Below are 57,033 nucleotides of genomic sequence, written 5' to 3'. Positions count from 1 at the left end.
CAGGGAATGCACGTGCCGCGCTTCTTCTACGGTCTGGCTGGCAGCCGACAGCGACTGGCCAAGCACCTGGCCGCCGAACAGTTGGCGAAAACCCAGGTCCTGGCTGCGGCCGCGAAAGAGGTTTTCCTCGATCGGCTCCAGGGTCAGCAAGTCCACTAGGTCTTCCAATACTTGGCTCATAGAGCAACTCCTAAAATCTACGGGGCATTCCGGGCTGCCTATCCGTGCAGCGTGTCCAACCATTGGGCGCGGGTGATGCGGTACAACACATGATGGCGCAGCGGGTCATCAGCTGCGACCTTGGGGTGTTCAAAATCTGCCTGGGGATCGTAATGCATACCGATGGCCTGCATGACTTTTTGTGATGGCAAATTGGACTCGGTGGTAAACGCGAGGATTTCATCCAGTTGCAACCGGTCGAAACCACAGCGCAAGGCCGTCCACGCCGCTTCGCTGGCATACCCCAGGCCCCAGTGTTCACGGGCCAGGCGCCAGCCGATCTCCACTGCCGGGGTGAAGCCCGCTTCGAAGCTGACATTCTGCAGCCCGGTCAGGCCGATAAACTCGCCCGTGTCCTTGCGCTGCAAGGCCCAGAACCCAAAGCCGTATTCCGCGAAGTGCCCACGTATGCGCCCGATCAATGCGGCGCTTTCCAGGTGGCTCAGCTTGGCCGGGAAATAGCGCATCACCTGCGGGTCGGCGCACATGCGCGCAAATTCCGGCAGGTCGCTGTCGCGCCATTGGCGCAGCACCAGACGTGCACTTTCCAATTCCAGTATCGGCTCCATGGGTCCCCTCCCTTGCCATGTGCGTGAGTGTACAACGCGGGTAAGATGCGTCGCAGGTTCCTGTCAGAAAATCCCATGCCCCTGCCCCTGATCTACCACGACGACTACAGCCCCGAGTTTCCGGCAGACCACCGGTTCCCCATGGACAAGTTTCGCCTGCTGCGCGATCACCTGGTGGACAGCGGCCTGACCGAAGACAGCCAATTGCTGCGCCCGCAGTTGTGCCCGGCAGAGATTCTGGCCCTGGCCCATGACCCTGGGTATATCGAACGCTACATGGGCGGCGAGTTGTCCCGCGAAGACCAACGGCGCCTCGGCCTGCCCTGGAACGAAGCCCTGGCCCGACGCACGGTGCGCGCCGTGGGCGGTTCCATCCTGGCAGCCGAAAAAGCCCTTGAACACGGCCTGGCCTGCCACTTGGCGGGCGGCACCCACCATGCCCACTACGATTACCCGGCCGGTTTTTGCATCTTCAATGACCTGGCGGTGATCAGCCATTACCTGCTGGCCAGCGGGCGGGTCAACCGCGTGCTGATCTTTGATTGCGACGTGCATCAGGGCGACGGCACCGCGCGCATCCTCCACAACACGCCGGACGCCATCACCGTATCGCTGCACTGCGAAAAAAACTTCCCGGCGCGCAAGGCCCAGAGCGACTGGGACATTCCCCTGCCCATGGGCATGGGCGATGCCGATTACCTCAAGGTGGTCGACGACGCCCTCAACTACTTGCTGCCGCTCTACCAGCCCGACCTGGTGCTGTATGACGCGGGCGTGGATGTACACAAGGATGACGCCCTTGGTTACCTCAAGCTGACCGACGCAGGCGTCGCCGCCCGCGACGAAAGCGTGATGCGCCATTGCCTGGGCCGCGACATCCCGGTGATGGGCGTGATCGGCGGCGGCTACAGCAAGGACCGCCCAGCCCTGGCCCGCCGCCATGGCATCCTGCACCACAGCGCACACCGGGTGTGGACGTCATCAGGTTGTCACTGAACTGTGGGCGTTACCCACAATGCCTGTGGAACGGCCTGTGGATAACTTGAGCGTAACGGGCTGCAAGCGAGTTCCCGTATAGCCTGCAGGAAACTGTACGTTTTTTGACCACATACTTTTCCACAGCCGTGAAACGTTGTGGAACATTCGACCTGTTCCAGATTTGCAACAAAACTGCCGCAACCCATCGTCACCCTGAACACCTTCCCGTTTTCAGAGTACCCGGCGATGGCTACCTACAAGATCGGCACCGTGACAAACCCCGGCAATGACGACGCCCTGAAAAAGGTCGCGGCCACCTTCGAAACCGCCATGGCCCGCGCCGTGGCGGGTTTCAAGGACACCGCCAAGCCCGGCAATTTCAAAGTGCTGGCCAGCGGCGTGACCGACAACACCAAAGACCAGAAAATCGCCGCCGTCATGGCCACCGGCGACCAGGAGGCGATCAAGCGCCTCAATGACCCCAACCTCGCCGACATCAGCAACACCGGCGTGCCCCTGGCGGACATCGCCAGCATCACCAAGATTTCCGACAACGTGCTGGACCTCAAGACCCGCGACGGCCAGGACATCGTCATCATCAAGCAGATGACGCCCTACCTGTTCGACGGCATGGCCGGCAAGGTCGACGCCGTCAACGCGCTCAATGCCAGCAAGGCCGATGGCTACCGCATCGCCCAGGCCGGCGATACCGCGCCCGGGTTGGGCGACTACAAGGGCATCGGCCCTGTGGATGAAATCGGCCCGGGTTTTATCCGCTACGAGACCGTCTCGGGTGACAAGGTGGTGGTCAGCCGCGAAGTGAACCCCGACCTGTACAACCAGGTGGCCGGCGACGGCCAGACCTGGGGCCTGATCAACGACAGCAAAAACGCCGGTTACACCCTCGCCGACGCCAGCGCAACCGGCAGCGTCAGCCTGGTGGGCACCCCGGAAGAACTCGGCCACGGCCTGATCCGTTATGAAACGGCGTCCGGCGACAAGGTCATCGTGTCCCAGGCGATCAGCCCCGACCTGTATGCCTCGGTGGTCAAGGAATCCAACGGCATCTTCAACGTCGGCGGTGCCGTCGACACCAACTGGATCGACAACTCCCAATACGCCAACCCCAAGGACTGGGACAAGATCGTCGGCAACACCAGCGGCACGCCGACCCAGGAAGAACGTGACCTCGACCGCCCACGCGCCGCAGCCAAAATGCTCAGCGACAACTGGGACAAGTGGGGCATGCACGACCGCCCCATCGACTTCTCCAACCCACCGACCGACCTGCCGCCCGAAGCCCAGGCCTGCCTCAAATACCTGGCCGGCAGCCCGAGCCTCATGAACGCCCTGGACAGCGGCGGCCTGGGCGGCAGCGACGGCGTGATTACCCACAGCAACGTCGACAGTTTCGTCAGCCAGTCGAACAAGGATCTGTCGGCCGCCTCCAAGTCCTACAGCACCTTTCTCAGCAAAAACCCGGGTGCCAGCGACCTGGCCAAGGCGAACGCCAAGTCGGCCGCGCTGGTCATGGCCAATATCTCGTTGGTCAGCAGCGCCGGCCCCGCGATGGAAGGCCCCAACCAGCGCGCCAACAACGGCAGCCTGACCACCGACAACCTCAACGCCATCAAGAACGACAGCGGCCTGAGCCCCGAACTGACCGGCGCTGCCGGCTACTGGTCGACCCCAGGCATGATGCGCACCCTCGACATGGCCGGCGACCTGCCCGCCACCGCCACCGCCGACGGCATCACCCAGCAGAAGAACCTCGGTGCCTGGCTGGAAAACCAGGCGCCCACCGACGATCACGGCGTGTTGATGATGCTCAGCAACGCCTCGATCCGCAGCTCGGTGGCCGGTGTCGACACCTCGAAGCTGACCCAGGACGTGCTGCAAAACCCGCAAAACTATGACGGCAAGACCAAGGCCGCCGTGATGCTGGAAATCAGCGACGCCCGTGCGCGCCTGGCCTCCAGCGACAAGGTCGGCGACGGCGACCTGTATGCCGGGATCACTGCCGACAGCGAATATCACCTCAACCCGACCAAATCCAAAGTCGCCGACCAGTTGGACGCAGCCGTCAACCAGTTGGCCGGCGACCCGGACGTGAAGACCTTCATGGCCCAGAACCAGGCCGACGGCATGCGCGACATCGTCAACAGCGACCCGGCGATCAAGACCGAGATGCAGCACTACCAGGACAGCCAGATCAACAGCGGCAACGTGATCAACACCGCCCTGGCGACCAAGGACAGCAATGGCAATCCGGTGTCGCTGATCGACGGGCTGAGCCTGGCCGGCACCGACGCCACCCTCACCGACATGGCCCTGGGCGGTAATGGCACGGTGGACCTGGAGGCCATGGCCGACAAGTCAGGCAAGTCGGCCGAGATCCAGCAGTACTTCCAGGACCACATCGTCAGCGGGCAAGACCTGCAGAACGGCCTCGCCGCGCCGAATGCCGACCCGATGACGGTCATCGGCCAGTACGCGGCCAACGCCTCGTTGCTCAAGGAGTTCCTGGGCGACAAGGTCTCGGCGCAGGACTCCTCCACCGTGCAGCAATACGTCAACCAGGCGGTCTCCGACAGCCTGGTCAATGGCGCCAACGACGACGTGCTCAAAAGCACCTTCGGCGACGCCAACGGCAACTTCGACGAAGCCAAGACCACCGCCATCCTCAACCAGGCCATGGCCGACAACCCGGACATGTTCAAGGACGCCACGGGGGCGCAGATCAAGCCCCAGGATGTGATCTCGCTGATCCGCTCGATGTGGGACGTCAACCGCCAGACCCAGAAGATCAGCGACGTGCTGCCCAAGGCCGTGGATGGCCTGAACCTCAACGCCAGCGACGCCTACAAACAGGGCCTGTTGCACATCGGCAGCGCCCTGCTGGCGGGCGGCGTACTGGCGGCGCGCTCGGCCACCGGCGGTAACAGCCCGGCGGACAACGCCGGGCGCGTGGCCGCGGGCATGCAGTTCGCCGGGTTGATCACCGAAGGCGGCACCAAATACGCCAAGGAAGCCGGCTACGGCATGGCCTGGAAACCCACCCCAGTCGACCCGAGCAAACCCCAGGGCATCGGCGACTTCCCCACCGGGAAAATGGTGCAGAACACCGACGGCCTCAACAAACTGGGGAACCTGGGCAAAATCGTCGGCGGCGCCGGCAGCTTTATCGGCGGCGTGTTCGGCCTGATCAGCGGGGTCAACAGTGCATTCTCCGGTGACAAGCTCAACGCCGGCTTCTCCCTGACCAGCGGCGCCCTCGGCACCGGCGCGGCGGTGGCGTCGATCATCGAAGGCGGCGCCGGCCTGTTTGGCGTGGCCGATGCGGCCGCCATCGCCGGCACCTTCGCCGGTGTATTGGGCTGGGCGGCGGCGGGCGTGGGCATCATCACCTCGTTCGTGTTCCCGATCATCGAAGTGGTCAAGCGTGAGAAACAACAGGACGCGTTCTTCGGCGCCCTGGTGCCCGTGCTGGACAAATACGGCCTCACCGGTGGCCCGATCACCGATGCCGACCGCTCCGACGAGTACCCGCCAAACACCAACACCGGCTTTGCTTGATCCCCGGGCACGCCGTTGCCTGTGGTGGGCGGGCTTGCTCCGCGTCGCGATTGACCAGGCGCTTCACGTTAGCCTGGTACACCGCGGCGCGGGGCAAGCCCGCTCACTACATAAGCACCACAATTGCTTACAATGGGCGCCCTTTTCTTTTGCCCAGGCCTGCTGATGTCCACCACCTCCTCCCACGTTGCCATTATCGGCGGCGGCCCTGCCGGGCTGATGGCCGCTGAAGTCTTGAGCCAGGCGGGTGTGCGGGTGGACCTGTACGACGGCATGCCGTCGGTGGGGCGCAAGTTCCTGCTGGCGGGGGTGGGCGGCATGAACATCACCCATTCCGAGGCCTACCCGGCGTTCCTGTCGCGCTACGCCGAGCGTGCACCGCACATGGCGCCGCTGCTGCGCGCGTTTGGCGCCGAGGCGTTGTGCGAGTGGATTCATGGCTTGGGCATCGAGACCTTTGTCGGCACCTCCGGCCGCGTATTTCCTACCGACATGAAAGCCGCGCCCCTGCTGCGCGCCTGGCTCAAGCGTCTGCGCGAGCAAGGCGTGGTTATCCACACCCGCCATCGCTGGATCGGCTGGAATGCCAGCGGCGACTTACTTATCCACAGCCCGGACGGTGAAAAAGCGGTCCACAGCGATGCGGTATTGCTGGCATTGGGCGGCGGCAGCTGGTCGCGGCTGGGCTCGGACGGCGCCTGGCTCAAGCTGCTGGAAGACAAAGGCGTGCCTTACGCCGCGCTGCAGCCGAGCAATTGCGGGTTTGAGGTGTCGTCCTGGAGCGAGTTGATGGTCAGCAAATTCGCCGGTGCGCCGTTGAAAAACGTCGCCATCGGTTTGGACGACGACAAGCCGCGCCTGGGTGAGTGTGTGGTCACGGCCACGGGCATCGAAGGCAGCCTGATCTACGCGCTGTCGGCACCGATTCGTGAGGCGATCAACCGTGACGGCGCGGCGACTGTGCACATCGACCTGCTGCCCAGCAAACCGCTGGATAAGGTACAGGCCGCACTGGCCAAGCCCCGAGGTTCACGCTCGATGAGCAAGCATTTGCACAGCCAGTTGGGGCTGGATGGGGTGAAAGCCGCGTTGCTGCGAGAGCTGGCGCCGGCTGAACACTTCAATGACCCGGCGCAGTTGGCCGTGGATATCAAGGCCCTGCCCCTGACCCTGGTGAAAACCCGGCCGATGGACGAAGCGATCAGCACCGCCGGCGGCGTGCCGTTTGAAGCGCTGGATGAGCGGTTGATGCTCAAGCAACTGCCGGGGGTGTTTTGTGCGGGGGAGATGCTGGATTGGGAAGCGCCGACGGGCGGGTATTTGCTGACGGGGTGTTTTGCCAGTGGCCGAGCGGCGGGGCGCGGCGTGTTGGAATGGCTTAACCGCTGAGACTGGCGGTGAATTCACAGCTGCCTTCGCGAGCAAGCCCGCTCCCACATTCGACCGAGTTCCAACATTGGAATGCATTCAAATGTGGGAGCGGGCTTGCTCGCGAAGAGGCCATCCGCAACACCGAAAAACTCACTTCTTCTTACGCGGGCCTGTATTGAACACCGGCACTTTGCGCACCGGCTTGATCGACGGCTCAGCCGGCGCCACTTCGCCACTGTCCACCCACTTGCCCAGGTTGCGCTTGCCGCCACCACCCGACGCCTTTGGCTTCTTCGGTTTCTTCGGCTTCTTCACCACCTGACCACTGGCATCGGTCTCGGGCACGCGGTGCTCCGGTTCGAACTCCGGCTCCATCTTGCGGGTCAGGGTCTGGCGGGTCAGCATCTCGATGGCCGACAGCATGTTCACTTCATCGGCACACACCAGGGAAATCGCCTCACCGGTGTTGCCCGCACGGCCGGTACGGCCGATACGGTGGATGTAGTCCTCGGCCACAATCGGCAGGTCAAAGTTGACCACCAGCGGCAGGTCTTCGATATCCAGGCCACGGGCCGCCACATCGGTGGCCACCAGGATCTGCACGTCACTGGTCTTGAAACGGTCCAGCGCACGCTGGCGAGTGGCCTGCGGTTTGTCGCCATGAATGCCGTCGGCGTTGATGCCCAGGCCTTGCAACTTGTCCACCAACGCATCCACGCCGTTGCGGGTCTTGGCAAACACCAGCACCTGCTTCCAGCGGCCTTTGCGCATCAGGTGCACAAACAGCTCCGGCTTGCGCTTCTTGTCCACCGGCACGATCCACTGCTTGACCGTGTTGGCGGCAACGTTGCGCGGGCTGACTTCGATGCTCAGCGGGTCGTTGAGCATCTGCCCGGCCAGCAGGCGGATGTCATCGGAGAAGGTCGCGGAGAACAGCAGGGTCTGGCGCTTTTTCGGCAGCATGCGGTAGATGTTCGCCAGCTCCTCGGAGAAGCCCAGGTCGAGCATACGGTCGGCTTCGTCCAGCACCAGGGTTTGCAGCTGGTTGAGTTTCAGCGCGTTCTGGCGGAACAGGTCGATCAGGCGGCCCGGGGTGGCCACCAGCACATCAACGCCTTTGCGCAGCTTCATCATCTGCGGGTTGATGCTCACGCCACCGTACACCGCGTAGGTGGTCAGCGGCAGGTTCTGGGCGTACTCGGCGACGCTGGCGTGAACCTGCTCGGCCAATTCGCGGGTCGGGCACAGGATCAGCGCACGCACCGAATTGGGGGCGACTTTCGGCCCTTCCATAGTCAGCAATTGCAGCAGCGGCACGGCGAAACCGGCGGTTTTGCCGGTGCCGGTCTGAGCCGCAGCCATCAGGTCGCGACCGGCCAGCACGGCCGGAATGGCCTGCGCCTGCACCGGCGTCGGGGTCTGGTAGCCAAGCGTCTCAAGGGCGCGCAGCAAGGGTTCGATCAGGCCAAGGGTGGCGAAAGTCATGTGTTTACCGTAGGAAAAATTCAGCGCAAGTCGCAATGGCGCGGAGTTTACCTTATTTCCGGCTTCGGCTTGCGCCACTGGGGCAAGCCGATCAGCACCACGGCGCTGATGATCACCAGCATCGCCAGGGCTTCTTCCTTGCCGATGGTTTCACCGACAAACACAATCCCGAGCAACACCGCCACCGCAGGGTTCACGTAGGCATAGCTGGTCGCCGCCGCAGGACGCACGTGCTTGAGCAGGTACATGTAGGCATTGAAGGCGATGATCGAGCCGAACACCGCGAGGTAAGCCAGGGCCAACCAGCCTTCCAGCGGGGGCACGGCGTGCAGCCGCTCACCGGTCAGCGCGCTGCCCACCAGCAGCAAGGCACCAGCGATGATCATTTCCGCCGCGCTGGCCATGGCGCCGGCCGGCAACGGCAGGTGTTTGCTCCACACCGAACCAAAGGCCCAGGAGGCGGCGGCAAACAGCAGCAACATCGCCCCGGTCGGGCTCGACTGCAGGTTGGAGCCCATGTTGAGCATGGCGATGCCGAGAATCCCCAGCACCACCCCGGCCCACTCCAGACGGGTGTTGCGTGCGCCCCAGAAGTACCCGCACAACAAGGTGAACAACGGCACCGTCGCCACCGCCAACGCGGCCACACCGGAAGCAACCCCCGTGTGCTCGGCCACGGTCACCGCACCATTACCGAAGGTCAGCAGCAACACGCCGATCTTGGCCGCCGCCTTCCACTGCACCCAAGTCGGCGTCGGCGCGCCACGCCAGCGCAAAAAGCCATACATCGCGATCCCGGCCACCAGAAAGCGAATCCCGCCCAGCATCAGCGGCGGCCAGTATTCAACGCCAATGCGGATCACCAGGTAGGTGGAACCCCAAATCACATACAACGCAAAAAAGGCAGCGATCAACGGTAACGGAAAGCGACGTGGGCCAGGCATTGGGCGGCTCTGCGGCAGGAACGGGAGGCTTATTCTAGAAAGGTCGGCCGATAAACATAAGTTACAAAACCTGTTTAAAGCGCCCATACACTTTTCAAAACACGGTTATGAAGGCTATAACCCAAGCTTTCGAAAGCCACGCGCTACTGGAGCCTTCTCATGGACAAATACGACCGCATGCTCCTCAGCGCCCTGCTTGAAGACGGCCGCGCGTCCTACGCACAACTGGCCCGCACAGTGAACCTCTCCGCCCCCGCCGTCGCCGAACGCGTGGCCAAGCTGGAAGCCAGCGGCGTGATCACCGGCTACCAGGCCAAGGTGGACCTGTCCAAGGTCGGCCTGCCGATTCAATGCGTGATGGAACTGCGCCTGACCAACCACGGCAACCAGAAGGTGTACGACGCCCTGGCCGAAATCCCCGAACTGACCGAATGCCACCGCGTGACGGGCGACCCGTGCGTGATCATGCAGGCGGCGGTGGGCTCGATGCCCGAGCTGGAGAACTTAATCAACCGGGTGGCGAAGTTCGGGTTCAGCAAGACCTCGATCATCTTGTCGAGCGCGATAGAGCGGCGGGTGCCGCTGGGGCAACTGGAGGGTAAGAACGGTGGCTGACTACAGCAATGTCGTGAGCCTCAGCCACCCGATCACGCCGCGTATCCCGCTGTGGCCGGGGGACCCACCGGTGCAATTCGCAGACGTTGCCTCATTGGAACAGGACGGCTATTTCCTGCGGCGTTTCAGCATGGGTGAGCACAGCGCCACCCACATGAATGCGCCGAACAGTTTCTATGCCGATGGAATGGGGATTGATGGCTACGTGCCGCAAGACCTGGTGCGGCCTGCGGTGGTGATTGATGTGCGCGCTCGTTGCACGGCGGATTACGAAATCAGCGTGCAAGACATTGAAGACTGGGAGCGCCAGCACGGCATCATCGAACCGGGCTGTGTGGTGCTGATGTACACCGGCTGGCAGCACCTGTGGAATGACCCGGCTGCGTTTTTCGGGCACGACGCCCGAGGCTCTCATTTTCCCGGGATTGGCGAGGCCGCGATTGTGTTTTTGCTTTCACAACGACAGGTCGCCGGGGTGGGCATCGACACCCATGGGGTCGATCCGGGGCAAAGCACCACCTTCGCGACGAACCATGCGGTGCTGGCGGGGAACGGGATTGTGTTGGAGTGCCTGACGAACCTTGATCGGTTGCCGGCCAAGGGCTCAACGGTGGTGATCGGCGTTTTGGCGCTGGAAGGCGGGTCGGGGTCGCCGGTTTCGGTCATGGCGTTTATTCCCTGAATACATCGCCGCTCGGACTGACGCCATCGCGGGCAAGCCCGGCTCCCACAGGAGATTGCATTCAGGCTTGGCAACTCGGTCAACTGTGGGAGCGGGCTTGCTCGCGAAAGCGGAGTGTCAGTCAATATATCCGGCGACTGATCCACCGCTTTCGCGAGCAAGCCCGCTCCCGCATTTGGGTCATCAGTGTTCTTGAAGTCGTGGCGGGGTCAGAACCCACGATGTTTCTTCAGGTGTTCGGTGATCTTGGCGGCCGGCACTTTCTGCAAGCTGCACAGCAGGTCGTGGGACAGTTCGCGCAAGCCGTGTGTGCCGCGCAGTTCCTGGGCCAGGTGCGCCGTGAGGTTGGCGGCCATCTCCGCATCCGCCATCGCCCGGTGAGCCTTGCCGGTGTGGGGCAGTTGGGCGAATGAGGTCAGGGTGCCGAGCTTGTGGTTGGGCGCCGACGGCATCAGGCGCCGCGCCAGCAGCAAGGAGCAGGCAAACTTTTGCAGGCGGGTGCGGCGGATCAGGCCCAGCTCAAAGTCCCAGAACTTCTGGTCGAACGCGGCGTTGTGGGCCAGCAGTGGCGTGGTGCCGACAAACTCATTGACCTCGTTCATCACCCGCTCGGCCGGTGGTGCGCTGCGCAGCATGGCGTTGCTGATGCCGGTGAGTTGCTCGATGAACCCGGGCACGCGCACGCCGGCATTCATCAGGCTCTGGTAGCGGTCCACGATCCGGCCACGTTCGAGGATGACCACCGCGATTTCCGTGGCCCGGCAGTGGCTGCTGGGGGTGATGCCGGTGGTTTCAAAGTCGATGACCGCTATCCGTTCCAAACCTGTTCCAACTCCGTCTAACTGTTTATTTGAGCAGCAACGCGCCTTCGATCGGCACGTAGCGGCTGGCGGCGCGTATCAATGAATTGGCGGTCAGCCCAGGTACGCCGTAGGCCACGGCCTCGACACCATGCTTGTGGATGATGCGGTCGAGCAGCATGTCGAAATCACCGTCACCGGAGGCCAGCACGATTTCGTCGACATGGTCGGCGGCGTCCATGATGTCGATGGTGATGCCCACGTCCCAGTCGCCCTTGGCCGAGCCATCGCTGCGCTGGATGTAGGGCTTGAGCTTTACCGTGAAGCCCAGGTTGCGCAGGATCTGCTGGAATTGCTGCTGCTTGCTGTCGCCACGGTCGATGGCATACGCGTACGCCTCGACGATCTGCCCGCGCGCGCTGATGTCAGCCCACAGCGCCGCATAGTTGAAGTGGCAGCCATACGCCTGGCGCACGGTGTAATAGAGGTTTTGTACATCGGCGAACACTGCAATTTTCTTCACCGCACTTCCCCATGGCTGCCGCGTGGACCTCGAAAGCGAAGGTCCGCAAAGGCGCCAGTATGCCAGCCACGGGAAAGTTTCAGCGAAAAATCAGCCCGGGGCGACGAAGCGCACCGGGCGTGGGAGGGTCAGACGAAGGAATCGTCGTCGCCGAAGGAGGAGGAGTCGTCGGAGTAATCGTTGTCGGCGAAGCTGTCGCTGTTGTTGCCCCAACTGTCATTGCCACCGGCAAAGCGCTGGTCATCGTTACCCCAGCCGCCCTGATCGCTGGCCGGCGCCGGTTGTTCAATGATTTCTTCCACCACCTGGGGTTGCTGGTTGTGGTGGAACAGGCTGCTGATACCTTCGGCCAGCATTACACCACCGGCCACGCCTGCGGCGGTTTTCAATGCGCCACCCAGAAAACCGCTGCCAATCGGGGCGGCCGGGGCTTGTTGTGGCTGTTGGTAGTTCTGTTGCGGGGCGCCGTAGTTCTGCTGCGGCGCCGGCTGGCCAAACGAAGACCGTACCGGTTCGCGCCAGCCGCCCCCCGAAGATGCCGGGGCGCTCTGGGCCGGTTGCGGGTCGCGGGAACCGCCGCCAAAGATGCTCGACAGGAAACCACCGCTGCTCGGCGCGGGTTGTGCGGCCTGGGAACGGGCCTGTTGCAGCTCATCCTGCAATTGCTGGATCTGTTGCGCCTGCTGCTTGTTCTGCGCGTCGAGGCTCTTGATCGCGTGTTCTTGCACCAGGATCGACTGGGTCATGTAGTACCCGGCCGCTGGTTGGCGAGTCATGTGCTCCTTGATCCGCGCTTCGGCCAGGGCGTCGCGGGGGGCTGAGTCCGTTTCGGCTTGCTGCAACCGTGAAAACAGTCCATCGATCAGGGTTTGCTCTTCGCTGTTCATGGCGACCTCGTTAGATTGCCGGTAGAAATCATGGGCCTGCCTGTGATCAGGCAAGCTACGCCTCTAGTTATGGGGCTGTTACCAGACGTTTCAATGGTCTTTACGCAAGGTTTACGTTTGCTTACCGCCAGCCCTGATCGGTTAAAGTGTGGGCCTTGCTTTCAGGCCTGTGATGAACCCGATGAATCCGTTAGACGTACTGCGAGACTCCTTTCGTTTCACCCAACGCAACCTGGGCGCCATCGTCCAGCTGTGCCTGCCGCTGGTGATCCTCGAAGCCCTGCTGCAACAGGTGCTCGATCACACGCTGGGCCCGGACGCCTTCCCCGGCTACAGCGTGGTGGTGGGGTTGCTCGTCTACCCGCTGTACACCGGCGCCTTGATCCTGTTTCTCGACGCCCGCACCCGTGGCGAGTCGCCGCGCACAAAGGACGTGTGGGCCATGGCCCTGACGCTGTGGCCACGTTTCGCCCTGCTCACGGCCATGAGCACCCTGCTGATCCTGCTGGGCCTGTCGTTGTATTTCCTGCCGGGCCTGTGGCTGATGGTGGTGCTGGCGTTTGCCGAATACCTGCTGGTGCTGCGCGGCATGCCGGCGCTGGCGGCAATGAAGGAAAGTTTCCGCCTGACCCGTGGGCATTTCTGGCGAATCCTGGTGTGCCTGCTGTGCGTGATGACGCCGTTGTGGCTGCTCAAGGGCGCAAGCGTGGCGGCCTATCCCGATCCCGCGCCAATGCTGGGCGTATTGATCGACAGCGCCCACAGCTTCCTGCAGCTGTTTACCAGCGTGGTGCTGTTCCGTTTATTCATGCTGATCGGTGGCGATGCCGACGCGCGGTGATATGCTCCGTGGCACTTTCCAAACGCTATAAGCCGAGCCGATGACCCGTTTATTGCGCATAACCTTGCTGGGCCTGGTGATCATCGCCGGACTGCTCGCCGCCATGGTTTACAGCCTCACCTGGCGCCCCGAGCCCAAGCAAACCCTGCCCGTCAGTTGTGTGGCGCCCCGCGCGCCCACGCTGTTGCCCGGGCAGGCGCTCAAGGTCATGACCTGGAACGTGCAATACCTGGCCGGCAAGAACTACGTGTTCTGGTACGACACCGCCGATGGCAGCGGCCCGGACGAGCGTCCCACCGTCGAAGACATGGCCGCCAGCCTCGACGAAGTGGCACGGGTAATCCGCGAAGAACAACCCGACATCCTGCTGTTGCAGGAACTCGACGAAAACGCCAAGCCCTCCCACTATCAGGACCAGGTCACGCTGCTCCAGGAGCGAGTGGCCGATCTCTACCCCTGCAGTACCCAAGCCTTCGACTGGAAAGCCGACTTTGTGCCCGACCGGCATATCTTCGGTAGCGTCGGCCGCAAGCTCGTGACCCTGAGCCGCTACCAGATCGAACACGCCGAGCGCCTGCAATTGCCAGTGCCGGAGGCGAACTTCATCGCCCGTCAGTTCCAACCCAAGCCTGCGCTGCTGCTGACTTATCTGCCGTTGAGCGACGGCGGCCAATTGGCGGTGCTCAATACCCGCTTCGACGGTGACGCCCCCGGCCGCAGCGCCGTGCAAGAGCAGGTGAACAGCACCGTCAAACTGTTGGACAAATTCGAAGGCCGGGGCACGCCCTGGCTGATTGGCGGGGATTTCAACTTGCTGCCGTTGGGGCAGTTCCTGCGCCTGGACGCGGGCAAGCGTGGGCAGTATTCGCCGGACAGCGAGCTGCATCTACTGTGGGAAAAATACCCGATGATCCCGAGCAACAGCCAATCAAGCGGCATCGACCGTGAGAAATGGCTGACGTACTTCCCCAACGACCCTCGTGTCACGGGCCCGGATCGCACCTTGGATTACCTGTTCTACAGCCCGCGCATCAAGCGGGTGGAGGCGAAGGTTCGCCAGGACGATACGTTGCGCATCTCCAACCACCTGCCGGTGATCGCGCGCTTCCTGCTGCCTGCCGCGCAGTAACAGCCCCCACAAAAACCTGTGGGAGCTGGCTTGCCTGCGATAGCGTTGGACCAGTGAAACATTCTTCAACTGACCCACCGCTATCGCAGGCAAGCCAGCTCCCACATTTGATCGCCACATGGCCTACTTGCGGGGTTTGATCCGCGCAGTGGGCTCGGCAATCAGCGGATCATCCGGCCAGTAGTGCTTCGGGTACCGCCCCTTCAGGTCCTTCTTCACCTCGGCATAGGTACTGCGCCAGAAGTTCGCCAGGTCCTGGGTCACCTGCACCGGCCGGCGTGCCGGTGAAAGCAGATGCAGCTTCACCGCCTGGCGCCCACCGGCAATGCGCGGAGTGTCGGCCAGCCCGAACAATTCCTGCAGGCGCACCGCCAGAATCGGCGGCTGTTCGCTGTAGTCCAGGCGCACCGAAGACCCGGATGGCACCTTCACATGTTGCGGCGCCAGTTCATCCAGGCGCTGGGGCAGCGGCCAAGGCAGCAGGTTGTGCAGGACACTGGAGATATCCAGGTTGGCGAAATGGCTCAGGCGCGAGACCTTGCCCAGGTACGGCATCAGCCAATGCTCCAGGCTGGCGAGCAAGGCGCTGTCACTGAGGTCGGGCCATTCGCTGGTTTTTCCGGCGTCCAGTTGCCGCAAGAGCATGACGCGGGCCTGCCATTGGCGCAGCTCGGGCGTCCACGGCAGCAGCTCCAGGCCTTTGCGGCGCACCAGGTTGACCAGCGCCTGGCTGCGCGCGGCTTCATCGAGCCCCGTGAGCGGCTCGCGACTAAGCACCAGTTCGCCGACTTTGCGCTGGCGCTCGGCACGCAGCACGCCTTCGCGCTCGTCCCAATCCAATTGGTCGACCGTGCGCACTTGCTCGGCAAGCACCGTGTCGAACAGCATGGGGTCGAAATCCGCCGCCAGGTAGATGCGCTCTTCGCGCTGGCCCTGGCGGCTGCCCAGGTCGGCGATCACCAGCCAAGGCTGTTTCATCAAGCTGTCGGCCTCGGCGAACAGCGCAGCACGGCCATTGGCCAGGCGGTATTCGGCACCACCCGGGCGACGTTGTTGGGCGACGCGATCCGGGTAAGCCAACGCCAGCAAGGCGCCGAGCCAACGCGGGTGGTCGGGGTCGGCCACGGCTTGCGTGGCCTGGCCTCTTAAATAGCCACGGTATTGCCGCGCCAGTTGCTTGGCGCGCTGCACGCCACCTTGAGCACCCCGCGCGCGTTCTTCGCCCGACAGCAGTGCCAGACGGCTGTGCAAATCCGCGCCACCACCGCGCAAGATATCGCGCTCACCCAACAAGGCCGCGACATCACAGGCCGTCGCCGCCAGCCCCAGGTCCTGCCCGCGCAGCAGCAGATGGGCGATGCGCGGATGGGCCGGCAGCTCGGCCATTTTTTGGCCGTGGGCGGTCAGCTTGTCTTCATTCAATGCGCCGAGGCGCACCAGCAAGTCCTGGGCCTGGGCATAAGCCGCGGCCGGGGGCACATCCAGCCACACCAGTTGAGTGGGCGTGACGCCCCAACGCGCCAACTGCAAGGCCAAGCCGGCCAGGTCAGCGGCGAGGATTTCCGCGCTGCTGTAGGCGGCCAGACCTTCGTGCTGGTCCTCGGACCACAACCGGTAACACACCCCCGGCTCCAACCGCCCTGCCCGGCCGGCTCGCTGGGTGGCGCTGGCGCGGGAGATGCGCTGGGTGTCGAGGCGGGTCATGCCGCTGCCCGGGTCGAAGCGCGGCACCCGCGCCAGCCCGGCGTCGATCACCACGCGCACGCCGTTGATGGTGAGGCTGGTCTCGGCAATGTTGGTGGCCAGCACCACTTTGCGTTTGCCCGCCGTTGCCGGGTCGATGGCGGCGCGCTGGGCGTTGAGGTCGAGTTCACCGTGCAGTGGGCACAGGAGCACATCCGGGCGATCACCCAAAGCGTCGGCCAGTTGCTGATTGACCCGGCGAATCTCCGCCTGGCCCGGCAGGAACACCAGAATGCTGCCGGTCTCATCGTGCACAGCCTCAAGAATGGTCTGCACCACACGCGGCTCGATGAATTCACCCGCCTGGTACGGCCGCCCCCAGCGCATCTGCACCGGGAACATGCGCCCTTCGCTACGCAGAATCGGCGCGTTGTCCAGCAGGCCAGCCAGGCGCTCGCCTTCGAGGGTGGCGGACATCAACAGGATTTTCAGCGGCTGCTCATCGCGAAACAGGTCGCGGCCGTTGAGGCTCAAGGCCAGCGCCAGGTCGGCGTCGAGGCTGCGCTCGTGGAATTCGTCGAAGATCAGCAACCCCACGCCCTCCAGCGCCGGGTCGTCCTGCAGGCGGCGGGTGAGGATGCCTTCGGTGACCACTTCGATGCGGGTGTGGGGGCCGACTTTGCTGTCCAGGCGAATGCGATAGCCGACAGTTTCGCCAACCTTTTCGCCCAGCTCACTGGCCAGGCGTTCGGCGGCAGCACGCGCAGCCAGGCGGCGGGGTTCGAGCATCAGGATGGTCTGCCCGGCCAGCCAGGGCTCGTTCAACAATGCCAAGGGCACGCGGGTGGTTTTACCGGCGCCGGGGGGCGCTTCCAGCACGGCCTCATGGCGATTCGCCAAGGCGTCACGCAGGGCGGGTAAAACATCATCGATCGGCAACGAATTCATACTGGCTCCAAAGCAGAGCGGCGAGTATAACGGCGAACTGCCGGATGCCGATGGTGGTCTCACACGCACCACCCGACTGACTTGGCAACACGGTTAAATGTGGGAGCGGGCTTGCTCGCGAATGCGGTGTATCAGTCGCATGTTCATCAACTGACAGACCGCATTCGCGAGCAAACCCGCTCCCACATTGGATCTTCGTCGCTTATAGTCCCGTATTAATTGTGTTCAGGAGATAGTCCATGCGTATCGCTTCCCGCATCATCGGCGGTGTCCTCACCGTCACCTTGCTGAGCCAGTTGACGGCCTGCGGCTCGATCTTCTTCCCCGACCGCCGTGGCCAGATCGACGGCAAGATCGACCCCACCGTGGCCGTGCTCGACGCCATCGGCTTGCTGTTCTATGTGATCCCGGGCCTGATCGCGTTCGGCGTGGACTTCGCCACCGGCGCCATCTATTTCGAGCCGGGCAAGACCGCTCAGGTGGCCCCGGAAAAACTCCACGAAGCCATCGGCGCCGACGGCAAGGTCGACAACGCCAAGCTGCAAACCATCATCCAGAAAGAAACCGGCCACCGCCTGCCGCTGGACGACCCGCGCATGATCCAGTTCAAGGGCAGCGTGCAACAACTCGCCTCCCTGGGCCTGAAACCCGCCGCCTAAGGATTCGACCCGCCTATGACCAGCAGCCCCGAACACGCCCGGCTTTTGCGCCTGGCGACGCGCGCCTCGGTGGGCGTGGCCTGTGCGCTGATTATCACCAAGGCCATCGCCTGGTGGCTCAGCGGCTCGGTGAGCATGCTCGCCGGGTTGACCGACTCACTGCTGGACGGCGTGACTTCGCTGCTGAATTTGCTGGCGGTGCACTACGCACTACGCCCGGCCGATGACGATCACCGTTATGGGCACGGCAAGGCGGAATCGTTGTCGGGCATGGCCCAGGCGCTGTTTATCGCCGGCAGTGCGGTGCTGATCGCGTTCCAGGCTTATCAACGCCTGCAACACCCAGAACCGGTCGGTGCGCCGTGGTTGAGCATCGGGGTAATCGTGTTTTCCCTGGTGATGACCGTGGCGTTGCTGATGCTGCAACACCGGGTGATCCGCGAAACCGGCTCCAACGCGGTGCGGGCTGACTCGCTGCATTACCGCTCCGACCTGATGCTCAACGGAAGCATCCTGGTAGCGTTGGTACTGGCGGGGTTCGGGTTCAATCAGGTGGATGCCTGGTTCGGCCTCGGGATCGCGGCCTACATCTTGTGGAGTGCCATCCAGATCGCCCGGGAAAGCTTCGCGGTGCTGATGGATGAGGAGCTGCCGCCTGATGTGAGCCAGCATATGCTGGAACTGGCCCGTGGCGTTCCAGGGGTGTTGGGTGCGCATGATTTGCGCACGCGGATTTCCGGCAGCCATTGGTTTGTGCAGCTGCACCTGGAGTTGCCAGGGGAATTGACGCTGTCAGTGGCCCACGGCATCAGCGACCAGGCCGCCGATGCCATTCACCAAGCCTACCCGCGCGCCGAAGTGCTGGTGCACGCCGACCCGCGGGAAGTGGTCACGGGCAACAAGGCCTAGTACTGCACCTGGTAACCACGACTGCTCAGGCAGTTGCCCTGGGCCTGGCGGTAGGTTTGCACCACCGCGGGGTCCGGGGCGTAGGTGACGGCCTGCGGGTCGAACCCACTTTGCTGCACCGCCCAGCGATAACAGTCGTAACCGTCCTGTTGTACCTGGGCCGGTGACTGGCCATTGGCGGGATAGGCGATCACGTCATAGCCATTGCCCTGGGGCGCCGGCGGCTGTGCAGGCGGTTGCACTACCACGTACTGCTGGGAGCTGGCTTCGTAGGTGTAATAAGCACCGGCGGCGACGAAGAACAGCGCACTGCCCACCCACACTTCCCGAGCGTAATCCGGCAGGTATTGCACGCGAATGCCGTAAGGCGGCGTCACCACCACATAACGTGGGCCTTGGGGGCGATACCAGTAGCCCCCGGAGAAGAAGTAATCCTGGCCACGGTAAGGCACGCGGTAGTTGCGGTCGGTGAAGCGGTCGACGGTGTACCCCGGGCGATACTGCGGCCCCGGGCCCCAGCCATTGCCGTGCCCATTCGGGCGGCCCGGCCAGCGAACGTCATTGGGGTGGCCATTGAAGCCACCGCCCGGGCGCGGGCCTGGGGCGTTGCCGCCTTGCCAATGCGGGTTGCCGTCGTTGCGGCGCGGGATGTCCTGGTAGTAACCCTGGCGCGGTTCCTGGGTTTGGCGCACGGTATCCGGGCGTCCCTGGATCGGCAGGTTGTTGGCCGGCTGGGCCGGTTGCGGCGCAGGCCGAGGCTGATCAGCACCTTGTGGGCGCCCTTGCCATTGCCCGCCGCCACGCTGCTCGCCACGATCGAAGTGCTCGTTCTGCGGGCGTGGCGGGTTGTTTTCGAAATGTTGATTCTGCGGACGCGGCTGATTGTTTTCGGGCCGCGGTTGAGGGCTCTGAGGGCGCGGCTGATTATTTTCAGGTCGCGGTTGGTTGTTCTGCGGTCGCGGCTGTTCGTTGCCTTGCCGCCCGCCTTCGGGCCCTCGTTCATGCTGACCACCGCCTTCTGAGCGTGGGTCGTCGGCCATCACTTGCGTGCCGACGCTGATCATCAGCAAACCTACACCTGCCATACGCCAGATGCGCTTCATGCTATTCCTCACTGCGGATTAGGGCCTAGAGTGTCCGGCCTCATACCATGAGACTGGAAAAGCCTCACCCGGTTCTAAGACAGGTTATCAGTCACGAGAACAATTTTCTGAAGGCAAAGAAAAAGGGGTGACCCGTCGGCCACCCCTTGAGAATTTCGTCCTGGCTCAACGCTTTTGACGTTGGCTCACCTCACGCCGTCTTCTGGACAGTGTGCAGCCTGGAGGCCGGCTCAACCCTGCTGGGGTGGCGGCCGCAGCGGGCCTGATTGGGCGGGCTGCAGTGGACTGTTGTCCAGGCGGTGATTCTGTTGATAAAGATACCCGCGAGCGCCCGGCAGATGATTGCGAAGATTGCGTCAATAAACAGTGCTTGCGCAATTTTTAACCCTTCATAGATAATTCACCGCAATAGTTACGACAAAGGCCAACCCAATGAGCAAGCTTGACCGATACGACCTGAGTATTTTGGCGGAATTGCAGCGCGACGCGAGGATCTCCAACCAGGAGTTGGCCGAGCGTATCGGCCTGTCGCCATCGCCCTGCTCGCGCCGGGTCAAGCAGTTGGAAGACGACGGCTATATCGCCCGCCAGGTCGCGCTGCTCGACCGCAAGATGCTCGGCTTGAGCCTCACGGCCTATGTGCTGATCGGCATGGACCGGCATACACCGGAGCGTTTCGAGAACTTCGAAGCCGCCATCCGCACCCTGCCCCAGGTGCTGGAATGCAGTTTGGTCACCGGGATGGATGCCGACTACCAGTTGAAAGTGGTGGTGCCGGACATGGACCACTATCAAAAGCTGCTGCTGGGCCACCTGACCCGCATCGAAGGCGTGACCAGCGTGCGCTCCAGCTTTGTGCTGAACCAGGTGCTCAACAGCACCGAATTGCCGCTGACCCACCTGCGCACTTAATGTAAGAACAATGAAAATCCCTTGTGGGAGCGGGCTTGCTCGCGAAAGCGGCCGGTCAGTTGATGCATAGGTGACTGATACACCGCCTTCGCGAGCAAGCCCGCTCCCACAATTGGAACTCACTTCGATCCAGGTCAATGTTGTGCCTGTAACACTGCCGTATACTTTCCCGCCTGCCTCGTCGGAAAAATTCCCGCATGAACAACATCGATCCCGCCCTGTTTGAAGAATGGATGATGACCGGCCTGGTCACTATCCTGATCATTTTCATGGGCTTTATCGTCTGGGACCTGGCCAAGAAGTCCAAAGCCGGGCGCTTCGGCTCGTTCATTCTGTTCTTCGTGCTGGGGCTGGGCGTGGCCGCCTTCATCATCAAGAGCGTGGTGATCGGCCTGATCGAGTCCGGCGCTTTATAAGCGCGCCGGCACTTCCTTCCACTGGCCCTGGTCCAGGCCGTCGATCGACCAGTCGCCAATGCGCACACGCACCAGGCGCAACGTCGGCAAGCCCACGGCAGCGGTCATGCGCCGAACCTGGCGGTTGCGCCCTTCCCGAATCACCAGTTCCAACCAATGAGTGGGCACGCTCTTGCGAAAGCGCACCGGCGGGTTGCGCGGCCATAACTCGGGCTCATCCAGTTGCCGCGCTTCGGCGGGCAAGGTCATGCCGTCGTTGAGTTCCACACCGTCGCGCAGGCGTTGCAGGTGCTCTTGCGTCGGCTCGCCTTCCACCTGCACCCAGTAGGTTTTCGCCAGCTTGTGCTTGGGATCGGCAATGCGCGCCTGCAGTTGGCCATCGTTGGTCAGCAGCAGCAAGCCTTCGCTGTCGCGGTCCAGGCGACCGGCCGGGTAGATGCCGGGGATGTCGATGAAGTCCTTGAGTGTGGCGCGCCCGCCTTCGTCGCTGAACTGGGTCAGCACGTCGAACGGCTTGTTGAACAGGATCAATTTGGGCTCGGCCGGTGGCGCCTTGGCAACACGGCGTGCAGCGGAGTGCGGAGGTTTCACGCCAGGGCGGCGCGAATCGGGACGAGTGGGACGGGACATGGCTTCGGTACATCTAACGGTCAGGACCGACAATGCTAGTGGCCTGACCGTTAAATGACCATCCCAACTAGCGGAACGGCGGCTCGTCGAAGCTGCGCAGTTTGCGCGAGTGCAGCGAGTTGAGTTCGGTGCGCAGCAAATCCACCGCCTCGATGCCGATCTTCAAGTGCTGGCTCACCGCACGCTCATAGAACGCGTTGGCCGAACCCGGCAGCTTGATCTCGCTGTGCAGCGGCTTGTCCGACACGCACAACAACGTGCCGTACGGCACCCGCAGGCGATAGCCTTGGGCGGCGATGGTGCCGCTTTCCATGTCCACGGCCACGGCGCGCGACAGGTTGATCAGCGGCCGCTCCTGGGCCCAGCGCAGCTCCCAGTTGCGGTCGTCGTAGGTCAGCACGGTGCCGGTGCGCAGGCGTTTTTTCAGCTCTTCGCCTTTTTCGCCGGTGACGTTGGCCGCCGCCTGCTGCAAGGCCAGTTGCACTTCGGCCAGGGCCGGGATCGGGATGTTCGGCGGCACCACGCGGTCGAGAATCCCGTCGCGGCGCATGTAGGCGTGGGCCAGCACGTAGTCGCCGATGGTCTGGGATTGGCGCAGGCCGCCGCAGTGGCCGATCATCAGCCAGCAATGCGGGCGCAGCACCGCCAGGTGGTCGGTGATGTTCTTGGCGTTGGACGGGCCAACGCCGATGTTCACCAGGGTCACGCCATGGCCATCGCTGGCCTGCAGGTGGTAGGCCGGCATCTGGTAACGGTGCCAGACCACGCCCGCGGCGATGGCAGACGCTTCGCCATGGTCCATGGACTTGTCGATCACCACGTTGCCCGGCAGCACCATGCGGATAAAGCGCGGGTCACTGCGCAGTTGTTCCAGGCCATGCAGGATGAACTGGTCAACGTAGCGGTGGTAGTTGGTCAGCAGGATCCACGGCTGCACATGGCGCCAGTCGCTGCCGGTGTAGTGCACCAGGCGGCGCAGGGAGAAGTCCACGCGGGCCGCATCAAACAATGCCAGAGGCAGCGGGTCGGTGTTTTCCCAATCGTAGAGGCCGTCGGCGATGCCATCGGTGGCCGCCGACAGGTCGGTGCTCGGGAATACCCGGGCCAGGGTCGCGGCGGTTACACCGGAACCGGCCAGTTCGTCGCCCTGCTCCACCACGTACGGGTAAGGAATGTTCTGCTGGCTGACGCCCACTTCCACCGTCACGGTGAAGTCGTGCATCAGCGGCACCAGTTGCTCCAGCAAGTATTTGCGGAACGCGGCGGGATGGGTGACGGTGACGCTGTAGGTACCCGGCAACTGGACCTTGGCATACGCCCGGGTCGTCTGTGGGACTTCGCCGTGGCAGTGGTAGGTCAGGCGCAGTTCCGGGTAGCGAAACAGCGCACGTTGTTCGGCGTCGGGCTCGACGCGGTCTTTGAGGTATCGCTTGAGGGCTTGGTTAAGCGCGCCGGTAGCACGCTCATGCAGAGCCGCCAGCCGATCCACGGCTTCCTCGGCGGTTTGAACGACAACAAAAGCTTCGGTCACGGTAAGCATCCTGTGTTCTGACGTGCAGGCCTTCATCTTGCCTGTATCCCAGCTTCACTGAAACACCGGGTTTGGAATGCGGTTAATAATGTGGGAGCGGGCTTGCTCGCGAATGCGGCCTGTCAGTTGATGAATAGGTGACTGACACAACGCATTCGCGAGCAAGCCCGCTCCCACATTTTAATCGAGTGTAGTCAGAGGGTTGGCGTCGAACGAGCAACAATAGCCCCCACATCCACACCACGCGGCAACGTACCGTATACCCGACCGGACGATTCGCCCAGGCGGCTGGCGATAAAGCCATCGCTGACTGCCGTATTCCCGGCCTCCAGCAGCAGCTTGGCCTGCAGCGCCATGGCGATGTCCTCGGTCAATTGCCGTGCGCGGTATTGAATGTCCTGGGTGTCCATGAAGGCCGCTTTCAACCGATCAATATGCCGCACCAATGATTTGTCGCCATGCCCATCCCCCAGCTCGACGAACAACGCTTCCAACACACCGGGTTCTTTCGACAGCGCGCGCAGTACATCCAGGCACTGCACGTTGCCCGAACCTTCCCAGGTCGAATTCACCGGTGCCTCACGGTAGAGACGCGGCAGGATGCTGTCTTCCACATAGCCTGCTCCCCCCATGCATTCGGCTGCTTCGTTGATCATCGCCGGCGCCCGCTTGCAGATCCAATACTTGCCCACCGCCGTCACCAACCGGGCGAACTTGGCTTCCCTCTCATCGCCCAGATGATCCAGCGCGCGCCCCATGCGCATGCTCAAGGCCAGGGCGGCCTCGCTTTCCAGGGCCAGGTCGGCCAGCACGTTTTGCATCAGCGGTTGCTCGCTGAGCACACGGCCGCCGACCGAACGGTGGGCGCAATGATGGCTGGCCTGGGTGAGCGCCTGACGCATCAGGGCGCTGGAGCCGACCATGCAATCAAAGCGGGTCATGGCAACCATTTCGATGATGGTGGGCACGCCACGCCCCTCTTCGCCGACCATCCAGGCCAGGGCACCACGGAACTCCACTTCGCTGGAAGCATTGGAGCAGTTGCCCAGCTTGTTCTTCAGGCGCTGGATGTAAAACTCGTTGCGCGTGTCATCCGGGCGGTACCGGGGCAGCAGGAAACAGGTCAGGCCTTTGTCGGTCTGGGCCAGGGTCAGGAAGGCATCGCACATCGGCGCCGAGCAAAACCACTTGTGGCCCACCAGTTCGTAGGCCTGCCCGGGGCCGCCCGCGCCCACGGGGTAAGCGCGGGTGGTGTTGGCACGCACATCGGTGCCGCCTTGTTTCTCGGTCATGGCCATGCCAATGGTGGCGCCGGCCTTGTGGGCAATGCCGACGTTGCGCGGGTCGTACTGGGTGTTGAGGATTTTCGGCAGCCAGGCCTGCGCCAGGTCCGGTTGCAGACGCAGGGCAGGGACACAGGCAAAGGTCATGGTCATCGGGCAACCGGTGCCGGCTTCCGCCTGGCTGTGCAGGTAGGTCATGGCGGCGCGGGCCACATGGGCACCGGACTGCGGATGGGCCCACGGCAGCGACGGCAGGCCATGCTCCACCGCCGTGCGCATCAGTTCATGGTAAGCGGGATGAAACTCGACCAGATCGATCCGATGACCATATCGGTCATGGCTGTTGAACACCGGTTTGTTCTGGTTCGCCAGGAACCCGGCCTCCATCAGCGGCCCGCCGGCCAGCGCACCGTAGGCGTCTATACGCGCCTCGGCCCAGCCGGCGCCAAAGCGGCGCGACCATTCCTGCAGGGGCAAGTCGATGCGATACAGGTTGGTGCCGTCGAGCGACGGGGGCTGGTTGGTGACGTCGTGGGTTTCGGCAAATTGATGCAGGTTCATGACGGGCCTCCTGGAAAAAGGCCACGTGCAATTGAGGCCTGAATTTCAGTTAAGCACCGTCGCCCCGCTTAAAAAAGTGTCATATGCGCCTAATGCCCGGCGCTTTCACCCTCTAACGGGCACAGCAAACGGCGCTCCAGCACCGCCTGCAACGCCTCGAATCGTACCGGCTTGGCCAGTCGATCAGTCACGCCAATGCCATGGCAGCGCTCGCGTTCCGGGGCTTGTAACGAGGTGCTCAAGGCGATCACCGGCAGCTCGCCACAGCCCGGCAAGGCGCGGATCTGACAACACAGCGAGAACCCGCCTTCAGGCACATCCAGCAGCACTGCATCAAAGGTTTCACCCTGCAAAACCGCCAGCGCAGCCGGGCCGCTGTCCACGGTTTTGACCCGATAGCCCAGCTTGAGCAGCATGCCGCGCACGGCCAACTGGCCCACGCTGTTGTCATCCACCAGCAGTACCGCGCACTCTTGGGGCGCACGCTGACCGAAAGGCTCCGGCCCGGTGGGCTTGGGCTCGGGCGCGACCTGCTCGACGCTCACTTCCAACTGGAACCGACTGCCCTTGCGCGGCTCGGAATGATGGGTCAGGCGTCCGCCCAACAGCTCGATCAACTGACGACAGATTGCCAAGCCGATCCCCAGGCCGCCGTATTCCCGGGTGGTCGAGCCGTCAAGCTGGAAGAAGCGCTGGTACAGGGTGGCTTCGTCGAGGAACGCAAAGCCGATACCGGTATCGGTGACGATAAAGCTCAGGCGCAAGCTGCCATCACTGTGGGGCACGCCCACCACACGCAGGCGCACGACACCTTCATGGGTGAACTTGAAGGCGTTGTCCAGCAGGCAGTCCAGGCACTGGACCAATTTGTCGGCATCGCCCATCACGCGGTCGGGCAGCTCGTCGGCCACATCAATGGAAAACGCCAGGCCCTTGCTCTGGGCGCTGGCGTTGAACTGCTGGCGCAAGGTGTCGAGCACACCGCGCAGGCTGAACACTTGGGCCTGGGCGGTGAGGCGGCCGGCCTGCAGTTCGGTGAGGGTGAGGATGCCGTTGACCATGCGCATCATGTCCCGCGCCGAACCGGCAGCCGTTTGCTGATATTGCGCAAGGTCATCGCCCAGGGGCACGGTCTGCATCAGTTCGAGGGAGCCAATCACGCCGTTCATGGGCGTGCGCAGTTCGTGGGTCAGGGTGGCCAGGAATTCGTCCTTGAGCCGGTTGCTGCGGGCCAGTTCCTGGTTAAGCACTTCGAGCTTCTGGCTGGCATCGAAGAGGATCTGCGCCTGCTGCTCGCGCATGCCGTTGATGCGGTCGGCCAATGCGAGGGACAGCAGCGCCACTTCGATGGCCGAGCCGATCTGGCTGGCGTACATGGTGAGGAACACGTTGGGCAGGTAGCCCAACACCATCATCGTGTTAACCACGCCACCCAGCAGGAAGGCCGACCAGGCAATGATGAAGTAGCGCGCCATGCGCTGGCCACAGCACCAGGCCTTGATCGCGGCGACAAAGATGGTCACGGTGAACACCAGCGCCAAGCCGGTGGCCAGGCGCAGCGCCACGGCATAACTGGTCAGCAGCGCCAGGGCCATCACCAGCCCGCCACACGCGGCCAGCCCCAGCAGGATGCGATCCAGCCAACGACTGTGCTGCGCGGTGTGCAGGAAGCTGCGCGCAAACAGGCTGCCAAACAGCGCCGCCGAACCGATCAGGAACGGCACCGCCGCGTTCGTCCACCACGGGTTGTTCGGCCAGAAGTACTCCACGGCCACGCCATTGACCGACAACTGGTACAGGCCGAACGACGCAATGTAGAAGATGTAATAAAGGTAGCTGGTGTCGCGCACGCTCAGGTAGATGAACAGGTTGTAGATCAACATGCCGAGCAGCACGCCATAGATCGCCCCCAGCACATACAGGCGCAGCGGCTGTTCTTCCAGGTAAGCGGTGCCGGCCCAGAGCGTCAACGGTGCCTGGATCGAGCCTTCGCTTTGCAGGCGCAGGTAGACCGTTTCCTGCTGGTCGGGCACGAAGTTGAGCTTGAACAGGTAATTGCTCTGACGCACTTCGCGGCTGGAGAACGGCAGCGCGCTGCCGGTGCGAGTGGTGAGGCGGTACTTGCCAGTGCCGTCGGCCTGGTACAGGTCCAGGCGATTGAGTGGCGGGTAGGCCAGCTCCAGGAACCAGGTGCGCGGGGCGCGGGCATCCTGGGCAACGTAATGCAGGTCGACCTTGAGCCAGAACACCGAGCGCGAATAGCCGGCGTTGAGAGTGGCTTTGTCGTGGGTCTTGAATTTCGAAGCGTAGGCAGGGGAACTGACGTCGGCGATGGTGAGGGCATCGGTAGGGTCTTCGAGCACTTGCATGACCCGGCCCAGCGGCAGGCTGCGAGTGGCCTGGTCGAACTCGATGGCGCTGGCGAGCATCGGCAGCCCGCACAAGATTAAGATCAGCAAATAGCGCATAGAGCCCCAGCGTGGCCTGTCCGGTTCTGTCAAAAGCCCCCATTCCTTTTGAGAAGACGTATACCGGCGATACAGTAAGTTGTTTGGATCCACTTTAGCATAGCCGGTAAAGGCCATTAGACACCATTGAAATAATTTTTTGAAAGGCTCTAGAACGGTACTTTCAGCGCATTTTCAACAACAAACCCTGGCTGGCAAACAGCCATAAACCCCGTCTGGCAGGCCGTGAAATTCACCCCTCGCCAGACAGCCACGCAAAAAGCGTTTGGTGGTAAGCTCGCGCACCATGAATATCTACAGCTCTCGCCCCGTTGTCCTCTGTCTCTCCGGCCACGACCCCAGTGGTGGCGCCGGCTTGCAGGCAGATATCGAAGCCCTGCTCGCCCAGGGTTGCCATGCGGCTCCGGCCGTCACCGCCCTGACCGTGCAGAACACCGTCAATGTCAGCGATTTCCGCGTGCTCGACCGCGAGTGGGTACTGGCCCAGGCCAATGCCGTGCTCAGCGATTCCGAAGTGGCGGCGGTCAAGCTGGGCATGCTCGGCTCCACGGCGATGGTCGACACCGTGGTCGAACTGCTGCAGGCGCACCCGCACCTGCCCGTGGTATGCGACCCGGTGCTGCGCGCCGGTGGCGGTGGCAGCCTGGGCAAGGACGAAGTCGGTTATGCAATGCGCGAGCGGCTGTTGCCGTTGTCGTTGATTGCCACGCCGAACCTGCCCGAAGCGCGCATCCTCGCCGAGCTGCCAGACGGCACGGCCGATGAATGCGCCGAGAAGCTGCTGCCGTATATCAAGCACCTGCTGATCACCGGCGGCCACGGCGACGAGCACGAAGTGCACAACCGCCTCTACAGCCGCGACGGCACGCACCAGACCTTTACCTGCCAGCGCCTGCCGGGCAGCTACCATGGTTCGGGCTGCACACTGGCCAGCGCATTGGCCGGGCGGATTGCCCAGGGCGAAGGCCTGGTGAGCGCCGTGCAATCGGCCCTCAACTACACTTGGCGCACCCTGCGTGATGCCGAACAACTCGGCCAGGGCCAGTTCGTGCCGCGCCGCTTGCCGCTGGATTTCTGCTCGTAAGACTTAAGAGGCCTGCCCGATGAAACTACGTGGCCTGTATGCCATTACCGACAGCCAACTGTTGGCCGGCAAATTCCTCGCCTACGTCGAAGCGGCGTTGGACGGCGGCGTGACCCTGTTGCAGTACCGCGACAAAAGCAACGACGAAGCCCGTCGCCTGCGTGAGGCGGAAAAACTGCGAGAGCTGTGCTCACGCTACAAGACCCAGCTGATCATCAACGACGACGCCGAACTGGCCGCGCGCCTGGGCGTCGGCGTACACCTGGGGCAAACCGACGGCCCGCTGACCCCGGCGCGCGCGCTGCTCGGCTCCAAGGCGATCATCGGCTCCACCTGCCACAGCCAGATCGAACTGGCCGAGCAGGCCGCCCGGGAAGGCGCCAGCTACGTCGCCTTTGGCCGCTTCTTCAATTCCAGTACCAAGCCCGGCGCACCTGCCGCTACCGTTGAAATGCTCGCCCAGGCCCGCGCCCGCGTGCAATTGCCGATCTGCGTGATCGGCGGCGTGACCCTGGAAAACGCCGAGCCGCTGGTGGCCCACGGTGCCGACCTGCTCGCCGTGGTGCACGGCCTGTTCGGTGCCGACAGCACTGCGGAAGTTACCCGCCGCGCCCGTGCGTTCAACGCCCTTCTTAAGATTTGATTTCAGAGAGCCCGATCATGTCCCGTTCCGAAACGCTGTTTGCCAATGCCCAGAAACACATCCCCGGCGGTGTGAACTCCCCCGTGCGTGCGTTCAAGAGCGTCGGCGGCACGCCGCTGTTCTTCAAGCACGCCGAAGGCGCCTACGTCACCGACGAAGACGACAAACGTTATGTGGACTACGTGGGCTCCTGGGGCCCGATGATTCTCGGCCACAGCCACCCGGACGTGCTCGACGCGGTGCGCAAGCAGCTGGAACACGGCTTGTCCTACGGCGCACCGACCGCCATGGAAACCGAGATGGCTGACCTGGTCTGCTCGATCGTGCCGTCGATGGAAATGGTGCGCATGGTCAGCTCCGGCACCGAAGCCACCATGAGCGCCATCCGCCTGGCTCGTGGTTTTACCGGCCGCGACAGCATCATCAAGTTCGAAGGCTGCTACCACGGCCACTCCGACAGCCTGCTCGTCAAGGCCGGCTCGGGCCTGCTGACCCAGGGCGTGCCTAGCTCGGCCGGTGTGCCGGCCGCGTTTGCCAAACACACCCTGACCCTGCCGTTCAACGACATTGGCGCCGTCGAGCAGATGCTCAACGAAGTGGGCCAGGACGTGGCGTGCATCATCGTCGAGCCGGTCGCCGGCAACATGAACTGCGTGCCACCGGCACCGGGCTTCCTGGAAGGTTTGCGCGAGCAGTGCGACAAGCACGGCGTGGTGTTGATTTTCGATGAAGTGATGACCGGTTTCCGCGTAGCCCTCGGCGGCGCGCAGGCCTATTACGGCGTGACGCCCGACCTGAGCACCTTCGGCAAGATCATCGGTGGCGGCATGCCAGTGGGCTGCTTCGGCGGCAAACGCAACATCATGCAGCACATCGCGCCACTGGGCCCGGTGTACCAGGCGGGCACCCTGTCGGGTAACCCGCTGGCCATGGCCGCTGGCCTGACCACCTTGCGCCTGATCAGCCGCCCGGGCTTCCACGCCGAGCTGACCGACTACACCACCCGCCTGCTCGACGGCCTGCAACAGCGTGCCGACGCGGCGGGCATTCCGTTTGTCACCACCCAGGCGGGCGGCATGTTCGGCCTGTACTTCAGTGGCGCCGACGACATCGTCACCTTCGATGACGTGATGGGCAGCGATGCCGACCTGTTCAAGCGCTTCTTCCACCTGATGCTCGAAGGCGGCGTGTACCTGGCGCCGAGTGCCTTTGAGGCCGGGTTCACCTCCATCGCCCATGGCGAAGCCGAGTTGAAGTTGACCCTGGACGCTGCCGAGCGCGCCTTCGCGGCCCTGAAATAAGTGACGCAAAAACCTGGCGCTGCCCCTGGCGGCGTCAGATTTGCTACTTTGCTTACAGAGATTTCCTGCATTTTTCGAGAAATCACCTGCAATCCGGCAGATAACTTGCCCACGCAGCAGAAAAACGAGTAAAGACTTTGTAAGCAGGGGCCTGCTTATTTCATAATGCGCGCTTATTGGACCCCCTAGGGTCCGCGTGCCCCGTCAGAGGTAAGTCGATTCCCATGAAACGCACCGGCCGCACCCTGGTTCTGGGCTGCCTGTTGCTCCTTCAGCCGCTGCTGGCACATGCACAAGCAGGCGGCAACTCGTTGTTAATCCCAGCGATGGGTCGTTGCACCCTCAATACCCAGCCAGACAGCCAGGCCGAAGCCCTGAGCGCGTGCCAGAAACAGGCCGATGGCGGGGATGCGCAGGCGCAATACGAGTTGGGCGAGTACTACCACGACAGCAAGAACCCCGCCCGCGACCTCAACAAAGCCTTGAGCTATTTCGAGAAAGCCTCGTTGCAGGGCCATGCGCAGGCACAATTTGAGCTGGGCAACATGTTCTTCAAGGGCGAAGGCGTGCCAGCCAACAACGTCCAGGCCTATATCGTGCTGAAGATGGCCGCGGTCAACGGCGCTGAAGACGCGCTGGACACTGCCGACGAAGTCGCCGAGCACATGCAGCGCGATGAACTGGAAGTGGCCACCCAGGTGCTGGGCCAGATTTTCCGTAACTACCTGCAGGAATTGCAGAGTGCCGATGGGCGTTCGCCCTTCTCACCCCTTCCCTGATTTGAGCTAAACCCTTCTACCGCTATCGCGGGCAAGCCCGGCTCCCACATTGAACGCATTCCAAAAGTGAAACTCGGTCAAATGTGGGAGCTGGCTTGCCTGCGAAGGCCGCGCCGCGATTAAAAGCCTTACTTCTCGGGCATTGGCATCGGGAAAGGCATCACATTGCTGGTGCCCCGGGCCTCGCTGATCTTCGGCGTGCCCAGGCGCTCCACCTCATCGATGCGCACGATCGAATGCATCGGCACAAAGCTGCGCACCACGCCTTCAAACTGCGCCTTGAGCTTCTCTTCGCCCGGATCAACGACCAATTGGGTGCGCTCGCCAAAGACGAACTCTTCCACCTCCAGGAAACCCCACAGATCACTCTGATAGATCTGCTTGGCGTACATTTCGAACACCTGGCCCTGGTTGAGGAAAATCACCTTGTAGATTGGAGCTTCACGTTTGGTCATGGTGGGCGGATAACACATCGGGGATATAAAAGAGGGCGCGAACTATAGCATGGCACCCGATGCACAACGCTAGGAACCAATGGGCATGCCCCCTATAATGCGCGGTTCTTTACCACCAGTTGACGATTCCCATGGCCAAGAAGCTTTACATCGAAACCCACGGTTGCCAGATGAACGAGTACGACAGCTCGCGCATGGTCGATCTGCTGGGCGAACACCAGGCCCTGGAAGTCACCGCCCGCGCCGAAGATGCCGACGTGATCCTGCTCAATACCTGCTCGATCCGCGAACGGGCCCAGGACCGTGTGTACTCCCAGCTGGGCCGCTGGCGTGAATTGAAACTGGCCAACCCGGACATGGTGATCGCCGTCGGCGGTTGCGTGGCCAGCCAGGAAGGCGCCGCCATCCGCGACCGCGCGCCTTATGTCGACGTGGTCTTCGGCCCGCAGACCCTGCACCGCCTGCCGGAAATGATCGACGCCGCACGCATCAGCAAGTTGCCGCAGGTGGACGTGTCGTTCCCCGAAATCGAAAAATTCGACCATCTGCCCGAGCCGCGCATCGACGGCCCGAGCGCCTACGTGTCGGTGATGGAAGGTTGCAGCAAGTACTGCACCTTCTGCGTGGTGCCCTACACCCGTGGCGAAGAAGTCAGCCGTCCATTTGACGACGTGCTGTCGGAAATCATCCACCTGGCCGAAAACGGGGTGCGTGAAGTGACCCTGCTGGGCCAGAACGTCAACGGCTACCGCGGCCTGACCGACGACGGGCGCCTGGCCGACCTGGCGGAGCTGATCCGCGTGGTGGCGGCCGTGGACGGTATCGAGCGCATCCGCTACACCACCTCGCACCCGCTGGAGTTCTCCGACAGCCTGATCCAGGCCCACGCCGAAGTGCCAGAGCTGGTCAAACACCTGCATTTGCCGGTGCAATCGGGCTCGGACCGCATCCTGGCGGCGATGAAGCGCAACCACACGGCGCTGGAGTACAAATCCAAACTGCGCAAACTGCGCGCCGCCGTGCCGGGTATCTGCATCAGCTCGGACTTTATCGTCGGCTTCCCGGGTGAAACCGAGAAAGACTTCGAGCAGACCATGAAGCTGATCGAAGACGTCGGTTTCGACTTCTCCTATTCCTTTGTCTACAGCCAGCGCCCGGGCACGCCTGCGGCCGATTTGGTGGACGAGACCCCGGAAGCGCTGAAAAAAGAGCGCCTGAATGCGCTGCAGCACCGCCTGAACCAGCAAGGGTTCGAGATCAGCCGACAAATGGTCGGGTCGATCCAGCGCATCCTGGTCACCGACTATTCGAAAAAGGACCCGGGCGAGCTGCAAGGCCGCACCGAGAACAACCGAATCGTCAACTTCCGCTGCGACAATCCCACCTTGATCGGCCAGTTTGCGGATGTGCACATTGATGCGGCGCAACCGCACTCGTTGCGCGGCTCACTGATCAACTGACACAAACACTCTGACTACAAATGAAGATCAAATGTGGGAGCTGGCTTGTCGGGTCGCCGCATCGCTGCGATAGCGATGTAACAGCCAGCCTCTATTTTGGATGTGCTGGCCTCATCGCAGGCAAGCCAGCTCCCACAGGGGTTCTTCATTGTTACTGAGATCGAGGTCAGCCGATTTAAGTGCTTTCGCACACAAGCAGCTGGCGTTATTCTCTCTTTCACCTCAACAGCCAAAGGGCGGCTAAAAGCAACCTTGAACGCACCCATAGCAGAACCCCATCGTTTTCTCCTCGAGCCGTTTGAGGCTCGCCGTTTCGCCAATCTGTGCGGACAGTTCGACGAGCACCTGCGTCTGATCGAACAACGCCTGGGCATCGAGATCCGCAACCGCGGCAATCAGTTCGAGCTCATCGGCGAACCCCAGCCCACCCAATCGGCAGAAAACCTGCTGCGCCGTCTCTACCGCGAAACCAAGGGCAGTGAACTGTCGCCGGAAATCGTGCACCTGTACTTGCAGGAATCAGCTGTGGAAGACCTGGCCAACAACCCGGTGGCCGAAGCCAGCGTGGCCCTGCGAACCAAGAAAGGCATGATTCGCCCAAAGGGCTTGAATCAGCAGAAGTACGTCAAGGCAATCCTGGGCAACGACATCAATTTCGGCATCGGCCCCGCCGGTACCGGCAAGACCTACCTGGCCGTGGCCTGTGCAGTGGATGCCCTTGAGCGCGAGCAAGTGCGCCGCATCCTGCTGGTGCGTCCGGCGGTCGAAGCGGGCGAAAAGCTCGGTTTCCTGCCCGGCGACCTGGCCCAGAAGATCGACCCGTACCTGCGCCCGCTCTACGACGCGCTGTACGAGATGCTTGGCTTTGAATACGTGGCCAAGCTGATCGAGCGCCAGGTGATCGAGATCGCCCCGCTGGCCTACATGCGCGGCCGCACCTTGAGCAACAGTTTCATCATCCTCGACGAAAGCCAGAACACCACGGTCGAGCAGATGAAGATGTTCCTGACCCGCATCGGCTTCGGCTCCACGGCCATTATCACCGGCGACATTACCCAGGTTGACCTGCCCAGGGGCACCAAGTCGGGCCTGGGCCATGTGATTGAAGTGCTCAAGGACGTACCGGGCATCAGTTTCACGCACTTCTCGCCCAAGGACGTCGTGCGCCACCCGCTGGTGCAGCGCATTGTCGAGGCCTACGAGCGCTTCGAGCACCGCGACGACGCCCCCGCCAAGGATGTGCGCCACGATGCTTGAGCTTGACCTGCAACTGGCCACCGAAGCGCCCGCCCCCAGCGAAGAACAGTTCCGCCAGTGGTGCGCCCTGGCCTTGCGCCAGCGCACCGCCGACTCGGAACTGACCATTCGCCTGGTGGACGAGCCGGAAGGCCGTGAACTGAATCACACCTGGCGCCAGAAGGATTACGCGACCAACGTGCTGTCCTTCCCCGCCGACGTACCGGATGAGTTACTGGATATCCCGCTGCTGGGCGACCTGGTGATCTGCGTACCGGTGGTGGAGCGTGAAGCAAAGGAACAAGGCAAGGAACTTGAGGCCCACTGGGCCCACCTGGTCATCCACGGCTGCTTGCATCTCTTGGGTTACGACCATATAGACGATGACGAAGCCCTGGAAATGGAAACACTGGAACAAACGTTGCTTGCAGAATTGGGTCATCCGGACCCGTATGCGGACGACGAAGCTTAAAAAACACTCAACTGTAACAATAAAGGATTCAGAGTAATCGCTATGAGCGAAGACCGATCGAGCAACGGGCAGAAGTCATGGCTGGGTAAATTGACCCAGGCTTTTGCCCACGAGCCGAAAAACCGCCAGGAGCTGCTGGAGCTGCTGCGCGAGGCCCATCAGAACAAGTTGCTGGACAGCGAAGCGCTGGCCATCGTCGAAGGCGCCATCCAGGTGGCTGACCTGCAGGTTCGGGACATCATGGTCCCGCGCTCGCAGATGATCAGCATCAAGGCGAACCAGACCCCACGGGAATTCCTCCCGGCCGTGATCGACTCGGCGCACTCGCGCTACCCGGTGATCGGCGAAAGCCATGACGACGTGATGGGTGTCCTGCTGGCCAAGGACCTGTTGCCGCTGATCCTCAAGGAGAACGGCGACAACTTCAACATCAAGGACCTGCTGCGTCCGGCCACCTTCGTACCTGAATCCAAGCGCCTGAACGTGTTGCTGCGTGAGTTCCGCGCCAACCACAATCACATGGCCATTGTGATCGACGAATACGGCGGCGTAGCCGGCCTGGTCACCATCGAAGACGTGTTGGAACAGATCGTCGGCGACATCGAAGACGAGCACGACGTCGAAGAGGACAGCTACATCAAGCCGCTGCCCAGCGGTGATTTCCTGGTCAAGGCGCTGACGCCGATCGAGAACTTCAACGAATTCTTCGACAGCGAATTCTCCGACGATGAGTTCGACACCGTGGGCGGCCTGGTGATGAGTGCGTTCGGCCACCTGCCAAAACGTAACGAAACCACCGAAATTGGCGCGTATCGCTTCCGCATCCTGAATGCCGACAGCCGTCGTATCCACTTGATCCGCTTGACCCCTATTGCCCGCTAAGGAATGACATGCAGCGCCTAACCCGCCCCGGCTGGCCCGGTAATTTGCTGGCCGTGGTGGCCGGCGCCATCACCACCCTGGCGCTGGCGCCGTTCGATCTATGGCCGTTTGCGCTGGTGGCGGTCGGCCTGTTCTATGTCGGATTGCGGGAGCTGAGCCCACGCCAGGCCCTCGGCCGTGGCTGGTGCTTCGGTTTCGGCCTGTTTGGCGCCGGCACCAGCTGGATCTACTACAGCATCCATCACTTCGGCGGCGCTTCGGTGTTGCTGGCCGGTTTCCTGATGCTGCTGTTTACCGCCGCCATCGCCTGGTTCTTCGCCCTGCCCGCCTGGCTGTGGGCGCGCTGGCTGCGTCGCAATGAGGCGCCGCTGGCCGATGCCTTGACCTTCGCCGCGCTGTGGGTGGGCCAGGAAGCGTTTCGCGGCTGGTTCCTCACCGGTTTCCCCTGGCTGTACTCCGGTTACAGCCAGCTCGATGGCCCTCTCACCGGCCTCGCGCCGCTGGGCGGGATGTGGCTGATCTCATTTGCGCTGGCACTGACCGCCGCCGTGCTGTGCAACCTGCCACGCCTGCTGGCAAGCAAGCGCAACGGTTTTATCGGCGCCGGCCTGGTGCTGCTGGTAGCGCCATGGGCCATTGGCCTGGCGCTCAAGCATCACGCCTGGACCACACCGTCCGGCGCGCCGCTGAGCGTTGCCGCTATCCAGGGCAACGTCGAACAAAGCATGAAGTGGGACCCGGAACAGCTCAACGCGCAGTTGGCGCTGTACCGCGACATGAGCTTCAGCTCCAAGCGTGCCGACCTGCTGGTGTGGCCGGAAACCGCCGTGCCAGTGCTCAAGGAATCGGTGGAAGGCTACCTGGGCATGATGGGCAAGTTTGCCGCCGACCGGCATAGTGCGCTGATCACCGGCGTGCCGATTCGCCAGGAAGTGCACCACCAGAAGCGCTACTTCAACGGCATTACCGTGGTGGGCGAAGGCGACGGCACCTACCTCAAACAGAAACTGGTGCCATTCGGTGAGTACGTCCCTCTGCAAGACATGCTGCGCGGCTTGATCGCCTTTTTTGACCTGCCGATGTCGGACTTCGCTCGCGGCCCGTCCGACCAGGCGATGCTGCAGGCCAAGGGCTATCAGATTGCGCCGTTCATTTGTTATGAAGTGGTGTACCCGGAATTCGCCGCCGGCCTCTCTGCCCAGAGCGACTTGCTGCTGACCATCAGCAACGACACCTGGTTCGGCCGCTCCATCGGCCCGTTGCAGCACCTGCAAATGGCGCAGATGCGCGCACTGGAAGCCGGGCGCTGGATGATCCGCGCCACCAACAATGGCGTGACCGGCCTGATCAACCCCTTCGGGCAGATTACCGCGCAGATCCCGCAGTTCGAACGCGGCATTCTGTATGGCGAAGTGGTGCCGATGCACAACCTCACGCCATACCTGCAATGGCGCTCGTGGCCGCTGATCATCCTGTGCCTGGGGCTGTTTGGCTGGGCGTTGCTGGCGGGACGGATGGCCAAAACCGTCTAACAGATACACATAAAACCAATGTGGGAGCTGGCTTGCCTGCGATGCAGGCACCTCGGTGTATCAGATACACCAGGGTGATGCTATCGCAGGCAAGCCCGCTCCCACATTTACCCTACGGTGTTACTTATAGAACAACCGGTACCCCACCTGCCCCACCGCCTCATTGATCAACTGCCCACTGCGCCACACCGACACGAACTCCGGCATCCAACCGCCCAGTGGACGGGCGTTGTCCACGCCCAGGAAACCTACCGGCGCTGGCACCACCGTGAAGCCCGCCTTTTCAAAGCTCCACACCGAACGCGGCATATGCCACGCCTGGGTCACCACCACCACGCGCTTGATGCCCTGGGGCAATAGAATCTCGGCGCTCATCTGCGCGTTTTCCCAGGTGGTGCGGCTGCGCTCTTCCTTCCAGCGCACGTCTACACCGAAATCATCCTTCATCGACACCGCCATCAATTCGGCTTCGCTCGGCGGCGTGCCGTAGTGCAAGCCACCGGTGGTCAGCACCGGCAACCCGGAAGCCTTGGCCAATCGCGCGGCATAACGCTGGCGCTCCAAGCCGATACCGGTGGGCTGGTCACTGCCCCACGCCGGGTCGCCACGCTCACGCCCCGACCCCAGCACCACAATCGCATCCGCTCGCTGGGCCAGCGTTGCCCACTCATCCCGGGCCAGCGGCGGCTCGGTCTCCAGCGCGTGCGCGCCCCATTGCACCACCACCGGCAGGCTCATCAACCACATCCCGCCAAACCCCACGGCAAAGCAGAATCCCGCCAGGCGCGGACGGCGCTTTCTGCACCACCAGGCGAACGCCAGCAACAGCAAGAAAATGCCGGGCGGCAAGAGCAATTGTTTAATGAAATAACGAATAGGCATCGGGCATCTCCATAGATGCCCGAAGCCTAGATGCAACAGGGTTTAGCGACAATCTTTACCCACACACTTTCTGCGCCGGTACACACTGAGAAGGCTAACGGATGACGCCGTGTTTCACTTGCACCGAACGGCTCGACGCTTTTCCGGGCCGCGGCCGGCAGACAAGTCCTTCAGCCAGATCACCTTGGCCGAACGCGAGGGCTCTTGGGCAGGCGGGGAAGCCTGCGCAGGAGAGGCGCGGTGGTGATTCAATTCCAGGTAAACCTTGATCAGTTCAAGTTCTGCCTGGCTCAAGCCTCGCAACTCCAGCTCCAGAGGCCGCTCATCACGCAAACGGCCTGCGGTTCTTGCGGCATCCAATGCCCGACCCAAACGGTCGATCAGTCCTTCATACAACTGCGGTTTCGTTAAAGTTCGCTGCGATTCAACCATCCCCTCACCTCATTGAAGAAATACTTGCTCCCCACTCAACAGCGTAGTCCCCATGGCCGCGCATGCCTGGCGCCGCGACAGACGGCCCTGGCTGCGCAATCAGGGTTTCCCTCGATAGAGTGGGGTCATGTATGCTACGGCGCTTCCTGTAACTCCACTTCCCGCAGGGTTTGGGCACGGACGCGCCGCTTTTTGGTGTCGATGGACCTGAACGTTGCACCGAAGAGGATTAGGCCACCCCTATTCAGTTCAAAAGTAGCCATGCACGAACAATATCAGCCCCGTGAAATAGAAAATGCCGCCCAAACCTTCTGGGACGAGCAAAAGTCCTTTGAAGTCAGTGAACAGCCAGGCAAGGAGACTTACTACTGCCTATCGATGTTCCCTTACCCCAGCGGCAAGCTACACATGGGGCACGTGCGCAACTACACCATCGGTGACGTGATTTCCCGCTACCAGCGCATGCAAGGCAAGAACGTCCTGCAACCCATGGGTTGGGACGCCTTCGGCATGCCGGCGGAAAACGCCGCGATGAAAAACAACGTGGCCCCCGCCAAGTGGACCTACGAAAACATCGCCTACATGAAGACCCAGCTGCGCAGCCTGGGCCTGGCGGTGGACTGGTCCCGCGAAGTGACCACCTGCAAGCCGGATTACTACCGCTGGGAACAATGGCTGTTCACCCGCCTGTTCGAAAAAGGTGTGATCTACAAGAAAAGCGGTACCGTGAACTGGGACCCGCTGGACCAGACCGTACTGGCCAACGAGCAAGTGATCGACGGTCGCGGCTGGCGCTCCGGCGCGCTGATCGAAAAGCGCGAAATCCCGATGTACTACTTCAAGATCACCGCCTACGCGGATGAACTCTTGTCGAGCCTCGACGACCTGCCGGGCTGGCCGGAACAGGTCAAGACCATGCAGCGCAACTGGATCGGCAAATCCAAGGGCATGGAAGTGCAGTTCCCGTACAACGTCGACTCGATCGGCGAAGCGGGCGCACTCAAAGTCTTCACCACTCGCCCCGACACCCTGATGGGCGCGACCTACGTGGCCGTGGCCGCTGAACACCCGCTGGCCACCCAGGCCGCACAGAACAACCCTGAGCTGCAGGCGTTCATCGCCGAATGCAAAGGCGGCAGCGTGGCTGAAGCCGACGTCGCCACCCAGGAGAAAAAAGGCCTGCCGACCGGCCTGTTTGTCGAGCACCCACTGACTGGCGAGAAGCTGCCGGTATGGGTCGCCAACTACGTGCTGATGCACTACGGTGATGGCGCCGTAATGGCAGTGCCGGCCCACGACGAGCGCGATTTCGAGTTCGCCACCAAATACAGCCTGCCGATCAAATCCGTGGTGCGCACCAGCTCGGGCGACACCAACCCGGCCCCGTGGCAAGACGCCTATGGCGAGCACGGTGAGCTGATCAACTCCGGCGAATTCGATGGTCTGGATTTCCAAGGCGCTTTCGATGCGATCGAAGTTGCACTGATCAAGAAGAACCTGGGCGCCTCGCGCACCCAGTTCCGCCTGCGCGACTGGGGCATCAGCCGCCAGCGCTACTGGGGCTGCCCGATCCCGATCATCCACTGCGAAAGCTGTGGCGACGTGCCAGTACCGGAAGACCAACTGCCGGTCGTCCTGCCGGAAGACGTGGTGCCGGACGGCGCAGGCTCGCCACTGGCGCGCATGCCCGAGTTCTACGAATGCAGCTGCCCCAAATGCGGCCAGCCTGCCAAGCGTGAAACCGACACCATGGACACCTTCGTCGAGTCGTCGTGGTACTACGCCCGCTACGCCTCGCCGCACTATGAAGGTGGCCTGGTGGAGAAATCCGCGGCCGACCACTGGTTGCCGGTCGACCAGTACATCGGCGGTATCGAACACGCCATCCTTCACCTGCTGTACGCGCGGTTCTTCCACAAGCTGATGCGCGACGAAGGCCTGGTGAGCTCCGATGAGCCGTTCAAGAACCTGCTGACCCAGGGCATGGTGGTCGCCGAGACTTACTATCGCCGTGAAGCCAACGGTGCCTACACCTGGTACAACCCGGCCGACGTCGAGCTTGAGCGCGACAGCAAAGCCAAGGTCATCAGCGCCAAGCTGATCGCCGACGGCCTGCCGGTAGAGATCGGCGGCACCGAGAAGATGGCCAAGTCCAAGAACAACGGCGTTGACCCGCAGTCGATGATCGATCAGTTCGGCGCCGACACCTGCCGCCTGTTCATGATGTTCGCCTCGCCGCCGGACATGAGCGCCGAATGGTCCGACTCCGGCGTCGAAGGCTCGCACCGCTTCCTCAAGCGCGTCTGGCGCCTGGCGCACGCCCACATCAGCCAAGGCCTGCCGGGCAAGCTGGACGTGGCTGCCTTGAGCGACGAGCAGAAAGTCATTCGCCGCAGCACGCACCTGGCCATCAAACAAGCCAGCCAGGACGTGGGCCAGAACCACAAGTTCAACACCGCCATCGCCCAGGTGATGACCCTGATGAACGTGCTGGAAAAAGCACCGCAAGCCACCGAGCAGGACCGTGCGCTGGTACAGGAGGGCCTGGAAACGGTGACTCTGCTGCTGGCACCGATCACGCCGCACATCAGCCACGACCTGTGGAACCGCCTGGGCCACAGCGATGCCGTTATCGACGCACGCTGGCCGGTACAGGATGACAGCGCCCTGGTGCAGGACACCCTGCAACTGGTTATCCAGGTCAACGGTAAACTGCGTGGCCAGATCGACATGCCTGCCAGCGCCAGCCGCGAAGACGTCGAGGCGGCTGCCCGCGTCAACGAAAACGTGCTGCGCTTCACTGAAGGCCTGACGATCCGCAAGGTGATCGTGGTGCCTGGCAAGCTGGTCAATATCGTCGCTAGCTAATCGGATCGGGCGCAGGGCCTGAGCCCTGCGCCGAACTAAACCTTTAGGGCCGCGATAAGGCCCGCATGGTTTCAAGGGGAGCAACAAAATGATCAAACGCAATTTGCTGGTGATGGGCCTCGCCGTTCTTCTGAGCGCTTGCGGCTTCCAGCTGCGCGGCACCGGTACCAATGACCTGACGATCAAGGAGCTGGACCTCAGCGCCCGCGACGCCTACGGCACCACCGTGGTCCAGTTGCGCCAGGTCCTGGAAAACAGCGGCGTGCATATCTACAACGGCGCGCCTTACAAGCTGTTCCTTGTCGACGAGAAAGAAACCCAGCGCAACCTGAGCTATGCCAGCGCCGGCCGCTCTTCGGAAGTCGAACTGAGCACCGAGCTGTTCTTCCAGATGCAGGGCCGCGATCACCTGCCACTGATGGGTGACAAGATCCAGGTACAGAAAATCGTCACCCACGATGGCAACAACCTGGTGGGCTCCGACTCGGAAATCATCCAGGTCCGCAAGGAAATGCGCCGTGAACTGGTGCAACGCATGGTCCTGCGCCTGTCGTTGTTCACCCCGCAACAGCTCGATGCCCTACAGCAAACCGCCGACAACAAGGCCAAGGCCGATGCTGACGCGCTGAAAGCGGCACAAGAGTACGAAGACAACACGCCGAAACAGTCGCCTGTTGAAGTCCCTGTCGAGTAAGCCAAGCGGGGCGCCCCTGGCGCCCCGTTCGCCCCGCCTATGAAACTCGCCCCCGCCCAACTCGCCAAACACCTGCAAGGTGGCCTCGCGCCTGTGTACATCGTCAGTGGCGATGACCCACTGCTGTGCCAGGAAGCCGCAGACGCCATTCGCAGTGCCGCACGCCAGCAAGGTTTCGACGAACGCCAGGTGTTCAGCGCCGACGCCAGTTTTGACTGGGGGACGCTGCTGCAAGCCGGTGCGAGCATGTCGCTGTTTGCCGAAAAGCGCCTGCTGGAACTGCGCCTGCCCTCCGGCAAGCCCGGTGACAAAGGCGCGGCGGCCCTGATGGAATACTGCGCACGCCCCGCCGAAGACACGGTACTGCTGGTCAGCCTGCCCAAACTCGACGGCAGTGCGCAGAAAACCAAATGGGGCAAGGCCTTGGTGGAAGGCGCGCAGACCCAGTTCATTCAGATCTGGCCAGTGGACAGCAGCCAACTGCCGCAGTGGATTCGTCAACGCTTGTCTCAATCGGGGCTTGCCGCTACCCAAGACGCTGTCGAGCTGATTGCCGCCCGGGTGGAAGGCAACCTGCTTGCCGCTGCCCAGGAGATCGAAAAGCTCAAGCTGATGGCTGAAGACGGCCAGATTACGGTCGAAACCGTGCAAGGCGCGGTGGCCGACAGTGCGCGCTTTGACGTGTTCGGGCTGGTGGATGCGATCCTCAATGGCGAACCGGCCCACGCCCTGCGCATGCTCGAAGGCTTGCGCGGAGAAGGCGTGGAGCCACCGGTGATTCTCTGGGCCCTGGCTCGGGAGCTGCGGGTGCTGGCCAATATTGCCTTGCAATACAGCCAAGGCACGCCGCTGGACAAAGCGTTCAGCCAGGCCAAGCCGCCTGTCTGGGACAAACGCAAGCCCCTGATGAGCAAAGCCCTGCAACGGCACTCGGCGCAACGCTGGGCGCAACTGTTGCTGGAAGCCCAGCGCATCGATGCCCAGATCAAGGGCCAGGCGGCCGGTTCCCCATGGATGAGCCTGAGCCGTTTGTCGCTGCTGATGGCCGGCCAGCGCCTGACACTCCCCGCCGAATAAACACCCCCCGAACACCGCATACCCCTGTGGGAGCAGGCAAGCCAGCTCCCACATTTTGATCGCATTTACAATTTCTGAGAGGTGCCAGCCTTTACAGCCGCCCAACTTCGGCAGATGATTTGCACCGCTTTAACCCACCCTATGAGAGTACCGAGCATGAGCAAAAAGCCATCCAAGCATGGCCCGAACAAGGCCAAATCCATCATCGCCCAGCCACTGTTCCGCAGCCGTCAGGAACGCGCCGGCAAGGGCAAAGGCAGCTACCGCCGCGAAGCCTTCCAGTCTAATAGCTGGGAGGCTTCTTACTTTCTGGCTGCCTGAAGGCAAGCGCCCCTCCGGCATGATAAGGTCTGCACCTGATTTGTAATCCCTGGACCTGTGCATGCCCTCTAGCCTTTCCCGTCGTTGGCACCTTCGCCAATTGATCGCTGCCTCCAGCCTTATTCTGCTCGTCGCCTGCGCGGAAAAACCCACCGCCGCCGACGCTCAACCGCTGCCCAAGCTCCAGACCGCACCCGCTGTTGCGCCTGCTGTCGTGCCCCCCGTCGCCGTGGACAACCTCGACATCCAACCCACCCAGACCTTTGCTGAATGGCAGGCGGGTTTTCGCGTGCAAGCCCTGCAGGCCGGCATCACGGCTGCCGTGTTCGACACGGCGTTCGCCAACGTCACACCCGATATGGCGGTCATCCGTGCCGACCGCAGCCAACCTGAGTTTTCTCGCCCGGTGTGGGAATACCTCGACGGCGCCCTGTCGCCGGTACGCGTGCGCAACGGCCAGGCCCTGCTGATCAAATATGCAGACATCCTGCAAAGCATCGAGCAGCGTTATGGCGTTGATCGCCAAGCGCTGGTGTCGGTGTGGGGCATGGAAAGCAACTTCGGCCAATTCCAGGGCAACAACTCGGTGATCCGCTCCCTGGCGACCCTGGCCTACGAAGGCCGTCGCCCGGCATTCGCCCAGGCGCAGTTGCTGGCCGCGCTGCAGATCATCCAGCACGGCGACATCCAGGCCGACCAGATGAAAGGCTCCTGGGCCGGTGCCATGGGCCAGACCCAATTTATCCCGACCACCTACAACACCCACGCCGTGGACTTCGATGGCGACGGTCGCCGCGATATCTGGAACAGCCCGGCCGACGCCCTCGCCTCCACCGCCCACTACCTGCAAAGCTCCGGCTGGCAGAAAGGCCAGCCGTGGGGTTTCGAGGTCAAGCAATTGCCAACGAACTTCGATTACGCACTGGCCGATGGCGGCGTGCGCAAGTCGGTCGCCGAATGGCTGAACCTGGGCATCCAGTTGCCGCCAGGCGCGAGCATCCCGCCAAACGTCAGCCAGCTCTCCGCTGCGCTGCTGCTGCCGGCAGGCTACCGCGGCCCAGCCTTCCTGGTACTGGATAACTTCCGCGCGATCCTCAAGTACAACAACTCGTCGTCCTACGCACTGGCAGTGGGCCTGCTGTCGGAACGGTTTGGCGGTGGCGGTGTGATTCGTGGCGATTGGCCGAAAGATGAATTGCCGCTGAGTCGCTCGCAGCGCATCGATTTGCAGACGGCACTCAGTGCCAAAGGCTATGACGCCGGGAACCCGGACGGGATCATTGGTGCGAATACGCGCAAGGCGATTCGTGCGGCGCAGCAAGCGTTGGGCTGGCCGGCGGATGGGTATCCGACGGTGAAGCTGCTGGAATCCCTGCAAACCCGGTAGAAGTGCTTATGGCGACTACCGTCTTCGCGAGCAAGCCCGCTCCCACATTTAACCGTGAGCATCCTTTGGAATACGGTCGAATGTGGGAGCTGGCTTGCCTGCGAAGACGGTGTCACAGGCGACGGTTATTTAAAGACCACATCCTGCTCCAACACCAACCGCTGCTCTCCCGCATCCAGGCGTACCAAAGCGCCCATCGGCAAGGTCAGGTTCGGATCGCAATGCCCACTGCGCCAGCCGGCCAGCACTGGAATGCGCAGCGGTCCGAAGGTCTGCTTGAGCAGTCGCTCCAGCACGGCATTGTCCACCCCTGCCACATCCCCCACCAGCACACCCGCCACCTGATCCAGCTTGCCCGCCAACCGCAAGTGGGTGAGCAGCCGGTCGATCCGGTAGATCGGCTCGTTGACGTCTTCAATCAGCAGGATGATGCCTTCTGCATCAATCTCAAAGGCAGTGCCCATCACTGCCGCGATCATCGACAGGTTGCCCCCCAGCAAGCGCCCACAGGCGATGCCAGGCTCGACAGTGATCAACGGGTAGGCCACCGGATGTGCAAGCACACTGCCAGCGCCCAATTGGCCGCGCAGCATGCTGAACAGTGACGACTCGGTAGGTTGCTGCTTGTCGCCCAGCAGGTCGGCGTTGAGCATCGGCCCATGAAAGGTCACGAAGCCGGCGTAGCGGCTGATAGCCAGGTGCAACGCGGTGATGTCGCTGTAGCCTACGAATGGCTTGGGGTTGGCGCGCAGCAGGTCGAAATCCAGGCGATCGAGCAGGCGTGGCGTGCCGTAGCCGCCACGCAGGCAGAAGATCGCGTCGATATCGGGATCGGCGAAGGCGTCGTGCAGGTCACGCAGGCGAACGTCATCGCTGCCGGCGAGGTAGCCGTCGCGTTCATACACGCCAGGAAAAATTCGCAGATCGTAGCCGCGGGAACGCATCCAGTGACCGGCTTTTTCGACGTCCAGTGCGGCAGGACCGGCGGGGGCGATCAGGGCGATGGTGCCTTCAGAGCGAAGGGCGTGTACGGCAACTGTTGATTTACTGGTCATCCATGGTCTCCCACTTAAACGCAGAACCCAATGTGGGAGCGGGCTTGCTCGCGAAAGCGGAGTATCAGTCGATTAATCAGGTGACTGAAACACCGTATTCGCGAGCAAGCCCGCTCCCACACAAGCCCGCATCCACATTCAATTGCGGTGCGGCTTACGAAACCAGGCTCGCCTTGACCAGCTTGGCCTGCTCGTCAGCGTGGTACGAGGAGCGCACCAGCGGGCCCGAGGCCACGTTCTTGAAGCCCATCTTGTAACCTTCCTCGGCGAACCAGGCGAAGGTGTCCGGGTGCACGAAACGCTGCACCGGCAAGTGGCTGCGGGACGGTTGCAGGTACTGGCCCAGGGTCAGCATGTCGATGTCGTGTTCGCGCATGCGCTTCATGACTTCGATCACTTCCTCGTCGGTCTCGCCCAGGCCCAGCATCAAGCCGGACTTGGTTGGAACGTGAGGCATCATCTGCTTGAATTTCTGCAGCAGGGTCAGCGACCACTGGTAGTCCGAACCTGGGCGCGCAGCCTTGTACAGGCGTGGCACGGTTTCCAGGTTGTGGTTGAACACATCCGGCGGCTCGGCGGCGGTGATTTCCAGCGCCACGTCCATGCGGCCACGGTAGTCCGGCACCAGGGTTTCGAGCATCACGTTCGGCGACAGCTTGCGGATCTCGCGGATGCAGTCGGCAAAGTGCTGGGCACCGCCGTCACGCAGGTCGTCGCGGTCTACCGAAGTGATCACCACGTACTTGAGGCGCAGGTCGGCGATGGCGATGGCCAGGCTTTCCGGCTCGTTGACGTCCAGTGGCTTCGGACGGCCGTGGCCGACGTCGCAGAACGGGCAACGACGGGTGCAGATGTCACCCATGATCATGAAGGTGGCGGTGCCGCCAGAGAAGCACTCGCCCAGGTTCGGGCAGGACGCTTCTTCGCACACGCTGTGCAGCTTGTGCTTGCGCAGCAAGGCCTTGATACGGTCGACTTCCGGCGAAACCGGGATGCGTACGCGGATCCAGTCGGGTTTCTTCGGCAGTTCGGTGGTCGGAATGATCTTCACCGGGATGCGTGCAACCTTCTCGGCGCCGCGCAGCTTGACGCCGGCTTCCACCTTGGCACGCGGGGCCGGGGCCGGACGGTCTGTAACGTCCACCGTCGGGATCATGGTTTGCACTGCATCAGTAGTCATAATCAGTCGATTCCGCCCGTAAGGGTCGTCTGCTCAGCATAGTCGAGGTGTTTGACGAGCTGCGCACGCAGCCGGGCACTAACCTCGGCAAATTTAATCGGTGTGGCGTGCTCGCTCAGTTGGGTCATGGCCAATCCGGCATAGCCGCACGGGTTGATCCGTCGGAACGGCGCCAGGTCCATGTCCACGTTCAGGGCCAGGCCGTGAAAGGAACAGCCGTGGCGGATGCGCAACCCCAGGGAGGCGATTTTCGCGCCGTCCACATACACACCCGGGGCATCGGGCTTGGCCGCAGCGGTCACGCCGTAGCTGGCCAGCAGCTCGATCAGGCAGGCCTCCATGCGGGTGACCAGGTCACGCACGCCAAACCCCAGCTTGCGCACATCCAGCAGCAGGTACGCCACCAGTTGGCCGGGCCCATGGTAAGTCACTTGGCCACCTCGGTCGACCTGCACCACCGGAATATCTCCCGGCAGCAGCAGGTGTTCGGCCTTGCCGGCCTGGCCCTGGGTGAACACCGGCGGGTGTTCCACCAGCCAGATCTCATCGGGGGCCGAGGTGCCGCGCTCGTTCGTGAACCGTTGCATGGCGTGCCAGACGGGCTCGTAGTCCATCCGGCCGAGCTCGCGAAAGCCCAGGACGTGAGACATCACAACACCATGTGCACGAAACCGGTGGCCCGCAGTTCGCTGTTGATGTTGTAGAGCTGGTCCTGATCCGTCGCAACGATGTGCAACTGGATCGTGGTGTATTTGCCGGTGGAGCTTTGACGCTCGTCCACGCGGTTGTCGTTGATCGTTGCGTATTTGCGGACGATCTCGAGAATCTTGTCCTTGCGGCCCACGCCGGTATCGCTGATCACCTTGACGGGATAGTCCGTCACTGGGAATTCGATCTTTGGCGCCTTTACTTCTACTTCTTTATCGGTCATGGCGTAACGGCCTCGTAAGCGTAAGCCGTGGCGACGGGCAAAGCCCCGTGTCGGATCAACACGGGGCTTTGCAGGTGCACACTATCAGTTGAACAAGCTGTAGAAGAATAGACGGATGCTATCCCACACGCGGCGGAAGATGCCACCTTCGTCGACAGCGTCCAGGGCGATCAGGTCGGCGCTGTGCACCACTTTGTCGTCCAGTTTGACTTCGACCTTGCCGATCACGTCGCCCTTGGCGATTGGCGCAACCAGTTGCGGGTTCATGGTCATGCTGGCAGCGAGCTTTTTCAGCTGGCCTTTAGGCATGGTCAGGGTCAGGTCTTCAGCCAGGCCGGCCTTGACTTGATGCGTCGCGCCCTTCCAGACCGGCGCCTGCGCCAGTTCAGTGCCCTTCTGGTAGAAGGTCTGGGTTTCGAAGAAACGGAAACCGTAGGTCAGCAGTTTTTGCGTCTCGGCCGCACGGGCCTGCTCGCTGTTGGTGCCGAAGACCACGGCAATCAGGCGCTGGCCATCACGTACGGCGGACGACACCATGCAGTAGCCGGCTTCTTCGGTGTGACCGGTTTTCAGACCGTCGACGGTCTTGTCACGCCACAGCAACAGGTTGCGGTTAGGCTGCTTGATGTTGTTCCAGAAGAACTCCTTCTGGGAGTAGATGGCGTAGTGCACCGGGTCGACACGGATGATCGCGCGGGCCAGGATCGCCATGTCGTGAGCCGACGAGTAGTGCTCTGGGTTCGGCAGGCCGGTCGGGTTCATGAAGTGGCTGTTGGTCATGCCCAGGTCGGCCACGGTTTTGTTCATCATGTCGGCGAACGCGTCTTCGCTGCCGGCGATGTGCTCGGACAGGGCCACGCTGGCGTCGTTACCCGACTGGATGATGATGCCGTGCAGCAGGTCGCTCACCGTCACCTGCGAACCCACCTTGATGAACATCCGCGAACCGCCGGTGCGCCAGGCGTTTTCGCTGACGGTGACCGGGTCGTTCTCGCCGATCTGGCCGCGACGGATTTCCAGGGTCGCGATGTAGGCCGTCATCAGTTTGGTCAAGCTGGCAGGGGGCAGGCGCTGGTCACCGTTGTTCTCGACCAGCACGTTGCCGCTGGCGGCATCCATGAGGACCCAGGCCTTGGCGGCCAGTTGCGGGGAAGCCGGCACCATTTCAACCGCCCAGGCGGCCGGGGTGATGATCAGCGAAAGAAGCAGGCACGTGCGTTTGGCTAAGGTGGTGATGTTCATCCGTCTCTCGAAATTGCTTATGGAAACTTGCCCTCGCGGGCAAAACTATTCAGACAGCCCGCTTCCAGACTGTCACGTGTTCGGTTGCCCGCTCACCCCTTGCCCCCGGGTTTTTATTGTTCAACGAGCCAACAACCAAGGTCCGGGCCCGCATGCGCGCCCAAGCCATCAAGCCTTCTACTGCTTATTCTGCGGTGACCACGCTGGGCTGCCCCAGGTTGGCCAGGCGCACGCTGTTCTGTACTTGCGCAACCTCGCTTGGCGAACCGATTGGCCCCATGCGCACGCGGTGCAAGGTCTGCTGGTTACGCACGATGGAACTGATGAACACCGGCGCATTGACCATGCCGCTGAGCTTGGACCTTAACAGCTCTGCCGCGTCCGGGTTGGCGAAAGCGCCGACCTGCAGGTATTGCCCACCGGCCATGGAGGCGCCCGGCGCTGCCTGGGGCACGACCACCGTATCCGGCGCGTGCTGCGCTGGCGGCGGGGTCCACTGTTCGATCTTGCCCGCCGACGCCGTCACTTGCGGCTGCGGGGTTTGCGGCTCATTGAGCATCAACGGCGCCGGTTTGCCACGCTGGGCCCAGTACTGCGCCGGGTCGATACCTTCGACCTTCACCCGCGCCGTGCCGGTTTCGGCGTAACCGAGTTTCTTCGCGGCCGCGTAGGACAAGTCGATGATGCGGTCCGAATAGAACGGTCCACGGTCGTTGACTCGCAGGATCACCGTGCGGTTGTTGTCCAGGTTGGTCACGCGCACATAGCTGGGCAGTGGCAGGGTCTTGTGGGCCGCGCTCATGCCGTACAGGTCATACACTTCGCCGTTGGCGGTGTTCTGGCCATGGAACTTGGTACCGTACCAGGACGCCGTGCCCGACTGGACATAGGTCTTGGAGTCTTGCAGCGGGAAATAGGTCTTGCCCAGCACGGTGTACGGGTTGGCCTTGTAGGCGCCGGTGTGCAGGGTTGGCGTGGCGTCCGGGATCTTCGAGACATCCACGTCCCACCACGGCGCGCCGTCTTTGTGCGCGCGGTTGATGTCCAGGCCCGGCTGGGAACGGATGGCCGTACCGCCGGACTTCTGCGCCGGACCACGGCTGGTGGAGCAACTGACGACCAGCAGGGACAACGCGGCGAACGCCACCAGCTTGAGCGGTTGTTTGATCGGCGATACCCGCATTACTTGTTGCCCCGTGCTTGGACCAGCATGTCTGACAGCTGATGCACGGCCATGGCGTACATCACACTGCGGTTATAACGCGTGATTGCGTAAAAATTCTTCAAGCCCATCCAGTATTCCGGGCCGTTTTCGCCTTCAAGGCGGAATGCCGTCACCGGCATGTCATCGCGTGGCGCATTCTGACTCGACCAGCCCAGCGCCCGCAACTCCCCGACTGTCTTGGCCGGCTCGATGCCCTGGGTCAGGCCTTCATCGGCACGCTCCCCGGAAACATCGGCACGGATCACCACCGGTTCGCCGGCCACCCAGCCATGGCGCTTGAAGTAGCTGGCCACACTGCCGATGGCGTCGTCGGGGTTGCTCCAGATATTGATGTGGCCATCACCGTCAAAGTCCACGGCATAGGCACGGAAGCTGCTCGGCATGAACTGCGGCAAGCCCATCGCCCCGGCGTAGGAGCCCTTGAGGGTCAGCGGATCGACCTGCTCTTCGCGGGCCAGCAGCAGGAATTCGCGCAGTTCCTTGCGGAAGAATTCGGCACGCGGCGGGTAATCGAAGCCCAGGGTCGACAAGGCGTCGATCACCCGGTAGCTGCCGGTGTTGCGCCCGTAGAAGGTTTCGATGCCGATGATGGCCACGATCACCTGGGCCGGCACGCCGTATTCCTGCTCGGCGCGGGCCAGCACGGCTTCGTGCTGGCGCCAGAAGTCCACACCCCGCGCCACACGGGCGTCGGTGAGGAACATCGGGCGGTATTCCTTCCACTGTTTAACCCGCTCGGCGGGGCGCGAGATGGCGTCGAGAATCGCCTGCTTCTTCTGGGCTTCGCGGAACACGCCCATCAGCTGTTCACCGGCGAAACCGTAGTCGCGGGTCATTTCACCGACAAATTCGGCGACCTGAGGTGAGCCATCGTAGTCACCGGCCAGCGCCTCTTGCGTCGCGCCCAGCAGCCCGATCAGGCCCATCAGGGACGCATGCCGAGTCGCCCAGCCGCGCATTACTTGCATTGACATCTTCACCTTATTCAAACCTGTGCGATCCATTTGCGATGCGTATGAATCGACATCAAAACCCCAAACGCTGACAGCAATGTCACCAGCGAAGTTCCGCCGTAGCTAATGAATGGCAACGGCACCCCAACCACCGGCAACAGGCCACTGACCATACCGATGTTGACGAAAACATAAACAAAAAAGGTCATGGTCAGGCTGCCCGCCAGCAACTTGCCGAACAGCGTCTGCGCCTGGGCGGTAATCACCAGCCCGCGACCGATCAGCAGCAAATAAATCAAGAGCAACGCGCAAATGCCTACCAGGCCGAACTCTTCGCCCATCACCGCAATGATGAAGTCGGTGTGGCTTTCCGGCAGGAAGTCCAGGTGCGACTGGGTACCCAGCAGCCAGCCTTTACCGAATACGCCGCCGGAACCGATCGCCGCCTTCGACTGGATGATGTTCCAGCCGGTGCCCAGCGGGTCGCTCTCCGGGTCGAGGAATGTGAGGATTCGCTGCTTCTGGTAGTCGTGCATAAAGAAGAACCACATCGCCACGGCCACTGGCACGGCGGCGGCCAGCACGCTGAGGATCCAGCGCCAGCGCAAACCGCCCATGAACAGCACGAAGGCGCCGCCCGCGAGGATAAGCAAAGAAGTCCCAAGGTCCGGTTGGCGCACAATCAGAATGAACGGCACGCCGATCAGGATCAGGCTGATGCCCACGTGCTTGAGCTGTGGCGGCAAGGTGCGCTTGGACAGGTACCAGGCGATAGTCGCCGGCATTAAAATCTTCATGAATTCCGACGGCTGGAAGCGAATCACCCCTGGGATGTTGATCCAGCGAGTCGCGCCCATGGCGTTGTGGCCCATCACGTCCACCACCACCAGCAACAAAACGCCGGCCACATACCCCAGCGGCACCCAGCGCGCCATGAAACGCGGCTCCAGCTGGGCGATCACCACCATCGACAACAGGCCCAAGCCGAACGACGACGCTTGCTTGATCAGCAGGTCCCAGTTTTTGCCGCTGGCCGAATACAGCACGAACAGGCTGCCGGCCGCCAGGGTCAGCAGCAGGATCAGCAACGGGCCATCAATGTGCATGCGTTGCAGCAACGTTGCACGGCGACGCATCACGTCCTCGCTGGAGAGGATGCGGTCAAAATTACTCTTCACGGGCCGTAACCTCGGTACTTGAAGGGGGGCCGCCATATTCGGGCTTGAGCCTGCCGTCGTCGGCCAACAGCCAGGCGTCCATCACTTGGCGCACCACGGGCGCTGCGACGCCGGAGCCGGACTCGCCGTTCTCGACCATCACCGCCACCACGATCTTCGGGTCGTCGGCCGGCGCGAAGCCGACAAACAAGGCGTGGTCACGGTGGCGCTCCTGAACCTTGGAGCGGTCATATTTCTCGCCTTGCTTGATCGCGACCACCTGGGCGGTACCACTCTTGCCGGCAATGCGGTATTGCGCACCGACGGCCGCCTTGCGCGCGGTACCCCGGGCGCCGTGCATCACCTGCTGCATGCCGTGGTTGACCTTGGTCCAGTCGGACGGGTCGCGCAGCACGATATCGGCAATCGGGTTTTCATCCACCGGCTTCTCGCCTTCGATGGTCTTGGCCAGGTGTGGGCGGTTCCAGATGCCTTTGTTCGCCACCAGCGCCGTCGCCTGGGCCAGCTGCAACGGCGTGGCCTGCATGTAGCCCTGGCCGATCCCGAGGATCAAGGTTTCACCCGGGAACCACGCCTGGCGGCGGGTCGCGCGTTTCCACTCCCGCGATGGCATCAAGCCAGGGGACTCTTCGAACATGTCCAGGGAGACTTTCTGGCCGAGGCCGAACTTGCCCATATAGGCAGACAGGCGATCGATCCCGAGCTTGTGGGCCAGATCGTAAAAATAGGTGTCGTTGGAGCGCATGATCGCGGTGTCCAGGTCGACAAAGCCATCACCGGTGCGGTTCCAGTTACGGTACTTGTGGTCGTAGTTGGGCAGCATGTAGTAGCCCGGGTCGAACACCCGGCTGGAGGCCGTGACCACGCCCGCATCGAGGCCGGCAATCGCCACCGCAGGCTTGATCGTCGAGCCGGGCGGGTAAAGGCCGCGCAGCACGCGGTTGAACAGCGGCCGGTCGATGGAATCACGCAGCTCGGCGTACGCCTTGAAGCTGATGCCGGTCACGAACAGGTTGGGGTCGAAACTCGGTTGGCTGACCATGGCCAGCACTTCGCCCGTGGTCGGGTCCAGCGCCACCACCGCACCCCGCCGACCACCCAGGGCCATTTCCGCGGCTTCCTGCAGCTTGATGTCCAGGCTCAGCACGATGTCCTTGCCCGGCACCGGGTCGGTGCGCTTGAGCACCCGCAGCACGCGGCCACGGGCGTTGGTCTCGACTTCTTCGTAACCCACCTGGCCGTGCAGCTCGGGCTCGTAGAAGCGCTCGATGCCGGTCTTGCCGATATGGTGGGTGCCGCTGTAGTTGACCGGGTCAAGGGTCTTCAGCTCTTTCTCGTTGATCCGTCCCATATAGCCGACGGAGTGGGCAAAGTGCGGCCCTTGCGGGTAATGCCGCACCAACTGCGCCACCACCTCAACACCGGGCAGACGGAACTGGTTCACCGCGATCCGGGCGATCTGCTCTTCGGTCAGCTCAAACAGGATCGGCACCGGCTCGAACGGCCGGCGCCCCTGCTTCATGCGCTTTTCGAAGATCACCCGGTCTTCCGGCGTCAGTTGCAGCACTTCGACGATCACATCGAGGATCTGCTGCCAGTCGCCGGAACGCTCGCGGGTCATACTCAGGCTGAAGCTGGGTCGGTTGTCCGCGACCACCACGCCATTGCGGTCGAAGATCAGCCCACGCGTCGGCGGAATCGGCTGCACGTGCACCCGATTGTTCTCCGACAGCGTGGAGTGATAGTCGTACTGGATCACCTGCAGGAAATACAGGCGCGCAATCAGCACGCCCAACAAGGCCACCACCAGGATTGCGCCAAACACCACGCGCGCGCGTACAAGACGTGCGTCTTTCTCGTGGTCCTTGATGCGGATCGGCTGGGTCATCGGGAGGGGCGCAGATTATTTGTGATAAGGGTGCCCGGACAGGACTGTCCAGGCGCGATACAGCTGTTCACCGATCAGGATGCGTACTAGCGGGTGCGGCAGCGTGAGCGCCGACAGCGACCAGCGCTGGTCCGCCCGTGCACAGACTTCCGGCGCCAGCCCTTCGGGGCCGCCGACCATGAAGTTGACCGTGCGCGAGTCCAGGCGCCAGCGGTCCAGTTCCACCGCCAACTGCTCGGTGCTCCAGGGTTTGCCGTGCACTTCAAGGGTGACGATGCGCTCGTTGGGGCCGACCTTGGCCAACATGGCTTCGCCTTCCTGACGGATAAAGCGCGCCACATCGGCATTCTTGCCCCGGGTATTGAGCGGTATCTCTACCAGTTCAAGAGACAGCTCAGCGGGCAGACGCTTGGCATACTCGTGCCAGCCTTCTTCCACCCACTTGGGCATGCGTGAACCGACAGCAATCAGACGCAGGCGCACAGCCGTTCCTTATTCCTGGTCTTTGTTCAGCTTGTCGAAGTGCGCGTGGCCCACTTCCGGGCTGTGGTGCTTGCCATCGGCGGCACGGCTCTGCTCGGCGCCTTTCCACAGACGCTCCAGGTCGTAGAACTGGCGAGCGTTGGAAGTCATCATGTGAACGATCACGTCGTCCATGTCCAGCAGCACCCAGTCGCTGTCGCCCTTGCCTTCTTCACCCAGCGGCTTGACGCCTTGGGCTTTGACGGCTTCGCGGACCTTGTCCAGCATCGCGCCGATCTGACGGTTCGAGGTACCGGTGGCGATGATCATGTAGTCGGTAATGCTTTGCTTGTCACGTACGTCCAGCACCTGGATGTCCTGGGCTTTCACGTCTTCCAGGGCGGCCACGGCCACTTTTACCAGCTCTTCGCCTGCCAGCTCAGGGCCGGTGTGGGCTTCTACTGGCAACGGAGCGCTTTTGAACGTGCCTTTGCGCTTAACTTTGCTTACGTCTTTGTTCGTCATATAAAACTCGTTTTGCTCGTATGTTCGGGCGCTCGCTGTACGACTGTGCGTACGCTCAAGCGCGCCTTTTCAGTTCGACGCACGGTAAAGCCCGTGCGCATCGATGTAGGCCAGGACCGCGTCAGGCACCAGGAAACGTACCGACTTACCGCTGGCCAGCAGTTGACGGATCTGGGTGGCGGACACCGCAAGCGGGGTCTGCCAGACGAATGCAATATTCCCGTTCGGCCCGGTCAGGGCCAAGGGGTCACTTACCGACCGCGCGGCCAGCAGGTTGCGCAAGGCATCCGGCGGTTCGCTATCGGCATCCGGGCGTTGCAAAACCAGGATGTGGCAATGCTGGAGGAGTTCCTCCCAGCGATGCCAAGAGGGCAGGCCGCAAAATGCGTCCCAGCCCAAAAGCAGAAACAACTGGTCATCCGCGGCCATTTCAGCGCGCATCACTTCCAGGGTATCGACAGTGTAGGACGGTTTATCACGCTTGAGTTCGTGGTCGTCCACCACCAACGGCGCAATGCCGTCCACTGCCAGGCGCACCATTTCCAGGCGCTGTTGCGGTGACACCTGCGGGGTATCGCGGTGCGGCGGCCGAGCGTTGGGCATCACCCGCAACTCGTCCAGCGCGAGGGCATCCGCGACTTCCAGGGCACTGCGCAAATGGCCAATGTGCACGGGGTCGAAAGTACCGCCGAGCAGCCCGATGCGTTTACCCATCAAGTGCGCACATGACCGTCGCCGAACACCACGTACTTCTCGCTGGTCAGGCCTTCCAGGCCGACCGGGCCGCGGGCGTGCAGCTTGTCGGTGGAGATACCGATCTCCGCCCCCAGGCCGTACTCGAAACCGTCGGCAAAACGCGTCGAGGCGTTGATCATCACCGAAGCGGAATCCACTTCGTTGAGGAAACGCCGGGCATCGCTGAAATGCTCGGAAACAATGGCGTCGGTGTGCTTGGAGCCGTAGGTGTTGATGTGTTCGATGGCCTCGTCCAGGTCGTCGACAATCTTGATCGACAGGATCGGCGCCGTGTATTCGGTGTACCAGTCCAGCTCGGTGGCTTCGATCACGTCCGCGCCCAGCAGCGCACGGGTGCGTGAACAACCGCGCAGTTCCACGCCCTTGTCACGGTAGATAGCCGCCAGTGGAGGCAACACGCGCTCGGCAATG

54 protein-coding genes (2 of these 54 only partly in view) are annotated in these 57,033 nt (G+C 62.5%); 25 read left to right on the top strand and 29 right to left on the bottom strand.

All coding sequences use genetic code 11. The features are described from left to right. Together tesB and M2394_RS26450 are read right to left on the bottom strand one after the other, a co-directional pair. Nucleotides 1-180: the beginning of an acyl-CoA thioesterase II gene (gene tesB / locus M2394_RS26455; protein WP_178919449.1), read on the bottom strand. 690 nt of this gene lie to the left of the window's left edge; only the first 180 of its 870 coding nucleotides appear in the window; it begins with the start codon at nt 178-180; its stop codon lies beyond the left edge, outside the window. A 38-nt stretch (nt 181-218) separates the two neighbouring features. Further along, on the bottom strand, nt 219-788 hold the full coding sequence (locus M2394_RS26450; RefSeq protein ID WP_176998493.1) for a GNAT family N-acetyltransferase: 570 nt from the start codon (nt 786-788) through the stop codon (nt 219-221). Nucleotides 789-863: 75 nt separating this feature from the next. Between M2394_RS26450 and M2394_RS26445 the strand changes: the two genes are divergently transcribed. From M2394_RS26445 to M2394_RS26435, 3 genes are all read left to right on the top strand, one after another. Further along, entirely contained in the window at nt 864-1,784 is a 921-nt protein-coding gene (locus M2394_RS26445; protein WP_178919446.1) for a histone deacetylase, read from the top strand. Nucleotides 1,785-2,012: 228 nt separating this feature from the next. Beyond that, nucleotides 2,013-5,342, top strand: a complete 3,330-nt coding sequence (locus M2394_RS26440) for a type III effector HrpK domain-containing protein (protein WP_259175124.1) — start codon at nt 2,013-2,015, stop codon at nt 5,340-5,342. A 165-nt stretch (nt 5,343-5,507) separates the two neighbouring features. Next, a complete protein-coding gene (locus M2394_RS26435; RefSeq protein WP_259175123.1) occupies nt 5,508-6,731 on the top strand; it encodes a TIGR03862 family flavoprotein in 1,224 nt (407 codons plus the stop codon). A 132-nt stretch (nt 6,732-6,863) separates the two neighbouring features. Here the strand turns inward: M2394_RS26435 and M2394_RS26430 are convergent, their stop codons facing one another. Further along, on the bottom strand, nt 6,864-8,198 hold the full coding sequence (locus M2394_RS26430; RefSeq protein WP_178919441.1) for a DEAD/DEAH box helicase: 1,335 nt from the start codon (nt 8,196-8,198) through the stop codon (nt 6,864-6,866). Nucleotides 8,199-8,245: 47 nt separating this feature from the next. After that, complete coding sequence (gene yedA, locus M2394_RS26425; RefSeq protein WP_259175122.1) at nt 8,246-9,142, bottom strand: drug/metabolite exporter YedA; 897 nt, start codon at nt 9,140-9,142, stop codon at nt 8,246-8,248. A gap of 159 nt (nt 9,143-9,301) precedes the next feature. On the opposite strand from yedA, the gene M2394_RS26420 reads away from it, so the two are divergent. Continuing rightward, on the top strand, nt 9,302-9,757 hold the full coding sequence (locus M2394_RS26420; protein ID WP_178919439.1) for an Lrp/AsnC family transcriptional regulator: 456 nt from the start codon (nt 9,302-9,304) through the stop codon (nt 9,755-9,757). After that, nucleotides 9,750-10,439, top strand: coding sequence for a cyclase family protein (locus M2394_RS26415; protein WP_259175121.1), 690 nt, complete (start codon nt 9,750-9,752; stop codon nt 10,437-10,439). Before M2394_RS26420 ends, M2394_RS26415 begins: the two co-directional genes overlap by 8 nt. 209 nt (nt 10,440-10,648) lie before the next feature. Here the strand turns inward: M2394_RS26415 and M2394_RS26410 are convergent, their stop codons facing one another. The 3 genes from M2394_RS26410 to M2394_RS26400 form a co-directional block, all read right to left on the bottom strand. After that, a complete protein-coding gene (locus tag M2394_RS26410; RefSeq protein ID WP_259175120.1) occupies nt 10,649-11,260 on the bottom strand; it encodes a PolC-type DNA polymerase III in 612 nt (203 codons plus the stop codon). A 25-nt stretch (nt 11,261-11,285) separates the two neighbouring features. Then, a complete protein-coding gene (locus M2394_RS26405) occupies nt 11,286-11,762 on the bottom strand; it encodes an NYN domain-containing protein (RefSeq protein ID WP_034117765.1) in 477 nt (158 codons plus the stop codon). A 128-nt stretch (nt 11,763-11,890) separates the two neighbouring features. Then, nucleotides 11,891-12,649 (bottom strand): DUF2076 domain-containing protein, encoded by a 759-nt coding sequence (locus tag M2394_RS26400; RefSeq protein WP_259175118.1) that lies wholly within the window; start codon nt 12,647-12,649, stop codon nt 11,891-11,893. A 181-nt stretch (nt 12,650-12,830) separates the two neighbouring features. Between M2394_RS26400 and M2394_RS26395 the strand changes: the two genes are divergently transcribed. Both M2394_RS26395 and M2394_RS26390 read left to right on the top strand, forming a co-directional pair. After that, nucleotides 12,831-13,490: a YciC family protein gene (locus tag M2394_RS26395; protein ID WP_178919435.1), complete on the top strand. Its 660-nt coding sequence runs from the start codon at nt 12,831-12,833 to the stop codon at nt 13,488-13,490. 40 nt (nt 13,491-13,530) lie between these two features. Beyond that, nucleotides 13,531-14,619, top strand: coding sequence for an endonuclease/exonuclease/phosphatase family protein (locus tag M2394_RS26390; RefSeq protein ID WP_259175117.1), 1,089 nt, complete (start codon nt 13,531-13,533; stop codon nt 14,617-14,619). Nucleotides 14,620-14,742: 123 nt separating this feature from the next. Here M2394_RS26390 and hrpB read toward each other — a convergent pair whose 3' ends face one another. Then, nucleotides 14,743-17,250, bottom strand: coding sequence for an ATP-dependent helicase HrpB (gene hrpB / locus M2394_RS26385; protein WP_259175116.1), 2,508 nt, complete (start codon nt 17,248-17,250; stop codon nt 14,743-14,745). A gap of 239 nt (nt 17,251-17,489) precedes the next feature. Here hrpB and M2394_RS26380 point away from each other — a divergent pair, with 239 nt between their 5' ends. Together M2394_RS26380 and M2394_RS26375 are read left to right on the top strand one after the other, a co-directional pair. Further along, nucleotides 17,490-17,909 (top strand): polyribonucleotide nucleotidyltransferase, encoded by a 420-nt coding sequence (locus M2394_RS26380; protein WP_176998507.1) that lies wholly within the window; start codon nt 17,490-17,492, stop codon nt 17,907-17,909. A gap of 15 nt (nt 17,910-17,924) precedes the next feature. Next, on the top strand, nt 17,925-18,818 hold the full coding sequence (locus M2394_RS26375) for a cation diffusion facilitator family transporter (RefSeq protein ID WP_178919429.1): 894 nt from the start codon (nt 17,925-17,927) through the stop codon (nt 18,816-18,818). Here the strand turns inward: M2394_RS26375 and M2394_RS26370 are convergent. Next, nucleotides 18,815-19,921, bottom strand: coding sequence for a DUF6515 family protein (locus M2394_RS26370; RefSeq protein WP_259175115.1), 1,107 nt, complete (start codon nt 19,919-19,921; stop codon nt 18,815-18,817). The genes M2394_RS26375 and M2394_RS26370 overlap by 4 nt on opposite strands. A gap of 432 nt (nt 19,922-20,353) precedes the next feature. On the opposite strand from M2394_RS26370, the gene M2394_RS26365 reads away from it, so the two are divergent. Beyond that, nucleotides 20,354-20,833 (top strand): Lrp/AsnC family transcriptional regulator, encoded by a 480-nt coding sequence (locus tag M2394_RS26365; RefSeq protein ID WP_003194418.1) that lies wholly within the window; start codon nt 20,354-20,356, stop codon nt 20,831-20,833. A 206-nt stretch (nt 20,834-21,039) separates the two neighbouring features. Then, a complete protein-coding gene (locus M2394_RS26360; RefSeq protein WP_025999909.1) occupies nt 21,040-21,249 on the top strand; it encodes a DUF2788 domain-containing protein in 210 nt (69 codons plus the stop codon). On the opposite strand, the gene M2394_RS26355 is transcribed toward M2394_RS26360, so the two are convergent. The 4 genes from M2394_RS26355 to M2394_RS26340 all read right to left on the bottom strand — a co-directional run bounded on the left by M2394_RS26355 (nt 21,244) and on the right by M2394_RS26340 (nt 27,722). After that, nucleotides 21,244-21,879: a pseudouridine synthase gene (locus M2394_RS26355; RefSeq protein WP_256732814.1), complete on the bottom strand. Its 636-nt coding sequence runs from the start codon at nt 21,877-21,879 to the stop codon at nt 21,244-21,246. The genes M2394_RS26360 and M2394_RS26355 overlap by 6 nt on opposite strands. 67 nt (nt 21,880-21,946) lie before the next feature. Continuing rightward, nucleotides 21,947-23,446, bottom strand: a complete 1,500-nt coding sequence (gene amn / locus M2394_RS26350) for an AMP nucleosidase (protein ID WP_259175114.1) — start codon at nt 23,444-23,446, stop codon at nt 21,947-21,949. A gap of 158 nt (nt 23,447-23,604) precedes the next feature. After that, a complete protein-coding gene (locus M2394_RS26345; protein WP_259175113.1) occupies nt 23,605-25,254 on the bottom strand; it encodes an acyl-CoA dehydrogenase family protein in 1,650 nt (549 codons plus the stop codon). A gap of 89 nt (nt 25,255-25,343) precedes the next feature. Next, entirely contained in the window at nt 25,344-27,722 is a 2,379-nt protein-coding gene (locus tag M2394_RS26340; RefSeq protein WP_259175112.1) for a hybrid sensor histidine kinase/response regulator, read from the bottom strand. Between the two features lie 286 nt (nt 27,723-28,008). Between M2394_RS26340 and M2394_RS26335 the strand changes: the two genes are divergently transcribed. The 4 genes from M2394_RS26335 to M2394_RS26320 all read left to right on the top strand — a co-directional run bounded on the left by M2394_RS26335 (nt 28,009) and on the right by M2394_RS26320 (nt 31,529). After that, on the top strand, nt 28,009-28,806 hold the full coding sequence (locus tag M2394_RS26335; protein ID WP_178919419.1) for a hydroxymethylpyrimidine/phosphomethylpyrimidine kinase: 798 nt from the start codon (nt 28,009-28,011) through the stop codon (nt 28,804-28,806). 19 nt (nt 28,807-28,825) lie between these two features. Next, a complete protein-coding gene (gene thiE / locus M2394_RS26330) occupies nt 28,826-29,449 on the top strand; it encodes a thiamine phosphate synthase (protein WP_178919417.1) in 624 nt (207 codons plus the stop codon). Nucleotides 29,450-29,466: 17 nt separating this feature from the next. Further along, nucleotides 29,467-30,750: a glutamate-1-semialdehyde 2,1-aminomutase gene (hemL, locus tag M2394_RS26325; RefSeq protein WP_178919415.1), complete on the top strand. Its 1,284-nt coding sequence runs from the start codon at nt 29,467-29,469 to the stop codon at nt 30,748-30,750. Nucleotides 30,751-30,974: 224 nt separating this feature from the next. Next, nucleotides 30,975-31,529, top strand: a complete 555-nt coding sequence (locus M2394_RS26320) for a tetratricopeptide repeat protein (protein ID WP_176998516.1) — start codon at nt 30,975-30,977, stop codon at nt 31,527-31,529. 128 nt (nt 31,530-31,657) lie between these two features. Here the strand turns inward: M2394_RS26320 and M2394_RS26315 are convergent, their stop codons facing one another. Beyond that, nucleotides 31,658-31,984, bottom strand: a complete 327-nt coding sequence (locus M2394_RS26315; protein WP_003194436.1) for a DUF1820 family protein — start codon at nt 31,982-31,984, stop codon at nt 31,658-31,660. A gap of 131 nt (nt 31,985-32,115) precedes the next feature. Here M2394_RS26315 and miaB point away from each other — a divergent pair, with 131 nt between their 5' ends. The 5 genes from miaB (at nt 32,116) to lnt (ending at nt 37,566) form a co-directional block, all read left to right on the top strand. Continuing rightward, nucleotides 32,116-33,444: a tRNA (N6-isopentenyl adenosine(37)-C2)-methylthiotransferase MiaB gene (miaB, locus tag M2394_RS26310; protein ID WP_178919413.1), complete on the top strand. Its 1,329-nt coding sequence runs from the start codon at nt 32,116-32,118 to the stop codon at nt 33,442-33,444. A 252-nt stretch (nt 33,445-33,696) separates the two neighbouring features. Further along, nucleotides 33,697-34,701, top strand: a complete 1,005-nt coding sequence (locus M2394_RS26305) for a PhoH family protein (RefSeq protein WP_259175111.1) — start codon at nt 33,697-33,699, stop codon at nt 34,699-34,701. Beyond that, on the top strand, nt 34,694-35,152 hold the full coding sequence (ybeY, locus tag M2394_RS26300) for an rRNA maturation RNase YbeY (protein WP_259175110.1): 459 nt from the start codon (nt 34,694-34,696) through the stop codon (nt 35,150-35,152). Before M2394_RS26305 ends, ybeY begins: the two co-directional genes overlap by 8 nt. Before the next feature lie 42 nt (nt 35,153-35,194). Then, complete coding sequence (locus tag M2394_RS26295) at nt 35,195-36,034, top strand: HlyC/CorC family transporter (protein ID WP_176998520.1); 840 nt, start codon at nt 35,195-35,197, stop codon at nt 36,032-36,034. An 8-nt stretch (nt 36,035-36,042) separates the two neighbouring features. After that, the gene (lnt, locus tag M2394_RS26290) at nt 36,043-37,566 is read left to right on the top strand and encodes an apolipoprotein N-acyltransferase (RefSeq protein WP_259175108.1); all 1,524 of its coding nucleotides are present in this window, start codon (nt 36,043-36,045) and stop codon (nt 37,564-37,566) included. 120 nt (nt 37,567-37,686) lie between these two features. Here the strand turns inward: lnt and M2394_RS26285 are convergent, their stop codons facing one another. Both M2394_RS26285 and M2394_RS26280 read right to left on the bottom strand, forming a co-directional pair. Beyond that, on the bottom strand, nt 37,687-38,448 hold the full coding sequence (locus M2394_RS26285) for a YdcF family protein (RefSeq protein ID WP_259175107.1): 762 nt from the start codon (nt 38,446-38,448) through the stop codon (nt 37,687-37,689). A gap of 114 nt (nt 38,449-38,562) precedes the next feature. Further along, on the bottom strand, nt 38,563-38,880 hold the full coding sequence (locus M2394_RS26280) for a hypothetical protein (protein WP_178919404.1): 318 nt from the start codon (nt 38,878-38,880) through the stop codon (nt 38,563-38,565). A gap of 261 nt (nt 38,881-39,141) precedes the next feature. Here M2394_RS26280 and leuS point away from each other — a divergent pair, with 261 nt between their 5' ends. From leuS to M2394_RS26255, 5 genes are all read left to right on the top strand, one after another. Further along, nucleotides 39,142-41,748: a leucine--tRNA ligase gene (leuS, locus tag M2394_RS26275; RefSeq protein ID WP_259175106.1), complete on the top strand. Its 2,607-nt coding sequence runs from the start codon at nt 39,142-39,144 to the stop codon at nt 41,746-41,748. An 88-nt stretch (nt 41,749-41,836) separates the two neighbouring features. Continuing rightward, nucleotides 41,837-42,442 (top strand): LPS assembly lipoprotein LptE, encoded by a 606-nt coding sequence (lptE, locus tag M2394_RS26270; RefSeq protein WP_259175105.1) that lies wholly within the window; start codon nt 41,837-41,839, stop codon nt 42,440-42,442. A gap of 39 nt (nt 42,443-42,481) precedes the next feature. Next, nucleotides 42,482-43,519, top strand: coding sequence for a DNA polymerase III subunit delta (gene holA / locus M2394_RS26265; RefSeq protein ID WP_178919398.1), 1,038 nt, complete (start codon nt 42,482-42,484; stop codon nt 43,517-43,519). A 156-nt stretch (nt 43,520-43,675) separates the two neighbouring features. Next, nucleotides 43,676-43,840, top strand: a complete 165-nt coding sequence (gene arfA, locus M2394_RS26260) for an alternative ribosome rescue factor ArfA (protein ID WP_003176285.1) — start codon at nt 43,676-43,678, stop codon at nt 43,838-43,840. A 61-nt stretch (nt 43,841-43,901) separates the two neighbouring features. Further along, nucleotides 43,902-45,227: a lytic murein transglycosylase gene (locus M2394_RS26255; RefSeq protein ID WP_178919396.1), complete on the top strand. Its 1,326-nt coding sequence runs from the start codon at nt 43,902-43,904 to the stop codon at nt 45,225-45,227. A 125-nt stretch (nt 45,228-45,352) separates the two neighbouring features. Here M2394_RS26255 and M2394_RS26250 read toward each other — a convergent pair whose 3' ends face one another. The 13 genes from M2394_RS26250 to M2394_RS26190 all read right to left on the bottom strand — a co-directional run. Continuing rightward, nucleotides 45,353-46,282 carry an LD-carboxypeptidase gene (locus tag M2394_RS26250; protein ID WP_259175103.1) on the bottom strand — a complete coding sequence of 310 codons (930 nt, stop codon included), beginning with the start codon at nt 46,280-46,282 and terminating at the stop codon, nt 45,353-45,355. A 154-nt stretch (nt 46,283-46,436) separates the two neighbouring features. Next, nucleotides 46,437-47,438: a lipoyl synthase gene (lipA, locus tag M2394_RS26245; RefSeq protein WP_176998559.1), complete on the bottom strand. Its 1,002-nt coding sequence runs from the start codon at nt 47,436-47,438 to the stop codon at nt 46,437-46,439. Between the two features lie 26 nt (nt 47,439-47,464). Next, nucleotides 47,465-48,112, bottom strand: a complete 648-nt coding sequence (lipB, locus tag M2394_RS26240; RefSeq protein WP_176998529.1) for a lipoyl(octanoyl) transferase LipB — start codon at nt 48,110-48,112, stop codon at nt 47,465-47,467. Continuing rightward, nucleotides 48,112-48,393 (bottom strand): DUF493 domain-containing protein, encoded by a 282-nt coding sequence (locus M2394_RS26235; protein ID WP_025858241.1) that lies wholly within the window; start codon nt 48,391-48,393, stop codon nt 48,112-48,114. The genes lipB and M2394_RS26235 overlap by 1 nt, the downstream gene beginning before the upstream one ends. Nucleotides 48,394-48,477: 84 nt before the next feature. Beyond that, nucleotides 48,478-49,635: a D-alanyl-D-alanine carboxypeptidase family protein gene (locus M2394_RS26230; protein ID WP_176998530.1), complete on the bottom strand. Its 1,158-nt coding sequence runs from the start codon at nt 49,633-49,635 to the stop codon at nt 48,478-48,480. A gap of 184 nt (nt 49,636-49,819) precedes the next feature. Beyond that, a complete protein-coding gene (locus M2394_RS26225; RefSeq protein WP_176998531.1) occupies nt 49,820-50,818 on the bottom strand; it encodes a septal ring lytic transglycosylase RlpA family protein in 999 nt (332 codons plus the stop codon). Then, entirely contained in the window at nt 50,818-51,828 is a 1,011-nt protein-coding gene (mltB, locus tag M2394_RS26220; RefSeq protein WP_259175101.1) for a lytic murein transglycosylase B, read from the bottom strand. The genes M2394_RS26225 and mltB overlap by 1 nt, the downstream gene beginning before the upstream one ends. A gap of 17 nt (nt 51,829-51,845) precedes the next feature. After that, a complete protein-coding gene (gene rodA / locus M2394_RS26215; RefSeq protein ID WP_050442794.1) occupies nt 51,846-52,949 on the bottom strand; it encodes a rod shape-determining protein RodA in 1,104 nt (367 codons plus the stop codon). A gap of 31 nt (nt 52,950-52,980) precedes the next feature. Further along, nucleotides 52,981-54,879, bottom strand: a complete 1,899-nt coding sequence (gene mrdA / locus M2394_RS26210) for a penicillin-binding protein 2 (protein ID WP_178919389.1) — start codon at nt 54,877-54,879, stop codon at nt 52,981-52,983. A gap of 15 nt (nt 54,880-54,894) precedes the next feature. After that, on the bottom strand, nt 54,895-55,362 hold the full coding sequence (gene rlmH / locus M2394_RS26205; RefSeq protein WP_003176297.1) for a 23S rRNA (pseudouridine(1915)-N(3))-methyltransferase RlmH: 468 nt from the start codon (nt 55,360-55,362) through the stop codon (nt 54,895-54,897). A gap of 9 nt (nt 55,363-55,371) precedes the next feature. Then, nucleotides 55,372-55,866: a ribosome silencing factor gene (gene rsfS / locus M2394_RS26200; protein ID WP_010206793.1), complete on the bottom strand. Its 495-nt coding sequence runs from the start codon at nt 55,864-55,866 to the stop codon at nt 55,372-55,374. 69 nt (nt 55,867-55,935) lie between these two features. After that, a complete protein-coding gene (gene nadD / locus M2394_RS26195; RefSeq protein WP_176998534.1) occupies nt 55,936-56,580 on the bottom strand; it encodes a nicotinate-nucleotide adenylyltransferase in 645 nt (214 codons plus the stop codon). Beyond that, nucleotides 56,580-57,033: the final stretch of a glutamate-5-semialdehyde dehydrogenase gene (locus M2394_RS26190; protein WP_259175098.1), read on the bottom strand. Its footprint extends 812 nt past the window's final position; the window shows 454 of its 1,266 coding nt (coding positions 813-1,266); the start codon falls outside the window, past its right edge; its stop codon occupies nt 56,580-56,582. Before M2394_RS26190 ends, nadD begins: the two co-directional genes overlap by 1 nt.

Origin of the sequence: Pseudomonas sp. BIGb0164, assembly GCF_024810135.1 — a bacterium.
Taxonomy (GTDB): domain Bacteria; phylum Pseudomonadota; class Gammaproteobacteria; order Pseudomonadales; family Pseudomonadaceae; genus Aquipseudomonas.
This window is presented reverse-complemented; position numbering and strand designations above follow the sequence as displayed.

Excerpts from the sequence above, each read along its gene's own strand:
- M2394_RS26450 (WP_176998493.1), bottom strand. The coding sequence starts at position 788 with ATGGAGCCGATACTGGAATTGGAAAGTGCACGTCTGGTGCTGCGCCAA.
- M2394_RS26445 (WP_178919446.1), top strand. The coding sequence starts at position 864 with ATGCCCCTGCCCCTGATCTACCACGACGACTACAGCCCCGAGTTTCCG.
- M2394_RS26440 (WP_259175124.1), top strand. The coding sequence starts at position 2,013 with ATGGCTACCTACAAGATCGGCACCGTGACAAACCCCGGCAATGACGAC.
- M2394_RS26435 (WP_259175123.1), top strand. The coding sequence starts at position 5,508 with ATGTCCACCACCTCCTCCCACGTTGCCATTATCGGCGGCGGCCCTGCC.
- M2394_RS26430 (WP_178919441.1), bottom strand. The coding sequence starts at position 8,198 with ATGACTTTCGCCACCCTTGGCCTGATCGAACCCTTGCTGCGCGCCCTT.
- yedA (WP_259175122.1), bottom strand. The coding sequence starts at position 9,142 with ATGCCTGGCCCACGTCGCTTTCCGTTACCGTTGATCGCTGCCTTTTTT.
- M2394_RS26420 (WP_178919439.1), top strand. The coding sequence starts at position 9,302 with ATGGACAAATACGACCGCATGCTCCTCAGCGCCCTGCTTGAAGACGGC.
- M2394_RS26400 (WP_259175118.1), bottom strand. The coding sequence starts at position 12,649 with ATGAACAGCGAAGAGCAAACCCTGATCGATGGACTGTTTTCACGGTTG.
- M2394_RS26395 (WP_178919435.1), top strand. The coding sequence starts at position 12,831 with ATGAATCCGTTAGACGTACTGCGAGACTCCTTTCGTTTCACCCAACGC.
- M2394_RS26390 (WP_259175117.1), top strand. The coding sequence starts at position 13,531 with ATGACCCGTTTATTGCGCATAACCTTGCTGGGCCTGGTGATCATCGCC.
- hrpB (WP_259175116.1), bottom strand. The coding sequence starts at position 17,250 with ATGAATTCGTTGCCGATCGATGATGTTTTACCCGCCCTGCGTGACGCC.
- M2394_RS26380 (WP_176998507.1), top strand. The coding sequence starts at position 17,490 with ATGCGTATCGCTTCCCGCATCATCGGCGGTGTCCTCACCGTCACCTTG.
- M2394_RS26375 (WP_178919429.1), top strand. The coding sequence starts at position 17,925 with ATGACCAGCAGCCCCGAACACGCCCGGCTTTTGCGCCTGGCGACGCGC.
- M2394_RS26370 (WP_259175115.1), bottom strand. The coding sequence starts at position 19,921 with ATGAAGCGCATCTGGCGTATGGCAGGTGTAGGTTTGCTGATGATCAGC.
- M2394_RS26365 (WP_003194418.1), top strand. The coding sequence starts at position 20,354 with ATGAGCAAGCTTGACCGATACGACCTGAGTATTTTGGCGGAATTGCAG.
- M2394_RS26355 (WP_256732814.1), bottom strand. The coding sequence starts at position 21,879 with ATGTCCCGTCCCACTCGTCCCGATTCGCGCCGCCCTGGCGTGAAACCT.
- amn (WP_259175114.1), bottom strand. The coding sequence starts at position 23,446 with ATGAAGGCCTGCACGTCAGAACACAGGATGCTTACCGTGACCGAAGCT.
- M2394_RS26345 (WP_259175113.1), bottom strand. The coding sequence starts at position 25,254 with ATGAACCTGCATCAATTTGCCGAAACCCACGACGTCACCAACCAGCCC.
- M2394_RS26340 (WP_259175112.1), bottom strand. The coding sequence starts at position 27,722 with ATGCGCTATTTGCTGATCTTAATCTTGTGCGGGCTGCCGATGCTCGCC.
- M2394_RS26335 (WP_178919419.1), top strand. The coding sequence starts at position 28,009 with ATGAATATCTACAGCTCTCGCCCCGTTGTCCTCTGTCTCTCCGGCCAC.
- thiE (WP_178919417.1), top strand. The coding sequence starts at position 28,826 with ATGAAACTACGTGGCCTGTATGCCATTACCGACAGCCAACTGTTGGCC.
- hemL (WP_178919415.1), top strand. The coding sequence starts at position 29,467 with ATGTCCCGTTCCGAAACGCTGTTTGCCAATGCCCAGAAACACATCCCC.
- M2394_RS26320 (WP_176998516.1), top strand. The coding sequence starts at position 30,975 with ATGAAACGCACCGGCCGCACCCTGGTTCTGGGCTGCCTGTTGCTCCTT.
- M2394_RS26315 (WP_003194436.1), bottom strand. The coding sequence starts at position 31,984 with ATGACCAAACGTGAAGCTCCAATCTACAAGGTGATTTTCCTCAACCAG.
- miaB (WP_178919413.1), top strand. The coding sequence starts at position 32,116 with ATGGCCAAGAAGCTTTACATCGAAACCCACGGTTGCCAGATGAACGAG.
- ybeY (WP_259175110.1), top strand. The coding sequence starts at position 34,694 with ATGCTTGAGCTTGACCTGCAACTGGCCACCGAAGCGCCCGCCCCCAGC.
- M2394_RS26295 (WP_176998520.1), top strand. The coding sequence starts at position 35,195 with ATGAGCGAAGACCGATCGAGCAACGGGCAGAAGTCATGGCTGGGTAAA.
- lnt (WP_259175108.1), top strand. The coding sequence starts at position 36,043 with ATGCAGCGCCTAACCCGCCCCGGCTGGCCCGGTAATTTGCTGGCCGTG.
- M2394_RS26285 (WP_259175107.1), bottom strand. The coding sequence starts at position 38,448 with ATGCCTATTCGTTATTTCATTAAACAATTGCTCTTGCCGCCCGGCATT.
- M2394_RS26280 (WP_178919404.1), bottom strand. The coding sequence starts at position 38,880 with ATGGTTGAATCGCAGCGAACTTTAACGAAACCGCAGTTGTATGAAGGA.
- leuS (WP_259175106.1), top strand. The coding sequence starts at position 39,142 with ATGCACGAACAATATCAGCCCCGTGAAATAGAAAATGCCGCCCAAACC.
- lptE (WP_259175105.1), top strand. The coding sequence starts at position 41,837 with ATGATCAAACGCAATTTGCTGGTGATGGGCCTCGCCGTTCTTCTGAGC.
- holA (WP_178919398.1), top strand. The coding sequence starts at position 42,482 with ATGAAACTCGCCCCCGCCCAACTCGCCAAACACCTGCAAGGTGGCCTC.
- arfA (WP_003176285.1), top strand. The coding sequence starts at position 43,676 with ATGAGCAAAAAGCCATCCAAGCATGGCCCGAACAAGGCCAAATCCATC.
- M2394_RS26255 (WP_178919396.1), top strand. The coding sequence starts at position 43,902 with ATGCCCTCTAGCCTTTCCCGTCGTTGGCACCTTCGCCAATTGATCGCT.
- M2394_RS26250 (WP_259175103.1), bottom strand. The coding sequence starts at position 46,282 with ATGACCAGTAAATCAACAGTTGCCGTACACGCCCTTCGCTCTGAAGGC.
- lipA (WP_176998559.1), bottom strand. The coding sequence starts at position 47,438 with ATGATCCCGACGGTGGACGTTACAGACCGTCCGGCCCCGGCCCCGCGT.
- lipB (WP_176998529.1), bottom strand. The coding sequence starts at position 48,112 with ATGTCTCACGTCCTGGGCTTTCGCGAGCTCGGCCGGATGGACTACGAG.
- M2394_RS26235 (WP_025858241.1), bottom strand. The coding sequence starts at position 48,393 with ATGACCGATAAAGAAGTAGAAGTAAAGGCGCCAAAGATCGAATTCCCA.
- M2394_RS26230 (WP_176998530.1), bottom strand. The coding sequence starts at position 49,635 with ATGAACATCACCACCTTAGCCAAACGCACGTGCCTGCTTCTTTCGCTG.
- M2394_RS26225 (WP_176998531.1), bottom strand. The coding sequence starts at position 50,818 with ATGCGGGTATCGCCGATCAAACAACCGCTCAAGCTGGTGGCGTTCGCC.
- mltB (WP_259175101.1), bottom strand. The coding sequence starts at position 51,828 with ATGCAAGTAATGCGCGGCTGGGCGACTCGGCATGCGTCCCTGATGGGC.
- rodA (WP_050442794.1), bottom strand. The coding sequence starts at position 52,949 with ATGCGTCGCCGTGCAACGTTGCTGCAACGCATGCACATTGATGGCCCG.
- mrdA (WP_178919389.1), bottom strand. The coding sequence starts at position 54,879 with ATGACCCAGCCGATCCGCATCAAGGACCACGAGAAAGACGCACGTCTT.
- rsfS (WP_010206793.1), bottom strand. The coding sequence starts at position 55,866 with ATGACGAACAAAGACGTAAGCAAAGTTAAGCGCAAAGGCACGTTCAAA.
- nadD (WP_176998534.1), bottom strand. The coding sequence starts at position 56,580 with ATGGGTAAACGCATCGGGCTGCTCGGCGGTACTTTCGACCCCGTGCAC.